This window comes from Primorskyibacter flagellatus, from assembly GCF_048268605.1.
Taxonomy (GTDB): domain Bacteria; phylum Pseudomonadota; class Alphaproteobacteria; order Rhodobacterales; family Rhodobacteraceae; genus Primorskyibacter; species Primorskyibacter flagellatus.
The window spans coordinates 1-53,664 of sequence record NZ_JBLWVF010000013.1; the positions used below are offsets into that span (position 1 = coordinate 1).

Below are 53,664 nucleotides of genomic sequence, written 5' to 3' on the forward strand. Positions count from 1 at the left end.
AACTGCTGTTGGGTCACACCAAGATGGACAGCACTGTCAGGTACCTCGGCGTCGAGCTTGAAGATGCGCTGGTGATCGCCGAAGCTATCGAAATCTAAACCGCTGGGCCGTCGCCACAGACGGCGGAAAGCCGCCATAAGCCCCATGCATGAACGGGGCGCCTACCGCACGAAAATGCTGTGATCGCTGCCAATCATCTAAACGGGCTTCCCACAATACTCCTACGTTGTGCGCTCTATCAAACAATGGTTTTCTGTGACGATGGAAGCCCTCGAAAACCTACTGCAATTGCCCTACCAAACCCTTGCCATCTTGGTTGCGGGTTACTTGTCCTATCGCCTTGCATACACGGGTCGTGACCCAACGCACAAAACGTTGGATACGCTGGCGATAGCGCTGGTGTTTGCATTCGTGGCACAGGCTGCGTCAGCGGGATTCTTGACCTTCTACAACTGGAAATATCCAGCCCCATCGGGCAGCGAATTGCCGTTGTGGTTAGGCTACAGCGCAAGCGTTGGCGGTATCGTTGTCGCATTACTGGCGGCTGGGGCGTGGCGCAAACTCAATAATAAAGCTTTGCCATGGACTCTCAGAAAGCTAAGGATTTCCTCCGCCGATAGATATCATGCAGCGTGGGAGAGTGTCATTGCCAACGAAGACTCTGGCCCATCGTCAATCACGATTGTGAAAAAGGACGGTGCGAAACTAATGTCAGAGAAGTTGGCCGACTTCGAGAATGCGCCCTTTGGTCCGGCAATCCTAGGCAGTGACGGCTCTGTCGCAATCTACGTCACACATTTCAAGGATGTTGATGCGGAGGACTGGGAAAGCAACGAAGTTGATTATGCAGACTGGGGGCCAGAGATTACGGTTATCCCTGCGAGTGAAATTGCAGAAATAAGAATCCGTCACAGCCGCAAGCCCTCTATCCTGAGGATGTGGGGCCGTAAGAAGACCGACGATAGCACCAACGGGGCTGAGTAGCCCGCGAAAGTCACTTCTTAGGCGGTGGCGGCGAAGCGGGAGCACTGGGGATGGGTCTGGCGTTGTCGGGGATGTAGACGGGTCCGCCACCTGACTGTGCTTGAACGCCTGACTGCGCTTCAAATGGCATAGCGTTACCTCTTGGGTGGCGGAGGCGAAGACGGGGCCGCAGGCATAGGACGGGTGTTCGTCTCCGGGATCGGACGCGACGGCGGCGTGGTAGGACGCGGCGGCGTGGGCGGTGCGGACGGTTTTCTAGTCATTGGTTTACCTCTTCGGCTTGGGAGGTGGCGACGATGCCGGTTTGCTGGCAACAGGTTTCTGTGACCTTTCAATGACAACTCTTGCGGTGGGCGGCTTCGGCGACGTGTTTGTCATGCTCTACCTCTTTGGTTTGGGCGGTGGTGGTGTCCCCGGTGCAGCGGCACGTGGTTGTTGCGATCCTTGTACCCGGACCTCTCCCCGCTGACGCGGGACCTGTTTGGGCTTTGGTGGCGGTGGTTTCTTTGGCATGCTCAGCGCTTCGGTTTAGGCGGCGGTGGTGCGGAAGGTGCGCTTGCCATCGGTTGTTGAGAATTGATCGAAATGCGCGAGTAATCCGGTTTGGCAACCATCATCTCGATTTGCTCAGTCTTGGTTTCTTCTTTGCTCAACTTCGCGCCCCTCTGACTCGGTAGTTTGTCAGAGCATAAGGAAAACACGGCTTCGCTTCTAGCATGATCTGACGTAGGGACACCTGACTAGCACAAGATGTTGCGTGTTGCCATGCTGTTGGGAGACTGGAGGCCGCGTAGCGGCGGACGCCACCTTTTCATTTATTGCGCCAAGGGTGCTCGAAATGTAATCGTTCTCTAACGAAAAGTTGTCTTCGTGCTTTCGGCGCGCGGCCACGGTTCAAGATGGATTGCCCTATGGAGCGTCTAATCTTTCAAGCCGGATGAAGTCCGCTTCAATCGTCGCCGCCGTGCTTTCTCCCCCGGAAGTCTAAGGTACTCTTTATCCCGTTCGCACTCTGACTTGTGATAGTCATCGCCCATTGACCAGCGAATTTCACGGTCGCCGTAATCAAGCTCGACTCCGCGATAGCAAGGCCCCATTTGAGCCGACCATTCCGCCTTGAATTTCTGCATGGCCTGCCATTCGTGTTCTTCCAGTTTCTTATCCTCATACCCCTCTTGCCAAGGCTTGCGACCGTAAGCGTCCCATCCGTCGCTACCGCCGCCTTCAAAGCCGACGAAAGTCGTTCCTCCGCCATGGATATGGCGCGGGTCAGGCATGAATAGATATCCGTCTCCCAGCTTTCGCCAGTGTAGCGAGCGTAGACGCTTCTCAGGAAACAGCCACTCCTTGACCGGGGAAGCGATGTACCGAAACGCGCTCCGTTTGGTGACGTAATTGATTTCAACAACTTCTTCTTCGGAGAGATACCGATAGTGCTGAATATCCATCATATTGAAAAGCGCCGCCGGTCGAAAATACTTCGGGTTTGGCCTCAGCTTGAAAGCATTCTGGAACGGGTCGCGCACCCATGCAAGGTTCGTGAGGATAAGAAGCTTATCCGGCGATAGCGGGAAGTATGTGTGAGTTGCGACCATGCGGATATCAGGATCATTGTAGCCCGAGCACCATTTGGACGCCGGAAAGCATTCGCGGTTGTATGCGATCACGGGATGGTCAGAAATAATGAATTTCGTCGGCGATTTGCTGGCATCCGCAATCTGCCAGACAGCTTCGCCCCAGATGTTGCAGAAGATGTTTTGAATCCGCTGCATTTCATTGAGGGTTCTGTTTTTGCTGATACCGCCGAGGATGGATCGAAGCCATCCCAACCCCTTTGGCGTGCGAAGTTTCTGGACACTCATGTAAGGTAGAAGCGTATTGAATGCGTCACCTGACTCGGAGTTGAATTCAAAGTCGGCAAAGTGTGCGACTGCGGCAGGACCGCTGTTATCAAGCTGTCCGAAAAAGAATCGCTCAATGTCGCGGTTTTCGATGCTGCCCCATCTGGTCGTATAGAGGTCGTTTTGCGCGAAACACTTGGCAGGCCCCCAATGCAGCAGCGCACGCCGCGTGTAGGAGCGGCCATTGTTTGTCACACGATCCGGGCGCAAATCCAAATACCATTGCTTGTGCTGCCCCGCCGGAAGGAAGCGCTTCTGATACCATTCGGGTACGTAGTGGTTGTGCTTGTAGTCCTGCTTCATGGTGCGCCTGTATGCTCCGCTGAACGGTTCTAGGCAAGCGGTAGGTTCACGATACGTTCTTTCTCCGTAGCTTCCGCCCTGACAGGTCACGTGTCCCAACCGCAGCGAACTTCGGCTTTGCCGCCCCTCAATGACTTTCGATCATACCGCAGCGAACGGCAGATCTGGGCGGTGATGCAATTTCGCTTTGCCGAAGTGCAGCTGGGGACTAAGGATTTCTTCCTGCGGAACAACCAAGGGCGCACAAGCCATCCTGCTTCGCCAAGCTACGCTCGATGCACTACAAATTGCAGATTGATCCCCCAAGAACACTTGATATTGTGAAAACACTCTAAGGTAGAGAAATCAAATGATTGGTCTCCATGATCGAGTTCGAATGCGCAGTTAAGGAACTTCCCTACGATACGATCCTCTCCGCCGCATTACTCGCAGGAATGCAACAACGGAAGTGCGTCATAATCAGTTGATTTTCGAATCGATTAGAAATTTGCCAAGGGAAGTAAATGCCTAACATTGAAGAACTTCAGCCATTTCTCATTGAACCGCGCGAGAATCTGGCTGTGGAGTATAAGACTTGGCTCGACTTCACGACTAATGAGCACAGGGCCGTTCTGGCCAAGGCCAGCATCGCCATGGCCAATCATGGTGGCGGCTACATTATTGTCGGGTTCGACGATCAAGGTCACCAGCTAGAACCAATCCCTAGGCCAGCCAACGTCCCGGAGGTATCTCAGGATGCCGTTAATGCAGCCATTCAGCGGTTTGCCGCGCCGGCATTTCATGCTGAAGTTTACAGTGTTCCCCATCCGACCAGTGGCGTTGTCCATCCCGTGATCGTCGTGCCTGGGAATATGACCGAACCGGTCATGAGCAAGCGGGATTGCCCCGGGGTGATTGCCCAGAACCGCTGCTACATTCGGAAGCCCGGACCTCGAAGCGAAGAGCCCCAGACGGGTGACGAATGGCGTGAGCTCCTGCGGCGCTGCGTTCTAGCTGGCCGCGAGGATATGCTCGGGGCTATCCGCACCATCGTTTCCGGCCGTGTCGAACCGGCAGACCTGCCACCTGATGCACGGGCCGAACTGCACGCCTTTGTTGAGCAAGCTCGAGCCCGCTGGGCAGAGTTGTGCGCTGATCTCCCCGAAGATGCTTCAGCGCGTTTCTTTCATGGCTATTACGAAATGGCCTTTTCGCTTTTGGGAGCGGCGCCGGTGCCGAACCTAGGCGAGTTGCAGGGCCGCCTGCAGGCCGCGCACCGGCTGAAGCTGACGGGTTGGCCCACATTTCTCATGCTCAACACTGTTGAATGGGCGCCCTATCCCCATGAGGACTTCGTGGAGGCGTGGGTCGGCAGGCAAGCTGCCCGCGAGCGCAACTTTGAAGATCCGGCCCATAGCGACTTCTGGCGAGCGTCAAAGGAGGGCAAGTTATATACGATCCGAGGATACACGGAAGACAGCATTGTCGACAGGCTAGTGCCGGGGGCGGTGCTCGACATCACTTTACCGGTCTGGCGCGTAGCAGAAGGTTTGCTTTTCGCAGCCCGGTTTGCCGACACATTTCAGGACGTCGAGGCCATCGCGGTTGAATGCCGTTTTACTGGCTTGGGCAATCGCGTTCTAACCAGCATGAACGGGAAGCGTGCGGTATTCGATGATCGAACCAGCCATACGCCGGAAATAGTGCTCACTGGCCAAGTCACATTGGACCAGGTGCGCGACAACCTCACGGAATTCTTGCATCAGCTTCTGACGCCGCTTTATGAGAGGTTTGACTTTTTTCCGCTTTCGAACGAGCTGGTCGATACCGAACTGGGGCGCTTGCGCGGGGGGCAGTTCTGATGCCAACCGGTGGTGCAATCGTCTGGTACATCGAGCCCCAAGGCTTCGCCCTGCAGTCATTGATGATAGGCGCGCATCAACTGAAGGACGGTTCGACCTACGAATCCGAAGCGATGTGGCAAATGCCTGACGGCGTCGTGCATTACGAGGTCATCCTGTTGAGCCGGGTGGGCAATGACGTGGAGCGAGAACGCGTCGAGAGGTTGAAGCAGCTAGCCGAACTGCAGCAGCCGGACGCCGCACCGTAGGAGGGTGGTTTGGGCTACGAGCACACTAACCATGGTAAATGGTCTGAGGCTGAGGTCGCGCAAATTGCGCCTGCACGGGTTCTGGAAACTTATGCCAGAGTTAGTCGCCTTTGAAGAAGTGTCGCCATACGTAGGCGGTAAAGTATTGAATGGTTAGTTTAAATCCAACTCAGGCATACTCTTTACCAAATCATCAACCGCCTTCATTTGCGTCAGAAAATCCTTGAGACGATCCAATGGCAGAGCGCTGGGACCGTCACATTTTGCGTTATCCGGATCAGGGTGGGCCTCAAGGAACAAACCTGCGATCCCTATGGCCAAACCCGATCGACCCAATTCTGCTACTTGATTACGACGGCCACCAGACGCGTGAGACATCGCTTCTCTCATTTGCAGCGCGTGGGTAACATCAAATATGATCGGCGCATCATCGCTGCACTCTTTCATGGTTCTAATCCCGAGCATATCAACGACGAGATTATCGTATCCGAAGCACGAGCCGCGCTCACACAGCATGATACGATCATTGCCGCACTCTCGAAGTTTCTCGACAAGGTTTCTGACTTGGGATGGGCTCATAAACTGAGGTTTTTTCACATTTATCGCCGCGCCCGTGGCGGCTACGGCTGCGATTAAATCGGTTTGCCGCGCCAGAAAAGCAGGCACCTGCAGAACATCGCATATCTCTGCTACTGGTTCAGCTTGAGCGACTTCATGCACGTCAGTAATGACCGGCACGCCAAACTCAGCTTTGATTTCCTGAAGCACCCTCAGCCCTTCATCCAAGCCGGGCCCTCTGTAGGAGTGAATTGATGATCTGTTTGCTTTGTCAAACGATGCCTTGAAAATATATGGAATGTCCAGTTCCCGCGAAACGGACACGAAAGCATCAGCGACACGAAAGGCCAAGTCGCTTGACTCGATGACGTTCATCCCGCCTATCAGGGTCATGGATTTACCATTCCCTATGCGAACACCTGCTACCGTTACATCGGCCAAGCGACTTCCCTTCTAATCAGTTTTACAACATTCCCGTCGCGCCGAACGCGAAAGGGGTCGCTCAATGATATTGGGTTTCAGCATAGACGAAAAGGGCTCGCTCCCGACTTTCGCTGCGCCGCAGGGCCAAGCGCTTGGGCGCCCTCGCGCGGCGTCGCTCTCCCGGCCCACACCTGCCGTTCGTTTACTGCGCATCGGATGTCCGGTGTAAGACCTCAGTGACAACTTCCCATGTAGATATCAGGGTTGGATGCGGAAAGACGCGTGAAGGCAGGCGCCAGGATTTCCCTGCTGTCCAGTCAGGAAGAAACGGCCGTTGAAGGCGTCAACACGCTCCCGCATTCCCAGCAGGCCACGCCCTTCTTGCCAGCCAGAGGCCAAACCGCATCCGTTGTCCGTTACCTCTACGGCCAATTCACGCTCGGCTTTGCAAGTCAAACGGATTCTAATCTCGCTTGGCTGGCCGTGGCGCAGCGCGTTGACCATTGCCTCCTGAAGTGTGCGGTAGACCGTGGCGTCAAGGACATCCGACGTCGGCGGCAGAGAACCGGAGATGTCGGCGTGGAAATGCACCTCGGGATGGTCGCAGGCAAATTGCGCGACAAGATCGGTCACCACGTCCTTCAGCGGGAGATTACCAATGGTTGCCGGCCGGAGCGTGTCCAGGATGCGCCGATTGGCGCTTCTGATGCGGCTTACAAGCAAGTCGATATCCTCGGCCTTTTCACCGACGCCACCGGAGGCGTTGCGCAACCCATCCGCCATCACGCTCAGGCCGAACAGGCACGGCCCAAGTTCATCGTGCAATTCCCGCGCCAGTACCCGCCGCTCGTCCTCACGCAATTCAAGCAGTCGCGAAGAAAGGGTGCGGCGTGCGTCCTCGGAAGCCTCCAAGGAGGCCGCAAGCGTGACGATACCTTGCCAGATTTCCATGAGGTCAGGTGAGGGTGGGCTGTCCAGACGGTGCGAGTAGTCCCCAGCTGTCAACCGTGCCAACGCGCGTTCGAACTGTTTCAGAGGTGCGAATGCCTGTCCGACCAGGACTGTCAGCGCAATCAGAAGAACGCCGGTCGCCCCGATCCAGACGAAGAACAGGGCTTCTACATCCTCCCAAACTTCGGCGGCTTCGTCATCCGGGTTGGCAATGACCTCGATCGCTCCGAACGGTTTCATCGGTGAGGAGCCGACCGGGATCGAGATGGCCGGGATCTCCGGTGCGACCCAGTCGAGGAACCACTCCGGGGCGTCCTCGTCCTCCTGCTCGGACACGGCAAGTTCAATGATGTCGCTATTGTTACTTTGGACGTAACGTATGCGGACATGACGCGGGGCGGCGATGACGGTGCGCAGGTCGTCCGCAAACGTCGCCATATCTTCAGTACGTTGACCGGCGAAGTCGCGGATCAGGATCGCCGCGCTTTCCTGCGCAGCGGTGATTTCCCGCGCAACGGCGGTGCGCGCGTTGTCCAACAGAACATATCCTGCGCTCAGCATGACGAGCAGGTGAACGGAGGCGATCAGCAACAGGACACGCCACTTCAAGGTCAGGTGTTGCAAACGTCCTCCTTTGGTCGGGCTCTTGCCGCATTTTTTTTCGTCGAGCCTAAGCTTTGGGGCGCACCTTGCCGATGATACAATGGTCGCGCGCCGGCCAATCCGTCCCGACCAGAATTTCCAAACCTTCCCGGAGGGTGCCGTTTATTCCCGGAGCGGCAGCGGCTCTACAGGCACGAGGCTGTGGCCTGCTGCCTGCCAGTCGTCGATCCCACCGGGATACCAAAGAGCCTTGTAGCCCAAATCGCGCACCCGTTGCACCGCGTTCCAGCTGAGCCAGCAATCAAGCTGGCAAAAGACCACAACCGGCGCGTCTCGCTGAACCCTGTGTGCGAGCGCTGTTCCCAGATACGCCTCCGCCCAAGGTTCGATCACGCCCCAGCCAACCACCGGCAGCCAGATCGCGTCTGGCAGGGTCTGATGGTGCATTGCGTGAATCCATGTCCCGTCCTCCGCGATGTGAAAGCTGCGCAGGGGATGCACGTCAACCAAGACCGCGCTTTTGTCCGTCAATTCAAGCAGATCGCCCGTGGTGACGGATTCGATACCATCGGGCGAGGCCGGGATCGGGGCGCGATACTGCGCCATCCGGAAGCCCGTGAAGGGATCGAACAGGCTATCATCTGCCAGTGCCTTACCCCATTGGGCCAAGGCCATCACGATGCAGGAACAAACGGCAATTCTGGCGGGAGTTTTCGGCATTTTATCAATGACATCAAAGCATTAGACTTATTGGCAGTATACCTGACCGCTCCATCCCGGCAACGTCAAAGCCAAGGTGCCCGCCAGCCGCCGCACCGCTTGAACTGCCGCGAAAGGATCGCCCGGAATGCCAAATACCCTCGTCCGTCTCGCCAGCATTCTGGCCTTGCTCGCTCCGCAGATGGCCTTGTCTCACGGGGATGCCGCACCGCAGGCGGTCGACACCACCGGGCTGCCTGACCTGCCGGAGGAAATGGCACCGGAGAACCCCTGGCGCACTGCCGAGGGCGATCTGATGGTGACCGCGGTGGAGATCGGCGCCAAGGGCTTCAACAGCAACTGTGCGCGCTGTCATGGGCTGGAGGCGATCTCCGGCGGGTTGGCTCCCGATCTGCGCTATCTCGAAGCGGATGACTGGGGCGATGAATGGTATCTGAGCCGCGTTCTGGACGGCTACGAACAGAACGGCGCGGTGAAGATGCCACCTTTCGCGGATATCCTCAGCCAGGAGGCGATCTGGGCGATCCGCACCTATATCGAAACCCGCCCCGACGATCAGGAATTGGCCGCACGCCAAGACGAGTTGCACACCCTGAAGGCGCAGGTCGATGGGTTGAAGGACGACGCCTCCGGCGCGGAGGCCGTGGCGGAGCTGCTTATAGATGTTGGCAGCAGTTTCGAGGCATTGTCCGGCGCGCCGAAATCCGTCACGGCGCTGGAAGAGGCCGCGTTGCTTCTGCGGTCTGACCCGCCGCGGGTGAAAGCCGCCTCGGACGCGCTTCTGGGCATTCTGCGGGACTAATGCGGTGAGCCATCTTCTCCTCCAATCCTTGCCCGGTGGTGGGCCAATGCGTGGGCCGACATTGCCCGCACAGGCCGACCCGTGGGACAGTGGCATGTGGCCGCTCCACCGGGAGGACTGGCTGGGGAACCCCACCTATTGGCGCAATGACGCACGCGTCATCGTGCTGGGGCCGGAGGCGGCGGAGGACGCGATGCACGTGCCTTTCACGCTGGATGCGACAGAGCTGGGCGCGGTGCGGCGGATCGTCGTGACCATCGACTACAGCCCGATCCCGAAGGTGCTGACCTATTGGCCGGGCCGCGCGCTGCCCCTGTTGGGCTTTGGCGTGAAGTATGAATCCGGCAGTCCTTTGCGCGTGTCCGTCGAGACGGCGCAGGGCGAATGGCACATGGGCGGGCATTTCGTCTCTGCCATGGGCGGCGGCTGCACGGCACCTGCGGCGGCGCACGCACGGCCAGATTGGCAGGACGGTTTCGGAGAGATGCGCGCGCGGCTCTGGCCTGACACGGGGCGTCTGCGGGTCTGGCTCCGCCATCCCATGGACACCGGGCTGGCCCCCGGCATCCCGGCGCATCACCTGACGGAAATGGTTCTCACAGATGCGCAAGGCGACCTTGCCCGCATCGACCTGCACGAGCCGGTGGAGGAAAACCCCGCGCTGACTTTCCTTTTGCCCCAAGGCAGCAAAGGTCCGATCACGATCCGCGCCCGTGACACTATGGGATACACCTTCGAGGGTGAGGTGACGGCATGACCCAGAATCGACATATCCGTCGCCGTGCGCTGTTGAAGGCAGGCGTTGCCGGAACCGCGTGCCTTGCCTTGCCGCTGGCCGCCGTGGCTGCTCGGTCCTACGGGTTCGAGGCGCATAACGTCGCCCAAGGCGTCTGGCTGATCGAAGGCGCGCAAGAGGGCTTTGACCGTGCGAACGGCGGCGCAATTGCCAATATCGTCCTGCTGGAGACGCGCGAGGGGGCCATCGTCATCGACACCGGGTCCACCGCGCTCATGGGCGCAGAGGTCCGGGCCTTTGCCGATCAACGGCTTGGCGGTCTGGCGGCGACCCTGATCACACATCACCACCCCGACCACTGGTTCGGCAACGCGGCCTTTGCCGACCGGCCGATCCTGTCGCTTGGTCAAACCGCCGCCTTGGCTGCGACGAATGCCCAAGGTTATTCGGACGCGCTTTACAACATCCTCGGCCCCTGGATGTCCGGCACGACGCCGGTTCCGCCTGATACGCAGGTTGAAGCCGGGTCACATAAGATTGCAGGGCGGCCCCTGAAGCTGCTGCCGTTGCAGGGGCACACACAGGCGGATCTGGCCATCCTCGATGACACGTCCGGCACGTTGATCGGGGGCGATCTGCTGTTCCTCGACCGTGCGCCAAGCCTGCCCGACGCCGATATCGACGCCTGGCAGGACAGCCTCGATCAGCTTGCCGCGCTGCGCCCCTCGGCAACGATCCCCGGCCACGGCCCCTACCACCGCTCCAGCGCGGCCTTGGCACAGACCCGCGCTTATCTGACCGCCACCGATGACCGACTGGCCCGCGCCGCAGAGCTGGGCCTGACCCCGGCCGAGGCGATGGCGGCAGGCCCTGTCCCGGATTTCGCCGGTCTCGGCGCAAACCCGCAGGAATATCACCGCTCCGTCGTCCAACGCTGGAGCGATTACGAACAGCGCGCGCTGAGGAAGATCAGCAACGCCTGACCACTGGCGCCAAAGCCTCGCCACATATTCTTCAAGGAGGAGAAGACAATGACCGGACTGCTCAAGACCACCGTTGCCAGCCTATCGCTGCTGGCCCTGACAAGCGCGCCCGCGCTGGCGGATGTGACGTGGGAGGACATTCTCAACGATCACGAATCCACCGATGACGTGCTGATGTACGGCATGGGCAACAATGCCCAACGCTATTCATCGCTCGATCAGATCAACGCCGACAACGTGCAACACATGCGCCCGGCCTGGGCCTTTTCCTTCGGCGACGAAAAGCAGCGCGGACAGGAAGCGCAGGCCATCGTGCATGACGGCGTGATCTACATCACCGGCTCGTACTCGCGCATCTGGGCGCTGGATGCCAAGACCGGCGAGCGGCTGTGGAAGTTCGAGGCCCGCCTGCCCGAAGACATCCGCCCCTGCTGTGACGTGGTGAACCGTGGCGCGGCGATCTATGGCGACAAGGTCTATTTTGGCACGCTTGACGCCTCGATCTATGCGCTGGACAAGAACACCGGAGAGGTCGTCTGGCGTGAAAAGTTCGGCGACCACAAGGTCGGCTACACCATGACCGGCGCGCCAACCATCGTTAAGGATGCCGAGACGGATCGCGTCATGCTGATCCACGGCTCTTCGGGCGATGAATTCGGCGTGGTGGGCAAGCTTTACGCCCGCGACGTGGACACCGGAGAGGAAATCTGGATGCGTCCCTTCGTCGAGGGCCACATGGGCAACCTCAACGGCGAAGAGTCGGTGGCCACGGGTGATCCGGAGGCGCCCTCCTGGCCGATGAACGAGGCCGGCACCGACAAGAAGGAAAGCTGGTATCACGGCGGCGGCGCGCCCTGGCAGTCGGCCAGCTACGACCCCGAGACCAACACCATCATCGTCGGCACCGGCAACCCGGCGCCCTGGAACACCTGGGAACGCTCCGAAGGCGAGAACTTTCAGGACTTCGACTCGCTCTATACCTCCGGTCAGGCCTATGTGAACCCGACCAACGGCGAGATCATCGGCTTCTACCAGCATACGCCGAACGACGCCTGGGACTTCTCCGGCAACAACGAACTGGTGCTCTTCGACTTCACCGACAAGGACGGGAATGAACACCGCGCCGCCGCCCATGCCGACCGGAACGGCTTTTTCTACGTGACCGACATAGACGCGCTGTCGGACCGCGAGGGCGAAAGCATCAACCGTCCGACGGCGCTGCTGAATGCCTTCCCCTTCGTGGATGACATCACCTGGGCCGAGGGGATTGACCTTGAAACCGGTCGCCCGATCGAGGTCGAGGGCCAGCGCCCGCCGCTGCCCGCAGAGGGCGAGACCAAGGGCGCAACGATCCAGGTCACACCGCCGTTCCTGGGCGGCAAGAACTGGAACCCGATGGCCTACAGCCAGAAGACCGGGCTGTTCTACGTGCCCGCCAACAACTGGACAGAGGACTACTGGACCGAAACCGTCACCTACAACGCCGGTGCCGCCTATCTGGGCCAGGGCTTCCGCATCAAGCGTCTGTTCGACGACCACATCGGCACCCTGCGCGCCTACGACCCCGCCACCGGCGAGAAGAAGTGGGAGCACAACGAGGAATTCCCGCTTTGGGCCGGCGTGATGGCCACGGCGGGCGACCTTGTCTTTACCGGCACTTCGGACGGCTACGTCAAGGCCTTCCACTCCGAGACCGGCGAGCAGCTTTGGGAGTTCAACACCGGCTCGGGCATCATCTCGCAGCCCGTGACGTGGGAACTGGACGGCAAGCAGTACCTGGGCATCGCCTCGGGCTACGGCGGCGCGGTTCCGCTCTGGGGCGGCGACATGGCCACGCTGACCACGCAGGTCAGCCAGGGCGGGTCGTTCTGGGTCTTCGAGATCCCAGACGAGCTGCTGGCCAGCGCCGAATAAGACGGTTGATCGGGGCGGCTTTCGGGTCGCCCCCTGACTCCAAGGGAGAGCACAGTGATGAAAAAGAACCTTTTCGGCGCGGTCGCGGCCCTCGCGGTGGCCACTGCGGCACAGGCGGAACAGTCCAACACCCAGCGGTTGCAGGCCGCCGCCACGACCTATCCGATCATCGTCGACACCGAAACGCCGCGCGAGGGCCCTCTGGTCATCGACGGTTGCGAGCTGAAGCCCGGCGCGGACTGCCCGGGCGTGGACCTCAGCCATGCCGACCTGCGCGGCGTCAAGCTGATGGGCGCCAACCTGCGCGGCGCCAAGCTGACGCGGGCGAACCTCTACAATGCCACGCTGAAGGGGGCCGATTTCTCGGGCGCCGACCTGCGCGGCGCGACGCTGACCAAGTCGCATATGCAGGGCATGACCGCGCGCGGTGCCGACTTCACCGGCGCGAACATGGACTTTTCGCGTCTCGCGGGGGCGCATTTCCAGGGGGCCAACCTGACCGCCATCTCGATGGAAGCCAGCTGGGCGCCCAAGATCCGCCTCGTCGGCGCGACCATCAAGGCCTCGAACCTGCAGGAATCCAAGTTCTACGACGCGGATCTGGGTGAGGCGGTCATGGAGGGCAACAACATCCGCTATGCCATCTGGGAAGGCGCCCACATGGAGAACTGCACCGGATGTCCCTTCGACTGGTGATGCACGCCTTTCTGGCCTGGTCTCTACTCCCCACCTCCCTGAGCCGGGCCGACACTCTCGCGGCGGGTCTGATGACCTGCCGCGAGGTCGTTTCCGACGCCGCGCGGCTGGCCTGCTACGATGGTCTTGCGCCCACGGTGCAGGGCGAACGCTTCACCGGCAAGGGCAGCGGCATCACGCCTGAGTTTACCGTGGAAACGCCGCGTCTGATGCGCTTTGACAGCGCCGATGTCATCATGGTCGTCTATCTGCTGGATGACAGCGGCGCGGTGGTGCAGAACCTGCATCGTGGTGGCGCAGGTGGCGGAGAATTCCTGATCGAGAATCCGGGGCGCTATCACCTACAGGTCAATGCCAGCGGTGCCTGGAGCGTCACTGTCCTGCCCTGACCCTCACTCGCCATAAAGTCGTATGACTGCGCGCTACCTGTCGTGTTAATCTGTTTCTGGAGCGGCATGACACGCGCCGTGGGAGGACAGATGACACATTGCCTGCGAGCGGCCTCGCTAGCGTCCGAGCCTCGCTTGAGTTCCGCACTGGTTATTGACGATCACCCGATGATCCATCTCGGGTGTCGGCAGATGTTGCGCGATGCGGGCTTTGACGAAGTGCTCGCGGCATACTCTGCCGTGGAAGGGATCGAACTCGCGGCCCAACACCAGCCCGATATTGTGGTACTGGACCTTGGCCTACCGGGTGCAGGCGGGTTGGAAAGCATCGGCCCCCTGCGTGACACGGGCCCCGAGATGCAGATCCTCGTGTTCACCATGAACGACCGCCCCGCCTTTGCCTCGCGCGTGTTGGAAGCCGGGGCGCATGGCTTTCTGTCAAAGAACGCCCCGCCGAACAGCTTTCGCGATGCTCTGGCGGCGATCCGTGCGGGTGAGATCTACCTTGATCATTATACCGCGATGCGCCTGGTCACGCAGCGCAGCGTTGCGGCGCAGTCCCCGCTGGCGGCGCTGACCCCGCGCGAACGCGACGTGCTGTTCAAACTGGGGGATGGGCTGGACCTGTCGCAGATCGCTCGGGATCTGAACGTCAGCTACAAGACCGCCGCCAACACCAGCTCGATGCTGAAGAAAAAGCTCGACGCGAAGGGGCTGAACGACCTGATCCGATTTGCCATAGAACACGGCGACGAGCGGTCTTGACTTCGGGCCAGCTGGCGAGGCGCGGTGCCATCCATCTCCAGCCCGATGCGCATCAGCTCCGTCAGGTTACGCACAGACTGCTTGCGCCGCAGCGCGGCAATGACATTGGCGACGGTCCTGTAGCTGACATGGATCGACCCGGCGATCTCATCGTAGCTGCGACCTTGGGCGATGAGGCGCAGCACCTGCGCCTCGCGCGGATTGAGATCGGAGAAACGGTCTTCGGTGCGCGCGTCCGTCACCAAAGACAATGCCAAGCGCGCCTCGAGAAACGTCGGCCCCGCCATCACCGTGCGCTCCGCCAGCAGGAACTGTTCCGGGGGTGCGTTCTTTGACAGAAAGCCCAGCGCGCCTTGTTCCATCGCCATGCGGGCAAGGGACGGATTCTCGTTCATAGTGAAGACCAGCACAGGCACGCCCGCTGCGCGATCCTGCAGTTGCGGCAACAGCGCCAGCCCGCCGATCCCGTCTTTCGCCAGCCGTGTGAACGTCAGGCTGCCGCCAAGGCTTTGGCCCGGACGCCCAAGCCAGTTCCTCGTCCCCTTGCTGCGCAGAGCGGCCATTCGTCCTGGACGCAGCGAACGGCGGCTCTCCGCCCGCTTTGCGTTTTGCGTTGCGGGTACGAGGCTCGGAAGTTCAGGAATATACACTCAGTTAAAGTTCAATGTCCTCACGAGTAGCTGAACTTGAGATGTTCCGTTGCGCTGGAATGCGGCCGGTGGCCTATGTAATCATGCTCTTAGGGCAGCCAACGCTAAGTTTGGAGATGAGTCGATGGAACCAAAAAACCACCCGGACAGCCATGAACTGCACGATTGGCCCATGTATGGACCGAAGGATCCTGAGATTGCGAATCTCGTTGATCAGCTTGCTTATGATCACGGGCTGCGAGTGCGCGAGATCGAGGCAATTATCTTACGGGTATTGAGCGAGCGCTTGGCTTCAGAGAAGAGAAAAAGCTCTTCATAACTTGTCAAATCATGACGGTAGGCAGGCAGCCTGAAACGTACTTGTCAAAATAATCCGCCGAACCGGCTGAGTTCAGGACATGGTACTCAAGCGTTTCATCTTCAACAAAATGGAAAAACCATTGACGAAAATGGAACATCTATGTGTCCCTTTTCAAGTGCGGTATGGTGGAGCCTAGCGGGATCGAACCGCTGACCTCCTGCATGCCATGCAGGCGCTCTCCCAGCTGAGCTAAGGCCCCATTCGCAGCATCGCAACCGACGCTGTGGGCTGCGATGTATGCGATGCGAAGGGCGGGATCAAGAGCAAAATCCAGCCCTTCGCGAATTCATTTCGAGTCAGGAATCGTCGTCGTCCTTGGCCACGTCGGCGATGTCGTCCAACGAGACGTTATCATCGTCGTCGTCATCCAGCACGTCGTCACCCAGGTCGAGATCGACATCTTCGTCATCGTCCAGAGCGTCTTTGCTTTCCTTCTCCTTGGCTTTCGCCTTGGTTGTGGATGCATCTTCGGCGTCAGCCGCGATCATGCGGCTTTTCGTGCTGTCCAGTTCGACCGCCTCGCCCGTATAGGGGCTGACAATCGGATTGCGGTTCATGTCGTAGAATCGTTTGCCTGTAGTCGGGCAAACACGCTTGACGCCCCATTCTTCTTTGGGCATGGGCATTCCCTCTCATATATCATGTGGTCTTGAAGACGATCCGGGCCACCTGCCATAACACCAACGTCGTGTCAAAGGCTTTGACGCGGTCCCGACCGAGGAAGACGTATGGGCGAGTTCACCCTGCCTGGCAACCCACCTATCGACGTGGTGCTCAGGCGCTCTGTCAGGGCGCGACGGATCAGCCTGCGCCTGTCGCGGCTGGACGGGCGCGTGACGATGACATTGCCCAAGCATGTGGCGGTGAAAGAGGCGCATGCCTTCGCCCGCGAGAAAGAGGCCTGGCTGCGGGGCCACCTGTCAGCGCAACCCACCACTGTGACCTTGCGCAGCGGTGCATGGCTGCCGGTCGAGGGGCGGATGCTGCGCATTGGCGAAGGGCAGGGGCGGCGCGTGTGCGTCGAGGGAGAGGCGATTCTGGTGCCCGGCGATGAGGCGCGTTTCGGCGTCCGGCTGTCGGCCTTTCTAAAGGTGCTGGCGCGCGACCGGCTGACCGAAGCCTCGGACCGCCATGCCGCCCGGCTGGGGCGTGCTTACGCGCGGATCACCCTGCGCGACACGCGGTCGCGGTGGGGGTCATGTACGCATGACGCCGGGCTGATGTATTCGTGGCGGCTGATCATGGCACCGCCAGAGGTATTGGATTACGTCGCAGCGCATGAGGTCGCACATCTGGCCGAGATGAACCACTCTCAGGCTTTCTGGGATCTGGTCACGCAGCTTTATGGCGACTGGAAGCCGGCGCGGAACTGGCTGCGAGATCAGGGGGCTGAATTGCACCGCTACCGATTTGGCGATTGACGTTTTTGCCGGTTGTGATCACAATTTCCGCATGTTGACCGCCCCCCGCCAGACAGAGCCGATTCCGGCCGCCGCCCATGACCGCGTTTATCGCCGCTTGCGTGCCCGCATCATGGTGGGCGAGGTGGCACCGGGTGCTGCCCTGACCTTGCGCGGCATTGGCCGGGAATTTGGCGTGTCGATGACACCTGCGCGCGAAGCCGTCCGCCGGTTGGTTGCGGAGGGCGCGCTGTCGCTGTCGTCGTCCGGGCGGGTGTCCACGCCGGAACTGTCCAACGAACGGATCGAGGAATTGGCGGTCCTGCGCGCGCTGATCGAGGTGGAGCTTGCCAGCCGCGCCATGCCGCGCGCGCATATGGCCCTGATTGACCGCTTGCAGACGATCAATTCCAGCGTCGGCGAGATGGTCGAGGAACGCAACGCGGTTGGCTATATCCGGACAAATCTGGAATTTCACCGCACGCTCTATCTGCGCGCTCAGGCCCCCGCGATGCTGGCCATGGCCGAGACTGTCTGGCTGCAATTGGGGCCGACGATGCGGGCGCTTTACGGGCGGCTCAATCGGACCGAGCCGCCGCATTTTCACCGTCTGATCATCGCCGCACTCAAGGCCGGGGACGAGCCGGGGTTGCGGCTGGCGGTGCGGTCGGATGTGACGCAGGGGCTGAAGATGCTGGCGGGCTGATCCGGGGCGCATCGATTCGTCGGCCTGACCCGTTCAGGTTACGCCAGCATGGGCCTCAGGCGGCCAGCCCGCGCGATCCGACCTTCAGGTATTTGCGATGCCGTTGCTTGACCAGATCTTTGCGCGAAATGCTGTCCAGATCCGACAGAAGCGACTGGATCGCTTTTCCCACGGCTGTCACCGCCGCGTCGCTGTCGCGATGCGCCCCGCCAAGCGGTTCCTGAATGACCCGGTCGGCGACCCCCAGCTTGGTAAGGTCCTGTGCCGTCAGCCGCAGCGCCTCCGCTGCTTCGCGCATTTTTTCAGCGTCTTTCCACAGGATCGACGCGCAGCCCTCGGGCGAGATCACCGAATAGACCGAATGTTCCAGCATCGCCAAACGGTCGGCCGTGGCAAAGGCAACCGCCCCGCCAGAACCACCCTCGCCGATGATGACCGATACCAGCGGCACGCGAATTTGCAGACATTTTTCTGTCGAACGTGCAATCGCCTCGGATTGACCGCGTTCTTCGGCACCTTTGCCGGGATAGGCTCCGGGCGTGTCCACCAGCGAGATCACCGGCAGGTTGAACTTGTCCGCCATCTCCATCAAGCGGATCGCCTTGCGATAGCCTTCGGGACGGGCCATGCCGAAATTGTGGGCGATACGCGATTGCGTGTCATTGCCCTTTTCATGGCCGATGACCACCACCGGCCTGTCGTTGAAGCGCGCCAGACCGCCCATCACCGCATGATCGTCGGCAAAATTGCGGTCGCCGGCCAGAGGTGTGTATTCGGTGAACAGGGCCTCGATATAATCCTTGCAATGGGGCCGGTCAGGGTGCCGGGCGATCTGGCATTTCCGCCACGGCGTCAGGGTCTTGTACAGATCTTTGAGCATGTCGGCCGCTTTGCGATCCAGGGCCGCGGCTTCCTTCTCGATATCCATTTCCTCGTTGGTCCGTGCCATGGCACGCAGCTCTTCGGCCTTGCCTTCAATCTCGGCCAGAGGCTTCTCGAAATCGAGGTAATGGGTCATGTCATGCTCCGTTTTGCCGTCTCGCGTCCCTGCTGCTATATGGCGCGGCCATCGAGCAGATGCAACAAAACAAGATTTTTGGCACCGGGTCGCGTTTAGGCTGGCGCGCGTGCCAGTACTGCTGCCGGGATCGTGCGGATCACTGCATCAAAACAGGGGCGAGAGAACCCACCAAAAGCAGTGCCATGGTCCAGTTGAATAGCTGAAGCCTGCGCGGATTGCTCAGCACGCGTCGCATCTGCTGCCCCATCAGGGTCCAGCTTGAGACACTGGGCAGATTGATCGCGCCAAAAATCGCGGCAACCAGCAGAACGGAAGCCAGGTTTCTTTCGGGCGCATAAAGCGTGATTGCATTCAGTGCCATGGTCCAGGCTTTCGGGTTGACCCACTGAAATGCCGCAGCCTCGATGAAACGCATCGGGCGACCGGTTCCATCGGCAGATCCGGGGGCGGCGGAATGGGCGATACGCCATGCCAGCCAGAGCAAATACGCCACGCTGACCCATGTCAGAATGTGATGCGCCACCGGCCAGGCATCGAACACGCGGACCAATCCGATGCCCACCAGTGCGACCATCACGACGAATCCGATCCCCACGCCCAGCATATGCGGGATGGTGTTGCGAAAGCCGTAATTGGCCCCCGACGCCATCAGCATCAGATTGTTCGGTCCCGGCGTGATTGACGAAACAAGGGCAAAACCTGCCAGCGCTATGAGGATGTTTTCTGTCATGCGTGCACTTATTGCGCGGGCTTCGTGTCATTAAGTTGCATTTTGTAGGAATTATGGACTAATTATGCAATTTATGAAGGGCATTGACGAAATTGACCGCAAAATATTGCGTGCGCTGACAGAGGATGGGCGTATCAGCAACCTGGACCTGTCCGCGCGGGCCGGGCTGTCGCCGTCAGCCTGTTTGCGCAGGGTCACGGCGCTGGAACGGGCGGGCGTCATCTCTGGCTATCGCGCGGTGCTGAACCCCGAGGCAATGGGCACCGGGTTCATCGCCTATGTAACGGTGGGGTTGGGTCAGCATACGAAGGCCGCACAACAAGCGTTCGAGCGCGCAATCTCGCGCAGCCCCGAAGTCCGAGAGTGCCACAATATCACCGGCTCCGTGGAATATCTGTTGCGGATCGAAGCCGCCGATCTTGCTGCTTACAAACATTTCCATACCGAGGTTCTGGGAACATTGCCGCAGGTGGCCGCGATCACGTCCTACGTCGTGATGGGGTCACCCAAGGATGAACGCAGTTAGGTTATGTTCAGTCGTTCAGCCTGACCGTATCCGTTCTGGACACGGCGAGCGTCGCGTCAAGCTTGGCGAACAACGAATCGCGACTCTGGCGCGCGCCTTTGTCCGCTTGCGCCGCCGCATATGAGGTTGGCTGCCCATCGCAAGACATTGCCGAAGGAGACTCGATGCTCTCGACGGATTGCAGCAGATCGAAAAGTTCCGCGTCGTTCTGCGCCGGCAGCACCCGCAACTTTGCGCCAAAGCGGAATTTCTGTCCGGCCGAGAGGCGCAGTTCGGTTTGTGCAAGGCGGCGCGACAGGCTTTCGGTGGCGTCCTGGTGTTGCGCGACCTCTTCCGCAGTCAACGGAACCAGAAGGTGCCCATGCCGGGACAGGCCAATCCTGCCGGAATGGGTCAACCTTCCGACAAGCGCAATGGCCATAGCGGCCTGCACACGGCTGGTCAGCCCGCTGCCCCAGAACGTGCCCAGCCATTTTGCGTAGACCGGCCAGATCACCAACAGGCCAGCGACCGTGCCCTTGGGTTCTGTTGCGGCCAGCTGGAGGGTTTCGCGGATGAACGAGGCCGGGCGCAACAATCCGCTGTCCGGACAGGTCGAGGCACCCTCCCGCATGAAATGTTCGGCTTCGATCCGGCGGATCTCTCGCTGGATCAATGCCCCCACGATAGGAATGGTCACCAGATAGATCAGCCAGAGAATCGGTGCGGCGTTCCAGACGAACCAGATTGCAATATCCGCAGGAAGCAACGCCGCACTGACAAAGGACAGGCCGGAGATCAGGCCAAGCTGACAAAGATGCCAGAAATTCCGGCGCAGATGCGCCCGTGTCGCGCCGGTCCACAGTGCACCCAGCGCGCCGGAAATCACCACCGATGCAACACCCGAACCGGCACCGACGCCGCCGATATACAGACGCGTGGTAATCGCCATGACAAGGCAGACGGCCAGACCGCGCCAGCCCAGGAAAGCCCCGGCGAGAATGACAGGGACGATGCGCAGGTCGATGATGACGCCCTCAAACGGGCTGATCGGCATCTCCATCTCGATCACGGCGACCAGACCGAAGATCGCGCCCAGCACATACTGCGCCTGCTTCGGACTGGACAGCCAGCGCCGGATTTCGCCCACGCCAACGATCAGAACGCACAACAACCCGATCGGGCCGGCAAAATCGACAACATTGTACCCTTGCAACATGGCAGGTCTCCGGGACAAACACACCTATACGCGTCATACATGCGCAATCGTTACGAGGTCGTAAACGCTCTCGAATTCAGGTGTTTTGCGCGATCATTTCCGATTGTTTCACAATCACTTCGGCCTGTTTGATCGATGCGATGTCAACAAGACGCCCCTTGTAGACGGTTGCCCCTTCGCCCTTGGCCTTGGCTTGCTCCATCGCGCCCAGAATTTCGCGTGCCTCGGCCACGGCGGTGTCGGAGGGCGTGAAAACCTCGTTGGCAATTGCCACCTGCTTGGGGTGGATCGCCCATTTCCCGACCATGCCCAAAGTGACTGACCGCAGCGCCTGTGCGCGGAACCCCTCATCATCGGAAAAATCGCCGAACGGCCCGTCCACCGGCAACACGCCATGGGTGCGGCAGGCCGCGACGATGGCCGCCTGCGCCCAATGCCACGGGTCGGACCAGTATTTCTGGCCTTCGCGCGCCATGTAATAGGTTTCCTGCGTGCCGCCGATGCCCGTAGTGGCCATGCCCATCGAGGCTGCGAAATCGGCCGCACCCAGGCTCATCGCCTGCAAACGTGGCGTGGCAGAGGCGATTTCCTCGACATGGCTGATGCCCGCCGCACTTTCGATGATCACCTCGAATCCCAGCGGCTTGCCGCGCCCCTTGGCGCGTTCCACGGCCGTGACCAGCGCATCGACGGCATACAGATCGGCGGCGCATCCGACCTTGGGGATCATGATGATGTCGATCCGTTCGCCTGCCTGTTCCAGCAGATCCACCACGTCGCGATACCAATAGGGCGTGTCCAGCCCGTTGATCCGCACGCTCAGCGTCTTGTTGCCCCAGTCAATGTCGCCGATGGCCTGAATGATGTTGGCGCGGGCGGAATCCTTGTCGGTGGGGGCGACGGAATCCTCTAGATCAAGGTTGATCACATCGGCAGCACTTGCCGCCATCTTCTCGAAGATCGCGGGACGCGAGCCGGGGCCGAACAGTTGGCAGCGGTTCGGGCGGGCGACGGGGGTGGGCTGAATGCGGAAGGACATGGTCGGGCCTCTGCGTAAGGAAGTTGCGTATCTATCGCTTCGGCTAGTATATTCTTGCGTGCGTTGCTGCAAGTGCGAATGTGCGCTTGCAGCATTTGACAGCGCTCCTGTCGAAAACGGATTGCGGCGAAAGAAACGCCGCGTATCAAGGGGACTTTCTCAGGCGGCCCGCCGGGGAGGGCGTGTTCGTGTTCCCTGCCGCGATATGGTGATGAATATTCCCGCATTGCCCAAGTCTGAAGCACAGTTCTTGCAAGCAATTATCAATCTGTCGAAGATTCGTGTGCAATTGCGCGCCTGCACCCATAACTTGCGAAACTCTTTCACTGCCCCAGTTGTTAGGGTCGCAGACAAAATTGATACAGATCCAGAGGTGCCGCCATGATCCAGACCCCCTACCTGTTGTTTCTCGGGGATGCCCCTGATGCGCTTGCAGCAAAAGTCGCGCAGGGCATTCGCGACTGGCGGCCCGACAATGCTGTCGGCCAGTTCCGGATGGACGGTTGCAAGGCCGATATGAAGCTGCCGGACATGACCCTGGCCGAGGCAAAGGCAGCAGGGGCAAAGACGCTGGTGATCGGCGTGGCCAATCGGGGCGGCGTGATTTCGCAGGCTTGGAAAAAGGTGTTGGTGGCCGCGTTGGAGGAAGGCTTTGACCTTGCCTCGGGCCTGCATAACCTGCTGCGGGATGAGCCCGATCTGGTGGCCGTGGCGGCCGAATGCGGACGCACGCTGCATGATGTGCGGGTGCCGTCTGTGAATTACCCGATCGCCGACGGGGTCAAACGGCGCGGCAAGCGCGTTCTGGCGGTGGGGACGGATTGCTCTGTCGGCAAGATGTATACCGGGCTGGCGCTGGACCGGGACATGCGGGCGGCGGGGATGAAATCCACCTTCCGCGCCACCGGACAGACCGGCATCCTGATCACCGGTGACGGTATCCCGCTGGATGCGGTCGTGGCCGATTTCATGGCCGGATCTGTGGAATGGCTGACGCCCGACAATGACGGTGACCACTGGGACGTGATCGAGGGGCAGGGCAGCCTGTTCCACGTCTCCTTTTCCGGCGTGACGATGGCCTTGATCCATGGCGGCCAGCCCGATGCGCTGATCCTCAGCCACGAGCCCTCGCGCGCCCATATGCGCGGATTGCCGGGCTACGCACTGCCGTCACTGGAGGTCTTGCGCGACACGGCACTGCCACTGGCGCGGGTTGCCAATCCGGACTGTCAGGTGGTGGGCATCTCGGTCAACACGCAGGCGATGGAAGAGGCCGAGGCCCGCGATTATCTGGCGGGGTTAGAGCAGCGCATGGGTCTGCCTGCGACCGATCCGTTCCGCTTTGGGACGCAAAAGCTGGTGAAGACGCTGGCTGCCATTTGAGTTCCGGTTTCGCCCGTGGCAGGTTGCGACGGGCAGCCAAAACAGGAGTATATCCGGTGCAGATAGACGTGACGCGCGATGCGTTCCCGCTGGCGCAGGTGTTCCGCATCAGCCGGGGTGCCCGGACAGAGGCCAAGGTGCTGACCGTCCGTATCGCCAAGGATGGCGTGACCGGCTGGGGCGAATGCGTGCCCTATGCCCGCTACGATGAGACGCTGGACAGCGTTGAGGCGCAGATCGCGGGTCTTCCCGCCGCATTTGACCGCACGGCCTTGCAGAACCTTCTGCCCGCTGGTGCCGCGCGAAATGCCGTGGATTGCGCCCTGTGGGATCTGGAGGCGAAGGCATCGGGCAAGCGGGTGTGGGAACTGGCCGGGCTGGCACCTCCACATCCCGAGATCACCGCCTATACCCTGTCACTGGACGAACCCGACGCGATGCGCGCCTCTGCCGCCAAGCACGCCCATCGGCCCTTGCTGAAGATCAAGCTTGGCACGCCCGACGATATGCCCCGGTTGGAGGCTGTCCGTTCGGGCGCGCCGAAATCCAGCATCATCATTGACGCGAATGAGGGCTGGAGCGCCGAGATCTACGCCGATCTTGCTCCGCATCTCAGCCGCCTTGGTGTGGCGCTGGTTGAACAACCGCTGCCTGCCGGCGACGATTCCGCTTTGGACGGGATCGCGCGTCCAGTGCCGGTCTGCGCTGATGAAAGCTGCCATGATCGTCACGATCTGGACCGGCTTCAGGGGCGCTATGACATGGTCAATATCAAGCTGGACAAGACCGGCGGGCTGACAGAGGCGCTGGCCACCCGCGAAAGGGCGCGGCGGTTGGGCTTTCGCGTGATGATCGGTTGCATGGTCGGAAGCTCTTTGGCGATGGCGCCTGCGGTGTTGCTGGCACAGGGGACCGAGGTGACGGACCTTGACGGGCCGCTCCTGCTGGCTAAAGACCGTGACGACGCGCTGGTTTTCGACGAGGCGGGGGTTCACCCGTCCGAAGCCGCACTTTGGGGGTGATCCGCCCCGCTAGCCACGACCGGGTGTCACACCCGACAGAACAAAGGACCACGACATGAGCCGCACCGTCTATGTGAATGGCGACTACCTGCCCGAGGCCGACGCCAAGATCTCGATCTTTGACCGGGGTTTTCTGATGGCGGACGGGGTCTACGAGGTAACAAGCGTTCTGGGCGGCAAGCTGATCGACTTTGACGGCCACGCGGTGCGGCTGGAACGGTCCTTGACCGAACTGGATATGGGCATGCCCATGTCCAAAGACGAGTTGCTGGAAATCCACCGCGAATTGGTCCGCGTGAACGGGATCGACGAGGGGATGATCTATCTTCAGATCACCCGCGGTGCCCCTGCGGACCGCGATTTTGCCTTCCCGGATCCCGAAGCGACCGCGCAGACCGTCGTGCTGTTCACCCAGAACAAGCCCGGTCTGGCCGATAGTCCCGTGGCGAAACAGGGCATCAAGGTTATCTCCATCGAGGATATTCGCTGGGGCCGCCGCGACATCAAGACGGTGCAGCTGCTCTATCCGTCGATGGGCAAGATGATGGCCAAGAAGGCCGGCGCGGATGATGCCTGGATGGTCGAGGATGGTTTCGTGACCGAGGGCACCTCGAACAATGCCTATATCGTCAAGGGCAACAAGATCATCACGCGCGAGCTGTCCAAGGACATCCTGCACGGCATCACCCGTGCGGCCGTTCTGCGTTTTGCCCGCGAGGCGCAGATGGAGGTGGAAGAACGCAATTTCACCATCGACGAGGTCAAACAGGCGGATGAGGCGTTCATCACCTCGGCCTCGACCTTCGTGATGCCGGTGGTAGCGATGGACGGCGTGGCGATCGGTGACGGGGTGCCGGGCGCAAAGGCGTTGCGGCTGCGCGAGATCTATCTGGAGGAAAGCCGCAAGGCTGCCGTCTGAGGTTTCGCGGCGAAACCTAAGCAATTAATAATAAACAATAAAATGTAAATCTGGCGCGCGATGCAACAAGGGTTTGTTTACTCGTTCAGCATCGCGGGCCGTTCATATAGTCCGGTGATGCAGCCGGTTTCGTCGTCGAGTTGACTGGCGCGATAGTCCAGACGCTCGGGCACTTCGAAGCGGGCGCAAAGCTGGAAGGTAGTGTCGCTTTGCCGCTCGTAGCGGTAGGGCGCGCCAGTGAACCGATCCTCGCGGGGCGTGTCCTCCGGGCAGGCGGCGACCGGCGACAGGGTCGGGGGCAGGGTGTCTTGCCCGCCCTTGCGCGCGACGCAAACCACAAAGCGCTCAAGCTCGGTCAGATCATTGAGCCGGGCAAAGTCGCGTTTCTCGGCCCGGCCCATGCCCGGCCCGCCGGTTTGCATCAGCGCAAGCGCCAGCATCGCGGCGACAAGAACAGTCAGGCACCAGACGGCAAGTCGGTCAGGTCTCATTTTCAGCCTTTGTCGGATCGGAGGCCATCAGGCCTTTGACATACAGAAAGGCCAGCGCCGCCAGCAGGGCGACAAGGGCGGATTTTGCCGCGAAGCGCAGGGACAGATCGCCCGACAGGAAGGTGAAGACCACGGAAATGGCATCCCCGAGAAGGGTCATCGCGGCAAGGAACAGGGCAAGAAAGCCCAACACCGCTCGCGCGCGGGATCGTCGCTGCGCCCCGTCACGCCGTGTGGCGCGGGCCATTTTGCGGTCAAGGATCAGGAACAGCGGCAGGAATATGATCAGCACGGCAATGGGCCAGCGCATCCGCGCTGCCAGACGCATGATTCTGTCGGCCGGGTCCGGCAGCCAACTGTCGATCAGGGCAAAGCCGAGCGGAACGGAAAAGCCCAGAACCACGGCCAATGCCGTGAACATCAATGCGTAAAGAAAAGCGTCACGCGCGCCCAGAGATGGCAATGGCTTCGGCACAGGCAGGGCAAAACCGTCTTGCGCCCATTGGCCCATTGCATGGTCGATTTCGCTTGCCGACCAGCCCGCAGCGCGCAGCCGGGCGGCAATCTCTGTCCGGTCGTGGCCGGCGGCCAGCGCGGTTTGCACAAACCCTGTCAGCCGATCATCGCCAGCCATTGCCCTGTCAGCCCTTGGGGCCGACATTTTCGGCGAAGGCCTTCTTGAAGGCGTCCTGCTTATCCGCGCCCGCATCGGTTTGATAGTTGGCTTTCCAGTCGTCCATCGTCATGCCGTAGAACGCCTCGCGGCCTTCGTCCTTTGACATCTCGATGCCGCGTTCATTGGCGGCCTCCTGATACCAGCGCGACAGGCAGTTCCGACAGAAGCCGGCAAGGTTCATCATGTCGATATTCTGCACATCGGTGCGGTCTTGCATCAGGTGCTGGCGCAGGCGGCGAAAGGCGGCGGCCTCAAGTTCGATGCGGGTCTGGTCATCCATGTCGTGTCTCCTTGTCGGTGGCCTTGGCCATCATTCAAAGGTGGGTATCGGCAAGGGCTGCTTCAAGCAGCGGTGCAAGTCGCTGGCCCCAGGCATGTTGCTGATCCGGTGTGGCGATCAGATCGTGGCGTAGTTCGATCAGCACATTCAGCCGCCCATGTTGCAGCGCGTGCCGGTCAATCGAGTCGCCGGGCAGGTGACCGCCGTAAGGCTGGTTCATCCCGACCACCAGATCGCCCTCGGCGGTCAGGCGGTGAAACATCGGTTCCGTCAGGCGTTCGTCATAGGCGTGCAGCACGCCGATATGCCACGGGCGCGGCGGCCGCCCCTTGAGCTGTGGCGTGAAGCTGTGGATCGATACGATCACCCGTTTCGGATGCAGCGCCGCCACTTCCTCCAGTGCCGCATGATAGGGCCGGTGATAGGCGTCAAGCCGACGCTCGCGCTCTGCGGTATCGGCATGGCGGTTGCCGGGAATCACCGTCCCGTCATAAAGCCGCATCAGCAGGGTCGGGTCATTTTCGCCGCGGTTGGGGTCAATGACCAGCCGCGAGAAGTTGGACAGCGCCACCGGGGCATCCAGCGCGTCTGCAAGGGCGCGGCTGACGCCTGCGGCCCCTATATCATAGGCAATATGACGCGCCATTTCGCTTTCGGGCAGCCCCAATGTGCCGCCAAGAGCCGGTGGAACAAGGTTGCTTGCGTGATCGCAGGTGACCATCCAGCGAGACGGGCGTTGCGCACCTTCGATGAAATATGGTTGATACGTCATGTGATTTTCATGTTGCTTGGCGATTGCATAGGGCAGTTGCGTCAGAATGTGAAATGGGCAATAACGCCCCAAAGGGCTCGTTAGCGATAACATTGCTGCGCCGATCCCGCCTGCGAAAATCAATATGCGAAGGAATAGCTGATATGAGACGCCTGCGGAACGTCAAGATCGTCGCCACGCTGGGCCCTGCCTCCAGCGATTACGAAACCATTCGGGCCTTGCACGAGGCCGGGGCGGACGTGTTTCGTCTGAACATGAGCCATGGCAGCCATGACGAGATCAGCAAGCGCCACGAGATCATCCGCAAGGTCGAGAAGGATCTTGATTCGACCATCGGCATTCTGGCCGATCTTCAGGGGCCGAAGCTGCGCGTGGGTGAATTTGCCAATGGCGAGGAAGAACTGGTCGAGGGGGCGGCATTCCGGCTGGACCTTGATGAGACCAAGGGCGACATCAACCGCGTGCGCCTGCCACATCCCGAGATCTTCGCCGCCCTGGAAGACGGCGCGCATCTGCTGGTCAATGACGGCAAGATCCGTTTGAAGGTAGAACAATGCGGCCCGGACTTCGCGGATTGCACCGTGATCACCGGTGGGACGATTTCCAACCGCAAGGGCGTGAACGTCCCGGATGTGGAACTGCCGCTGGCGGCGCTGTCGGAAAAAGATCGCAAGGATCTGGAATTTGTCTGCGCGCTGGGCGTGGATTGGCTGGCGCTGAGCTTTGTGCAGCGCGCCAAGGACGTCTGGGAAGCGCGGGAACTGGTCAATGGCCGGGCCGCGGTCCTGTCAAAGATCGAAAAGCCGACCGCGGTGAAATCCTTCGAGGAAATCCTTGAGGCGTCGGACGGCATCATGGTGGCGCGCGGCGATCTGGGTGTGGAACTGCCGGTGCAGAACGTGCCGCCGATCCAGAAGCGTCTGGTGCGTCGCTGCCGCCGGGCGGCCAAGCCGGTGATCGTCGCGACCCAGATGCTGGAATCGATGATCGAATCGCCGATGCCGACACGGGCTGAAGTGTCCGATGTGGCGACCGCGATCTATGAAGGCGCGGATGCGATCATGCTGTCGGCGGAATCGGCGGCCGGCCAGTATCCCACCGAGGCGGTTCAGACGATGGACAACGTCGCCCGCGAGGTCGAGGCGGATGAAACCTACCGGGAAGTCATCGAGGCCAGCCGCAAGGTCGACCGGACCTCGGTTTCCGACGCGATCGTCTCTGCCGCGCGCGAGATTGCGGAGAATGTCGATATCAAGGCGATCTGCTGCTTTACGCAATCGGGCACCACGGCGCTGCTGACAGCGCGTGAACGGCCACGGGTGCCGATCATCGCCATGACCTCGGAGCGTGGAACCGCGCGCCGGCTGGCGCTGAGCTGGGGGACGAACTGCGTGATGACCGGAGTGCTTGAGCGGTTCAAACAGGCGGTGGTCAGTGCTGCGCGGGCAGCGCGGGCAGGGGGGTATGCCTCTGCCACAGATCATATCGTGGTCACTGCGGGTGTGCCTTTCAATGTCCCCGGCACCACCAACATTCTGCGCGTCGCGCCCTGCGACGAGCGTTTGATTTTCAGCACCGACCCGGACTAGAAACAGCGCCGGACGGCGTTTTTTGAAACAGGGGGGACGAGGCATGGAGAGTGATCTTTACCTCGTCCTCGGTTGCGTTCTGGGCACATTTTCGATCACGCGGGTGGCCTCTGCGCTGGCGGACGGGCGCGCGCCGATATTTGCGCTGATCATGTTGATCGTCAGCGGCGGGCTTGTCGGCTATGCGTACCATCTGGAACCCGGTGGGCTGACTTTTGACGACGTGCCGCGCGCTTTCGCTGCTGTTATCGGACGCATCATCAACTGAAATCGCGGATCGGTTCTTGTCATCCGCGCGGGCTGCGCGTATAGGGCGGCTTCGCCTGCGCGTCCGGCTTAAGTGGCATGCCGAGTCGCGCGGTAACCGAACCTAATATCAAGGAGCCGGAAATGCCCAAGATGAAGACGAAATCGAGCTGCAAGAAGCGGTTCAAGATCACGGCCTCGGGCCGGATCAAGGCGGGTCAGGCAGGCAAGCGCCACGGCATGATCAAGCGCTCTACCAAGTTCATCCGCGATGCGCGTGGAACCACCGTTTTGGCCAAGGCTGATGAGCAGATCATCAAGCCAATGATGCCCTACGCGCGCTGAAGGAGATCTGAACAATGGCACGAGTCAAAGGTGGGACAGTCACCCACGCCCGTCACAAGAAAGTCACAGACGCAGCGAAGGGCTATTATGGCCGCCGCAAGAACACCTTCAAGGTGGCGCGTCAGGCTGTCGACAAAGCAAACCAATACGCCACACGCGACCGCAAGAACCGCAAGCGGAACTTCCGCGCGCTGTGGATCCAGCGGATCAACGCGGCTGTTCGCGGCCATGACGAAACGCTGACATATTCGCGCTTCATCAACGGTCTGGGTCTTGCCGGGATCGAAGTGGACCGCAAGGTTCTGGCCGATCTGGCCGTCCATGAGCCCGAAGCGTTCAACGCGATCGTGGATCAGGCGAAAGCCGCATTGCCCGCATAAGCCTGGCAATCGGTCGAAAAGATCAAAGGGTCGTCTCTTCGGAGGCGGCCCTTTTCTTATGCGGCACCTGCTGCGGGCGGCTCATGACGTTATTGCCCGGTCACACACGCGCTGATAGCATTGCGTCAGCTTGCAGCACGTCCGGGCTGCGCCATACTCAGCCAAGCGGAGCGCGCATGACCCGAATTCTCTCTCTGAAATTCCTCGTTGCGGCGCTTGTGCTGTCGTTTCTTGTCGGTTGCGGGCGTCCGCCGGAACTGATCGGCGTGGTCAACCCGGACTTCCCGGCAGCGTCCTTCGATCTTAACCGTCAGAAAGTCTTTATCGCCACGACGCGGCAGGCGACCGAGGTGACGGGCGCGTTCTTTACCGCCCAAAGAGCGCCAGAGCTGGGCTTGGCCTCTGTCGAGGTCACGATACCGCCCAACCATATGCCCGGCCGGGTGGAGCGTGCGCGGCAGTTGCCGCCTGACCCGAGGCGCGAATTCACCGTGGTCGATCCGACCGTCTTTGACAGCGACGGCGCTTTTATCGCGGCGCTGAACAAGGAGTTGGCAACAAGGCCTCCCGGTCAGCGGTCGGTCATGTTTTTCGTTCACGGCTATAACACCAGCGCCAGCGACGGCATCCTGCGGCTGGCGCAGTTCGTCGAGGATACGAAGTTCGAGGGCGTGCCGGTGCTGTTCACCTGGGCCTCGGCGGCCAGAACGCCGCGCTATGTCTATGATCTGAACAGCGCGCTGGTGGCCCGTGCCAAGCTGAAGGAAATCACCCAGATCCTGACCCGCACCAATGCCGAGGGTTTCGGCATCTTCGCCCATTCGATGGGGACCTTCCTGACCATGGAGGGGCTTGTCGATGCGCAACTGGCCTCACGGTTGAAACGTCACGGCAAGCTGGAACATATCGTTCTGGCCGCGCCGGATATTGATATTGACCTGTTCCGCACACAGGTCAGCATCCTTCCGGCGTCGATCCGGGAAAAGATGTATGTGCTGGTCTCCAAGGATGATTTCGCCCTGCGTATCTCGCGCCGCATTGCGGGCGGGGTGCCGCGCGTCGGGGCGGCGGATACGGCGATGCTGGAACGGCTGGGAGTGACGGTGATCGACCTGTCGAAGATCCATGATGCAAGCTCCAGCAACCATACGAAATTCGCGGGCTCGCCGCAGGTGGTGCAGATCATCGGGCAGGGGTTGAACGCGAACACCCAATTCAGCCAGTCGCCATCGCCCGCGCTGGGGCAGCTTTTGGCGGCGTCACCGATCCAGATTTTCGGAAACTAAGCCGGGCCACGCCGCCTTTGGGACTTTCAACACCTGGCAGGCAACGTGCTGGGCGCGGGTGATTGCGCGCGCCTGGTCTTGAATTCACGGCCTCTTGTGATAGCAGGATGCCAATCAATTCCGGGGTGCGGCAATGGACGATCTGAAATCAAAATATCTGAACCTGATTGCCGAAGCGGGCGACGAATCCTCGCTGGAGGAGATCCGCCTGACGGCCGTGGGCAAAAAGGGCGAAGTGGCGCTGAAAATGCGCGAACTTGGCCGCATGACGCCCGAGGAACGGCAGGTTGCCGGGCCTGCGCTGAACGCGCTGAAGGCCGAGATCAACTCTGCCCTCGCCGCCAAAAAGGCTGCGTTGGGCGATGCCGCGCTGGACGAACGGTTGCGGGCCGAATGGCTGGACGTGACGCTGCCTGCGCGCGGCGTGCGTCAGGGCACCATTCACCCGATCAGTCAGGTGACGGAAGAAGTGACCGCGATCCTTGCCGAGATGGGATTTTCCGTCGCCGAAGGCCCGCAGATTGACACGGATTGGTATAATTTCGACGCGCTGAACATCCCCGGCCACCACCCCGCACGGGCCGAGATGGACACGTTCTACATGCACCGCGCCGAGGGCGACGACCGCCCGCCGCATGTGCTGCGCACCCATACCTCGCCGGTGCAGATCCGGCATATGGAGAAATACGGCGCGCCCTGTCGGATCATCGCGCCGGGCCGCGTCTACCGCGCCGATTACGACCAGACGCACACGCCGATGTTCCATCAGGTCGAGGGGTTGGCGATCGACAAGGACATCTCGATGGCGAACCTGAAATGGGTGCTGGAGGAGTTCTTTTCCGCCTTTTTCGAGGTGGACGGCATCAAGACGCGGTTCCGCGCCTCGCATTTCCCCTTCACCGAGCCGTCCGCCGAGGTTGATATTCAGTGTTCATGGGAGGACGGGCAGCTCAAGATCGGGCAGGGCGATGGCTGGCTGGAGGTTCTGGGCTCCGGCATGGTCCACCCCAAGGTGCTGACGGCGGCGGGCGTCGATCCGGCCGAGTGGCAGGGCTTTGCCTTCGGCATGGGCATCGACCGGATCGCCATGCTGAAATACGGCATCCCCGACCTGCGCGCGTTTTTCGACAGCGACCTGCGCTGGCTGCGGCATTACGGGTTCGCATCGCTGGACGTCCCGACGCTGCGGGGTGGGTTGTCACGGTAGTGCGGGTAAAGTTCAGAGCGTTCTTGAGCAAACTTAAAGATGACCGTTCGCAGTTTCGCGACCTGAACTGGACTGCGGTCGCTTGTCTCATTTTGATTGGGTCCTTTGCGTATTGCTTGGCTCCCAAGTCAGCTTCAGGATATATCATCGGGTCGATTACTGCTCTGCTCGTGGCGTTCGTGGCCTATCCATGGCAGAAAAAACGTGATCGAGAACTTAAGCTCGGCGAGGAGCGCCGTTCTTCATATCGGAGGTTCATCGAAAAATGCACAAGCGCCCGAGATTTAATTGCAAGTGCTCGTTCAGAACTTAAGATAAATCTGCTCAAGGGCGGAGAAGGACAATCCCTTGAGCAATTTGTCGCGGTTTTCGATAAGATCGGGCGCTACAATGAGGGGATAAGGAATGAATATGCTCTGTTCGCGTTGTCAGCTACGAATGCAGCTGTTGATAAGGCAGGCGAAATTATTGGCGTCTATGCCAACGTATCCTTGAACGACATAGAAGAAATGCGAGAGGTATCGGATTCTTCGATGCCGCTAAGAACTGCAAACGAAGCCCTGATAAAATACTTCGATAGGATTATTGGTCAAACTGATGAGAAAGTAGGTTCGTTAATTCATTTTATGCGGGACGCCGAGTTTGGTTCGGAGGCATCGGAAAAGCATCGGAAATAGACGTTGGCTGAGCGCACTAGGCCCAGCGGATCTGCCTATCGCGACTTGCGCGATGCGGTGAACGTGGGAAAGAGAGGCCTCGGAACTTTCGCTTGCGCTTGCTAGGTTAAGTCGGACATTCCCGACACCGCAGAGCGAGACGTGCCCCATGCAGCTTTTCCGACATTCCAACCGCACCCGCAACGCAAAGACGCAGCGTGTTTATGCGGCCTATGAGCTGGCATATACGCTGGTGGATTTTGCCGCCGCGATCAGTTTCACCATCGGCTCTGTCCTGTTTCTGTGGGACAGCATGAAGGCACCCGCGATCTGGCTGTTCATCATCGGCTCGTTCTGTTTTCTGTGCAAACCCAGCCTGCGCCTGACGCGCGAGGTCAAGCTGTGGCGCATGGGCAAGGTCGATCAATTGGCCAAGCGGGCGGGGGCCGAGTAGCGCCGGGGCCTTTCCCCTCTCGCCCCTTTCGGCTAAGGACGGCGGCAAAGGCAAACAAGCGGCGGACGACCCATGAAATTCACGCTCTCCTGGCTGAAATCCCACCTCGACACCTCTGCATCGGTGGAGGAAATCACCGATGCGCTGACCGATCTCGGGCTGGAGGTCGAGGAGGTTGAAAACCCCGCCGACGCCCTTCGGACCTTTACGCTGGCCAAGGTGACCCATGCCGAGCAGCACCCCGATGCGGACCGGCTGCGGGTGTGCAATGTGGAGACGAATGAAGGCAACAAGCAGATCGTCTGCGGTGCGCCCAATGCGCGTGAAGGCATCACCGTCGTGCTGTGCAAGCCCGGCGATTATGTCCCCGGCATCGACACCACGCTGAGCGTCGGAAATATTCGCGGCGTGGAAAGCCACGGGATGATGGCCTCGATGCGGGAATTGCAACTGGGCGAGGATCACGACGGCATCATCGAGCTGCCCTCGGGCGAGGTGGGTGATCTGTTCGTGGACTGGCTGGCCGCGAATGACCCCGCCAGGGTCGATCCGGTGATCGAGATTGCGATCACGCCGAACCGGCCCGATGCGTTGGGCGTGCGCGGCATTGCGCGCGATCTGGCGGCGCGGGGTCTGGGCAAGATGAAGCCGCGCGATTGCGACGGGATCGAGGGCGAGTTTGCCTCGTCCATCAGCGTTTCGATTGACGAGGACGCGCGCGACGGTTGCCCGGTGTTTTTCGGCCGGATGATCCGTGGGGTCAAGAACGGCCCAAGCCCGGATTGGTTGCAGGATCAGCTGCGCGCCATCGGGTTGCGGCCGATCAGCTTCCTCGTCGATGTGACGAACTTCTTCACCTATGACCGCAACCGCCCCCTGCATGTGTTCGACGCCGACAAGGTCTCGGGCAATCTGCGGGTGCATCTTGCGGCGGGCGGCGAGGAACTGGCGGCGCTGGATGACAAGACCTACCGGCTGGAGCCGGGGATGGTGGTGATCTCCGACGATGCGGGGGCGCAGAGCCTTGGCGGGATCATGGGCGGCGCGCAAACGGGTGTGACCGAGGATACGGTGAACGTGTTCCTTGAGGCCGCGTATTTCGATCCGGTCCGCACCGCCTATACGGGGCGCGCGCTGAAGATCAACTCTGACGCGCGCTACCGGTTCGAGCGCGGGATTGATCCGGAATGGACGCCCGAAGGCATCGAACATGCGACGCGGATGATCCTGGATCATGCCGGGGGCGAGGCGTCCAAGGTTGTCGTGGCCGGGCATATGCCGGACTGGAAACGCGCCTTCAAGCTGGACCCGGCACGGGTGCGGTCTTTGGTCGGCATGGACATCCCCGAAAGCGAGCAGCGTCAGACGCTGACGGCGCTGGGGTTCCGGCTGGAGGGCAACATGGCGCATGTGCCAAGCTGGCGCCCCGATGTGATGGGCGAGGCCGATCTGGTCGAGGAAGTGGCGCGCATCGCGTCGCTGACCAAGTTGCAGGGCAAGCCCTTGCCGCGCGTACCCGGCGTGCCGAAACCGGTTCTGTCACCGATGCAGAAACGCGAACAGGCCGCACGGCGCACGACGGCGGCGCTGGGGTATAATGAATGCGTGACCTACAGCTTCATCGACGCCAAGACGGCGGCGCTGTTTGCGGGCGGCTATGATGCGACGATGCTGGCCAATCCGATCAGTTCGGAACTCAGCCATATGCGGCCGGCGCTTTTGCCCGGGCTGTTGCAGGCGGCGGCGCGCAATCAGGCGCGCGGGCAGGCCGATCTGGCCCTGTTCGAAGTAGGCGCGGCCTTTCACGGCGGCGAGCCGGGCGAGCAGCATATGCTGGTCTCGGGCCTGCTGGTCGGGCGGACGGGGCCGAAGGATGTGCATGGCGCATCGCGGCCCGTGGACCTGTATGACGCCAAGGCTGATGCAGAGGCGGTGCTGACCGCGATGGGCGCGCCTGCCAAGGTGCAGATCCTGCGCGGTGCCTCTGACTGGTGGCATCCGGGGCGGCATGGCAAGATCTGTCTGGGTCCGAAAAAGGTGATGGGCATCTTTGGCGAGATCCATCCCCGCGTGCTGCGCGAGATGGATGTGAAAGGACCAGCGGTGGGCTTCACGCTTTGGCCTGCGGAAATTCCGCTGCCGCGCAAGCAGGTTTCGACCCGTGCGGCGCTGGTCTTGAACGATCTGCAATCGGTGGAGCGTGACTTTGCCTTCGTCGTCGATGCGGATGTCGATGCGCTGGCGCTGGTCAATGCCGCCGCCGGTGCCGACAAGGCGCTTATTCAGGATGTGCGCGTCTTCGATCAGTTCATTGGCGGCAGTCTGGGCGAGGGCAAGAAATCACTGGCCATCACGGTGCGCCTGCAACCCAGCGGTGCCACGCTCAAGGAAAAAGACATCGAGGCCGTCAGCGCCAAGATCGTCGAGAAAGTCACCAAAGCCACGGGTGGCAGCCTGCGCGGATAAGCCACCTCTGCGCGATATGAAGGAGAAGATGATGTTGAGAGTGTATCTATCCGGTGAAATCCACACCAGCTGGCGCGAAGAGATCATAGACGCTTGCGACGGTCTGGACATCGCCTTCGACGCCCCGGTGACGGATCACGCAGCTTCGGATGATTGCGGCGTGGCTATTCTGGGGGAGGAGCCGAACAAGTTCTGGCACGACCGCAAGGGCGCGATGGTCAACGCGATCCGCACCCGCAAGGGGATCGAAGAGGCTGACGTTGTCGTTGTGCGCTTTGGCGAGATGTACAAGCAGTGGAATGCGGCGTTTGATGCAGGTGTCGCCTCGGCGCTTGGCAAATCGCTGATCATCCTGCAACAGCCCGACCACGATCATGCCTTGAAAGAGGTGGATGCCGCCGCGCTGGCCGTTACCCGCACGCCTGCCGAAGTGGCGCAGATCCTGCGCTACGTCCTGACGGGCAAGCTGCCCGCCTGAGCGGATGACGTACTGCAATATGCCTTGCCGCGCCAGGAACGCGCCGGAAGGCAGAGCCTGTCAGTCGCGGGCCGGTGTCACCAAGCCGACCTGAACGGCAGGGCGCGCTGTGAACCGCTCCAGATAGGCCTTTAGATTTGGGTGATCGTCCCATGCCAGAAGGTCTTGCGTGCCATAGAATGACGGCGCACGCAGCCAGGGGCCAATGGCCATATCCGCGATGGAATAATCCCCCGCCACCCAGTCGCGCCCGTCCGACATGTGCTTTTCGAACACATTCATCAAGCGGCGCGCTTCATCAAGATAGCGTTTGGCAGGGTAGGGATCTTTGACCTCCTTGCCCGGACCGGAATGGAAATGGCCCATCTGGCCGAACATCGGGCCAAGCCCACCCATTTGCCACATCAGCCATTGTACGATCTTGGCGCGCTCGGCGGCATTGCGGCCAAAAAACTTTGACGTTTTCTCGGCCAGATAGATCAGGATCGCCCCGCTTTCGAACAGGGCCAAAAGCGTGCCGTCCGGCCCATCGGGATCAATGATCGCCGGGATCTTGTTGTTCGGGTTGACCGAAAGGAATTCCGGGCTTTTGACATCCGCATCCGCGAGGGTGACTTTGTGCGCTTCATAGGGCAGGCCCATTTCCTCCAAGGCGATCGAGATCTTGACCCCGTTGGGCGTGGGAAAGGAATATAGCTGGATACGCTCTGGGTGTTTCGCAGGCCAGCGGCGGCTGATGAGATAATTCGACAGGTCGGCCATGATGTTCTTTCGTGTTTGTCCTCTGAGGTCGGAACGTAACTCTTTTTCCCCGTATGCAAAGGCGCAGTTTTGTGCGAATCCGGAACCACTATGTTTTTTAACGCACCTAACGGGTGTGAGTAGTTGTCTGGAGGGACCGGAATGGTACAAGAATTCAAGGATTTCATCGCCAAGGGCAATGTCATGGACATGGCCGTCGGTATCATCATCGGTGCAGCCTTCACCGCGATCGTGGCATCGCTGGTTGGCGATCTGATCAACCCGATCATCGGCCTGTTCTCGGGCGGCATCGATTTCACCAACAAATATGCCGTGCTGTCAGGCGAAGTGCCCGCAGGTGCAAGCCTTGAAGCCGCCCGCGAAGCCGGGGCATCGGTCTTTGCCTATGGGTCTTTCATCATGGCCGTCATCAACTTCCTGATCATTGCCTGGGTCGTGTTCATGCTGGTCAAGATGGTCAACCGCGCCAAGGCGATTGCAGAAAAGCCCGATGATGTGGCCCCCGAGGTCGAAACCGGCCCGTCCGAGTTGGATATCCTCATCGAGATCCGCGATTCTCTAAAGAAATCCGCCTGAACTGATCGGACGTGACAGCCAGAGGCCCGTCGCAGCAGCGGCGGGTCTTTTTCGTTGCGCGATCTGAAGTAATTGAAAATGCGAGACATTATCAATTGCGCTGTAAAGCTTGCCGCCCCGATGTGCACAGGCTATCAGGCAGCAAGCAAGGCCGGGGGTGCATTCGTGACAAAGACGATGAAGATCGCCTGGGGCAGCCTGTTCGTGGGCATCCTGGTGTTGGGCATCAAGGCGCTGGCCTGGTGGATGACCGATTCTGTCGCGCTGTATTCCGATGCGATGGAAAGCATCGTCAACGTGGCTACGGCAATCGCCGCGCTGATGGCAATCCGTGTGGCGGCGCAGCCTGCCGATGCCACGCATCCCTACGGGCATCACAAGGCCGAGTATTTCAGCGCCGTTCTGGAAGGCGTGATGATCGTCATCGCGGCGCTCCTGATCCTGCACGAGGCGTGGCAAAGCTTTGCCAATCCGCGGCCCCTTGACGCCCCGTTGTCGGGGCTGGCGGTGAACCTTGTGGCCAGCATCATCAATGGCGTGTGGTGCTGGATTCTGCTGCGCACGGCACGGACTGAACGCTCGCCCGCGTTGGCAGCCGACGGCAAGCATCTGCTGTCGGATGTTGTCAGCTCGGTCGGGGTGACGTTTGGTGTGCTGATAGCGATCATGACCGGTCTGCCGTGGATCGACCCAGCGATGGCCGCTCTGGTGGCGCTGAACATTCTGTGGTCCGGCTGGCATGTCATCGCCGCCTCGCTCAGCGGATTGCTGGACGAAAGCCTGCCTGAGGACATTCTGGTGGAGCTGCGCGAGGTGATCTCGGATCAGGCCGAGGGGGCTGTCGAGGCGCATGACCTGCGCACCCGTCAGGCCGGGACGGCGACGTTTATCGAGTTTCATCTGGTTGTGGATGGCGCAATGTCGGTGGACGATGCACATGTCATCTGTGACCGGATCGAAGCAGGCTTGCTGGAGCGTGTACCCGATTGCGTCGTCACCATCCATGTCGAGCCTGAACACAAGGCCAAACATAGCGGTATCGTCGTGCTTTGAGGTACCAGAACTGCGCCCGCACCCGCGAGACGCGAACGCAGTTCCAGGCAGTCTTCAGCCGGCCTGTTTGAGGATGACTTGCGGTGCTGTCACGTCGATGCCAAGCGCGCGGCCCACGGCATAATAGGTCAGTTTGCCCGCATGCACGTTCAACCCGTCCAGCAGATGCGGATCGTCGGCGCAGGCTTTCTGCCAGCCCTTGTCGGCAAGTGCCAGCATGAAGGGCATCGTGGCATTGCCCAAAGCGATGGTCGAGGTGCGTGCAACCGCGCCCGGCATATTGGCGACGCAATAGTGAATGATGCCATCGACATCATAGATCGGGTCCTGATGGGTGGTCGCCTTCGACGTTTCAAAACACCCCCCCTGATCAATCGCCACATCCACCAGAACGGAACCGGGCTGCATCAGCGATAGCTGCTCGCGCGAGATCAGTTTGGGTGCTGCGGCACCGGGGATCAACACGGCACCGATGACCATGTCGGCGCGCGGCAGAAGCGTCGCCAGCGAATGCTGGTCGGAATATTGCGTGGTCAGGCGTCCCATGAACACATCGTCAAGATAGGACAGGCGCGGAATGGACCGGTCGAGCACGGTGACATTCGCGCCCATGCCAGCCGCCACGCGCGCCGCGGCCGTCCCCACGACGCCGCCGCCCACGATCACCACATTGGCCGGGCGCACACCGGGAACGCCGCCCAACAGCACACCGCTGCCGCCATTGGCCTTTTGCAGCGCCGATGCGCCGCTTTGCGGGGCCAGCCGTCCGGCAACCTCGGACATCGGTGCCAGCAGGGGAAGGCCGCCACGGCTGTCGGTCACGGTTTCATAGGCGATACAGGTCGCGCCGGAGGCCATCAGATCCTTCGTCTGTTCGGGATCGGGTGCAAGATGCAGATAGGCGAACAGCACCTGGCCTTCGCGCAGCATCTTGCGCTCTGTCGCTTGCGGTTCCTTCACCTTCACGATCATGTCGACGCTGGCGTAGACCTCTTCGGCGGTTTCGATGATCCGCGCTCCGGCGGCGATGTAATCCTCGTCGGTAAAGCCCGCGCCGGTGCCCGCACCCGCCTGTATCAGCATCTCGTGCCCGTGCTGCACGGCCTCATGTGCGGCGTTGGGCGTGACGCCAACCCGAAATTCCTGTGGCTTGATCTCTGTTGGGCATCCGATTTTCACGACGATCTCTCCTCCTGGTCCATTATCGCGGAGGATCGCGCAGACCTGCCGCAACTGCTTTTAGAAATAGCTCGTAAAACCACTATTGTATCGAATAACCTTGGGCAATCTGCTGCCTTCTGAAAGATATCGTGAATAATGACATTGGATGAGACGGACCGACGGATCCTCAGGGTACTTCAGCGCAGGGGCAGAATCTCGAATGCGGATCTGTCGGAAGAGATAAACCTGTCGGCGTCAGCGTGTCACAGACGGGTGCAGCGATTGGAAGCCTGCGGCATTATCCACGAGTATGTGGCGCTGCTGGAACCGCGCAAACTGGGCATCTCGACAACCGTTTTTGTGGAAATCACCCTGCAAAGCCAGTCGGATGAGATTTTTGACGCATTCGAGAAGGCTGTCAGCCGCATTCCGGATGTGCAGGAATGTCACCTTATGGCGGGGACGGCGGATTATATCCTCAAGATCGTGGCGGACGACACGGATGATTTCGCCCGCATCCACCGGCAGCATCTGGCGCGTCTGCCGGGGGTGGCGCAGATGCAATCTTCCTTTGCCCTGCGCACCGTGTTCAAAACCAGCGCGCTGCCGATCTAGGCGTCTTGCGCCGGGCGGAACGTCGGGCATCGCCAGCCCGCTGACAGCGGAGTGTGCCGGAAACCCGTTGGCGTTGCAGGAATGTCGTGACCCGATCGCCGGAATACATCCCGAAAACGACAAACCCCCGGGCAGGTGCCGCGGGGGTCGTCATTCTGTTCGTAAGCTTGAAGGTCATCAATGACCCCCGGGCAAAGTGATTTACATCATCCCTTCGCGCTGTGCTTTTTTGCGTGCCAGTTTGCGGGCCCGCCGGATCGCTTCAGCTTGCTCCCGCGCTTTTTTGACGGACGGTTTTTCGAAATGTTGCTTGAGCTTCATTTCACGAAAAACCCCTTCGCGTTGCAGCTTCTTTTTCAGGGCACGAAGCGCCTGATCAACGTTGTTCTCGCGAACACTAACCTGCATGTGGTTTTCACCACCTTTCTAAGTTCGAGTTGCATGGATTGCAGGAGGTGGCCCTATAGCAAAGCCACCCTAGCTTGTCTACACTACCGATGACCGAACGGAGGCACCGATGACCGACAGTGAACGCTCCCCGCAAGAGCAGCTATTGGATGCGGCCCTGACGCATGTCGCGTTTGACGGCTGGACAGAAACGACGTTCCGCGCGGCGGTCGCGGATACCGGAATGGACCCGGTGATGGCGCGTGCGCTTTATCCGCGGGGCGCGGTGGATCTGGCACTGGCCTTTCACCGTCGCGGCGATGCGCAAATGGTGGCGCGGCTGAAGGCGGCGGACCTGTCCGCGATGCGGTTTCGAGATCGAATCGCCGCTGCTGTGCGGTATCGTCTGGAAGCGGCCGAGGACCGCGAGGCGGTGCGCCGTGGCACAACCCTGTTCGCGCTGCCGATGCATGCTGCTGACGGGGCCAAGGCGATCTGGGGCACCGCCGATCTGATCTGGAACACGCTTGGCGACATCTCTGACGATGTGAACTGGTACACCAAGCGCGCGACATTGTCGGGGGTTTACGGCTCTGCCGTGCTGTTCTGGCTGGGCGACGATTCGCCCGACCATCAGGCGACATGGGCGTTTCTGGATCGGCGGATCGACGATGTCATGCAGATCGAGAAGGTCAAGGCGCAGGTGCGCGGCAACAAGTTTCTCAGCGGGGTGCTTGCAGGGCCAAACTGGTTGTTGGGCCAGATCAAGGCACCAGTACGCAGGCATGACAGTGATTTGCCGGGGCATTGGTCGGGGTCCGGGAAACCCTAGATCCGTTGCGGGTCAGTGCGAAGCGTCGGGGCTTGCTGACCGGCACAGAGAGGCTAGTCTGCGCTGTGGCAGTTATCGGGAAGGTTCAGAGCAAATGACACAGACAATGCGCGCAGTCGAGATTTCACAACCCGGCGGGCCGGAGGTGCTGACGCTGGTCGAACGGCCACGGCCCGAGGCGGCGCATGGGCAGGTTGTCCTGAAGCTCGCCTATGCAGGGGTGAACCGGCCGGATGCCTTGCAGCGCGCGGGGGCCTATGCGCCGCCCCCCGGTGCCAGTGACCTGCCGGGGCTGGAAGCGGCTGGCGAGGTTGTCGCCGTGGGGCCGGGTGTCGATTGGCCATCTGTGGGCGACGAGGTATGCGCGCTGTTGCCCGGTGGCGGCTATGCGGAATATGTCGCGACTCCTGCCGCGCATTGCCTGCCCGTCCCGCAAGGGATGGATCTCAAGCAAGCCGCCTGTCTGCCCGAAACCTTCTTCACCGTCTGGTCCAACGTGTTCATGCGGGGCGGGCTGCAAGCGGGCGAGCGATTCCTGATCCATGGCGGATCCAGCGGCATCGGGACGACGGCGATCCAACTGGCGCGGCAGTTTGGTGCCCGTGTCTTTGCCACCGCCGGATCTGCCGACAAATGCGCCGCCTGTACGGATTTGGGCGCGGAGCGGGCGATCAACTACCGCGAGGAGGATTTCGTCGAGATTTTGCGCGCCGAGGGCGGGGCCAACCTGATCCTCGACATGGTAGGAGGCGATTACATCCCGCGCAATATCAAGGCTTTGGCGGATGACGGGCGGCTGGTCCAGATCGCCTTTCTGAGCGGGCCTAAGGTTGCGCTGAACTTTGCGCAGGTGATGACGCGAAGATTGACGATTACCGGGTCTACCTTGCGGCCACAGTCGGATCTGGCGAAGGCGCGGATCGCGGATGCGCTGCGCGAACAGGTCTGGCCGCTGCTGGACGCTGGCAAAGTCGCCCCGGTGATGGATTCCGAATTCCCGCTGGAACAGGCTGCGGACGCCCATGCGCGCATGGAGGGCAGCACCCATATCGGCAAGATCGTCCTGAAAGTCGGCTAAGGCAATCCGCCGCGATTTGCGGGTTCTCCGAAACTAGTGCAGTTTCGGGTTCTCGTCATACATCCTGCGCGCAAGCTTTATCCAGAAGGCGGGTGGCACCCGGTTCCGGTGCACCAGATTGGGGTCTTTGTTTGGCCATGTGATTTTCAGATCATGGCCGGTCTTGCGAATGTCTTCTTCGAACGCAGTGTTGAGCGGTTCGAAAAAACTGATCATCCGCGCGACCTCTGCCTCGGAATAGACGGTGGTCTTGACGCCTTCGCGGAAATGTTGCTCCAGCACGCTGCGGGTGACGTTAAGAAGTTTCCGGCTGGACGACTGCTTGATCGATATCTGCGCCGAAGCCCAGGCCGTCAACGGGTCTTGCGACACGTTGCTGTCGCCGGCGCTGAGGGCCGACAGCTGCGACGTCAGATGCCCATACCCCGCCAGATCCATGATTTCGCCGATGATCCCGTCAGGCCTCCTTATGGCTTGATCGTAAACGAAGAAACTTATCTCTTCAGGGGCGAAACCACGTTTCAGATGGCCGTATAGCCAATTGAAATCCATCAGGACTCCGGTTGCCATTCGATGCGACAGCGCGCGTTCATACAGTCTGACCCACGGCACCGCGACGGTTGACTTGGCAACCTGAAGGTAGATGGATTGCAGAAAGGACACTTGGTTGCGGATGCAGCAGATGACCTGAAACTCGTCAAATTCCGAGCACAGCTCGCGGATGTCGGCAAGGTTGATGCGCTGTTTCGGATCGCCGCGGGAAAACTCCTCCGAGGACACGAAAACCGTCTTGTCCGTGTTGGCATAGTCGCGCACCAGAGTCTTCCACGCGCTGACCGAGCCTTCTTCGTACTGGTATTGCGGCGGCAAGGTGATCCAGTCGGTCACCAGCCCGTGCTGGCCGCTTTCCGTTCCTAGTTTTGGAAAAATAAACCCATGCTTGGCAAGCATTTTTCGGTTGAGGGCCAGGATGTTCTGTATCGAGGTTGTGGCGGTCTTATGGGTGCCAACGTGAAGGATCAGCTTGGACATTCGGGCCTCGTAACGGGTCGGTTTGCGGGGGTCTGTTAGCACCGCAGCCGATGTTGCGCCAGCCTCCTAGCGCACGGGGTCCAGCAGAGCATCCGTCATCCGGCAATCACGCAGGACGTCGCTGCCACAGGGCACCGGCTCAAGGTCTTTCGACAGACAAATCCGCACCTCCTGAATGCGCGCGCTCTGGCAGGTGATGGTGACCATGTCGGGCGCGAATGTCGGGTTGGCCTTCAGGAACGCTTCTTCGACGACCAAGGCCGGTATTTTCACGGGCTGATCGAGCTTGCGAAACACGGCAGGCCGCGTGATGCTGCCATAGGCCTTGCGGGAGAGGGCGAAATAGGCCTTCGCGGAGAGGCCGGAACAGGTGCCATGCTTTTTCCACTGGTGCCAGGCCAGCCCGCTTGTCCCCATGATATCCGCCATCGCTGCTGTCTGTTGACGCGACGGCGCGCGTTCCTGCGTCCGGCAGTAGGACGGCCAGCCACGGTGATATTGCGGCCAAAGCCCGTGTAGCACCCAGCCGAAATCGCGGCCAGCATCGCATTGCTGAGAGTTGCGGGCATCGCCTTCGAGCGCACACCAGGTCGGGGACCAGCTGAGCGACAGCACGTAATAGTCGAATTTGCCCGAGGGTTCGCCCTCTGCCCTGGCCAGCCCGGCACTCATCAAAAACAGCAATACCAACAAACGCATTTTCTCTTTCCTCTTCCGTCTTGCGCCACTATATAGGCCCGAAGTTCCCCGACAATGGTAACCGGTCCGGATCTCGGATCAGCCTCTAGGCAGGCATCGGGGAAGATTTGTAAGGAGATACCCGATGGCAAAACTGCTGCATCCCAAGGCGACCGCCGTCTGGCTGGTGGACAATACCACGCTGACCTTCAAACAGATTGCCGATTTTGTCGGCATGCACGAGCTTGAGGTTCAGGGCATTGCCGATGGTGACGTGGCCACAGGCGTCAAGGGGTTCGATCCCATCGCCAACAATCAGCTGACCCAGGACGATATCGACAACGCTGAGAAAAACCCGCTGAACCGGCTGAAGCTGAAGTTCAACGCCGCCGCCCGCGATGAGGAAAAACGCCGTGGCCCGCGCTATACGCCGCTGTCAAAGCGTCAGGATCGTCCGGCCTCGATCCTGTGGCTGGTGAAATTCCACCCCGAACTGTCGGATGGCCAGATTTCCAAGCTGGTGGGCACCACGAAGCCGACAATTCAGGCGATCCGCGAGCGCACGCATTGGAATATCGCGAACATTCAGCCCATCGACCCGGTCGCGCTGGGGCTGTGCAAACAGTCCGAACTGGATGCAGCCGTGCAGAAGGCCTCGGCCAAGAAGCAGGCCGAGGGGGCCGCGCTGTCGGACGATGATCGTCGCAAGCTGCTGTCCACCGAACAAAGCCTTGGCCAGCCCGCCGAACCGCGGATCCCGACGGCGATTGAAGGATTGGAAACCTTCAGCCTGTCCGACCCGCGGGGGGACGAGGACGAGGATGAGGACGAAGCGGACAAGCGCGATTCCCGCGAATATCTTGACGCGGACAGCTTCTTCAACCTGCCGGAAAGCGGCGAGGATGACGAGCAGCCGTAACACGGTTTTTGACGCGATTTCCAGGGACCCGTTGGCCAGCGCCTGCGGGTCTTTTTTGTTTGGTCCTGTCATTATGGGGCGCGTGCGTGGACAGGGCAGGAGCGAGGGGCCAGCCCCTCGCGCTCCCCGGAGTATTTTGGCCAATGAGAATGGGCAAAAGGGGCGTTGATCAGATCGGTTTGCGGGCGTTCAGGGCGGCTGAGATCGTACCGTCGTCGAGGTAGTCCAGTTCACCGCCGATCGGGACCCCCTGCGCCAGGGAGGTCAGCGTCACGCGATGTTCCAGCTGGTCGGCGATGTAATGTGCGGTGGTCTGGCCGTCGACCGTGACGTTGAGGGCCAAGATGATCTCGGTGATCTCTTCGTCATCAATCCGGTCCGCAAGGCGGGGGATGCGCAGGTCTTCGGGCCCGACGGCATCCAGCGCGGATAACGTGCCGCCCAGCACATGATAACGGCCCTTGAAGACGCCGGAACGTTCCATTGCCCAAAGGTCGGCCACATCCTCGACCACGCAGATCTGGCCATTGGCGCGCTTGTTGGAGGTGCAGATGTCACAGAGGTCGGCGGTGCCGATATTGCCGCAGTTCACGCATTCCCGTGCGGAGGCGGCGACGTTTTGCATGAGGTCGGCGAGCGGCGTCATTTGCAAGGCGCGCTTACGGATAAGGTGCAGCACCGCGCGGCGGGCCGAGCGGGGGCCGAGGCCTGGCAGCTTGGCCATCAGGTCGATCAGCGCGTCGATATCGCGGGTGTTGGACAAGCGGGGTTTCCCTTGCAGGTAGGGCGGCGCGTCCGGAGAGGCACCGCCGGTTGCCGGATCAGAAGGGCAGTTTCATGTCCTTGGGCAGGCCCATGCCTTCGGTCAGCTTGGCCATCTCGTCCTGGGCTTTCTCGCTGGCCTTGGCCTGCGCGTCCTTGATCGCGGCCAGGATCAGGTCCTCGACCACTTCCTTTTCATCCGGATTGAAGATCGACGGGTCGATATCCAGCGCCCGCAGGTCGCCCTTGGCCGAACAGGTTGCCTTGACCAGACCCGCCCCGGATTCGCCGGTGACGGTGATATTCTGCATATCTTCCTGAAGCTGGGCCATCTTGCCCTGCATTTCCTGCGCTTTCTTCATCATCCCGGCCATGTCGCCGAGATTTCCGAGGCCTTTGAACATCTGAAAATCCTTTTGTTGTCGGTTTGGTCGCTGAAATACGCATTGCGGGACCGCGTCACAAGTGGCGAGGGGTCAGCCGTCTTCGAACAGATCCCATTCATCCTCGACCTCTGGCAGGGCTTGGGCCCCGGCTTCGGCGGCGATGTCTTCGGGGGTGCGGATCGTGGTGATACGTGCCTTTGGGAAGGCGGCGATGACGGCTTGCCACATCGGGTGTTCCATCGCGCGGGCCTTCAGGGCGAGGGCCGCCGCATCGCGTTTCTCGGCAATGGTTTCAGATGTGGCGCCGTTCACGACCGACACCGCCCAGCGGTTGCCTGTCCAGCGTTGCAGGGCGCTGCCCAGATTCTGGGCAAGGTTCGCGGGGGCGTTGTCTGTCGGCGTGAATTCGATCCGGCCGGGTTGGTAGGCGGCGAGGCGCAGGCCGGTTTCCACCTCGACCAGCAGCTTGACGTCGCGATTGGCGCGGATCAGGTCCAGCACATGTTCGAACGTGGGGAACCGCGCGAGTGCGTGATCCTGCGCGATGGCCTGTGCGGGCGCGCCGCCCTGAGCGGTTGCGCCGGAAGAGGGTGCTGGTCCGCGTGCGTGTTGGGGAGTTGCTTGTACGGTCGAAGCTGTGGTGCCACCTGTTGGTGCCCGGCCACCCGGTGGTCCATTGGACGGCGGTGGCGTGTCCTGCAACTTGCGCAGCAATTCTTCGGGCGAGGGCAGTTCGGCCACATGGGTCAGGCGGATGATCGCCATTTCGGCGGCCATCATCGCATTGGGCGCGCTGGCAACCTCGTCCAGCGCTTTCAGCAGCATCTGCCACATCCGGGTCATGGCGCGCATCGGCAACGCCTCTGCCATCTGCATGCCGCGGCTGCGTTCGTCGGGCGAGATCGTGGGGTCCTCGGCGGCTTCGGGTGTGATCTTGACGACGGAAATCCAATGCGTGATCTCGGCCAGATCGCGCAGCACCGCCATCGGATCGGCGCCATCTGCATATTGGCCGGAAAGCTCGGTCAGCGCGCCTGCCGCATCGCCGCGCATGATCATGTCATAAAGGTCCAGCACCCGGCCACGATCAGCCAGCCCCAACATGGCGCGCACCTGCTCGGCGGTGGTTTCGCCAGCGCCATGGCTGATCGCCTGATCCAGCAGCGAGGTGGCATCGCGGGCCGAGCCTTCGGCAGCGCGGGTGATCAGGGCCAGCGCCTCGTCGGTGATCTCTGCGCCTTCGGAGGTCGCGATCTTGCGCAGCAATGCGATCTGCGTTTCGGGTTCGATCCGGCGCAAATCAAAGCGTTGGCAGCGTGACAGGACGGTGACGGGGACCTTGCGGATCTCGGTCGTGGCGAAGATGAATTTGACGTGCTCTGGCGGCTCTTCCAGCGTCTTCAGAAGTGCGTTGAATGCGCCCGTGGACAGCATGTGAACTTCGTCGATGATATAGACCTTGTAGCGCGCCGAGGCCGCCCGGTAATGCACGGAATCGATGATCTCGCGGATATTGGCGACGCCGGTATTCGATGCCGCGTCCATCTCCATCACATCGACATGGCGGCCTTCCATGATGGCCACGCAATGTTCGCATTTTCCGCAGGGTTCCGTCGTCGGGCCGCCGGTCCCGTCCGTGCCGATGCAGTTCATCCCCTTGGCGATGATCCGCGCGGTGGTGGTTTTGCCGGTTCCGCGAATGCCGGTCATGATGAAGGCCTGCGCGATGCGGTCGGCCTTGAACGCGTTCTTCAGCGTGCGCACCATCGCGTCCTGACCGACAAGATCGGCAAAGGTTTCCGGGCGGTATTTCCGGGCGAGCACCTGATAGGCGGGAGAATCGGTCATGCGGTCCTTGCTGGGCTTTGGCTGCGTCCGGCAGAGCGTACAAACACCCCGGCCAAAGGTCCAGCGGCGGGGTTTTCGTGTCTCGGGACGCGTACCGGAAACATGGCGTTGATTTTGGGGGTATTCCTTTCTGCTGGTGGTGAGCTTGCGCGTGGGAGGCGTAGAACACACCAAAGTCAATCGGTTGTGCGGGGTTGAGGGCAGCCGAGCAGGTGTCCGGGGCAGATGTGGCGGCAATTTGCCAGACGCAACAACGCGGTCTTTTTCTGCTTCGACATGGCGGCGCTGCGTGTATGATATGCTCGGTTGGATCGGCGATTGAAAGGGGACAGAATGCGACTGAGAGGCGTGCGGGCAAGCCGTAATGTAGAAGATCGCCGCCGCTATGGCGCGAAAGGCGCGGGCATTGGCGGCGTGGGCCTTTTGGTGGTTCTGGCAGTGGGGTATTTCGCCGGGATCGACGTGACGCCGCTGCTTCAAGGGGCCGGAACGCAGTCCAGCGCCCCTCGCGAGTTGAGTGCGCAGGAAGAGGCCGCAGGCAGCTTTGCAGCACAGGTGTTGGGCACGACAGAGCAGGTCTGGAGCCAAGTCTACCCCGCGCAGGTCGGCGAGGATTATACGCCGCCTGTCATGGTCCTGTATTCCGGGGTGACGCAATCGCCCTGCGGGTCGGCCTCTGGTGCCACGGGGCCGTTCTATTGCCCGGCGGATCGCAAGGCCTATCTGGACACCGAATTCTTCTCGACCCTGTCTCAGCAACTGGGCGCGTCGGGCGATTTTGCCGCCGCCTATGTGATCGCGCATGAGGTGGCCCATCATGTTCAGAATGAATTGGGCATCCTCGGCCAAGTCGATCAGGCCCGGCGGCAGTCGAGTGAGACGCAGGCCAACGCACTGACTGTGCGCCTGGAGTTGCAGGCCGACTGCCTGTCGGGCGTCTGGGCGCGCTCTGTCGATGGGCTGCTGGAGCCGGGCGATCTGGAAGAGGCGCTGAACGCCGCGCGCAGGATCGGTGACGATTATCTGCAAAAGCGTGCGGGCCAAGTGCCGCAGCCGCATACCTTTACCCATGGCACCAGCGAACAGCGTTCTGGCTGGTTCGCGCGCGGCTATGACAGCGGGCGGATGGCCGATTGCGATACATTCAGCGCGGAACAGTTGTAAAGCGATCGGACAGTGCGTCGGCGCGCCCGTGCTGCGCGGATCCTGACGGGCGCTGAACAGTCGCTGCCAAGGCAACCATTCGCGGATCTCGCATGTTGGGGGAAAGGTGAGAGGCTGGACAACGACCCAAGCGGGGCTCGTTACGGCTGCTTCCTTCCGGATCTGACCGGGTTGGCGAGGCGCTCGCCCGCGCCAACCTCTCACCCCCTATCTAGGGTGTTGAATCAGGATTCGCAAGGTGCCGGTAACAACCCGGCCTGATGCGCGCCCAACAGCAGGCTGTCCGCGACGATATGGGCGAATTTTCCCGAGGCCGGAATGATGTCGGGCACCTGAATCACATGCATTCCGGCGGCAAAGGCCGCTTGTGCGCCGGTCTCGCTATCCTCGAAGGCCAGACAGATTTCCGGGCTGACGCGGAGACGGCGCGCGGCTTCCAGATAGGGTTCGGGATGCGGTTTGGCGTTGGTGATGCAATCCACGGTCACAACGGTTTTTATCCAACGCCCAAGCCCGGTAATGCGCAATTTTTGGTCCGCCTCTGCCTGACTGGACGAGGTGCAGATCGCGCGGGGCAGGTCACGCTCTGCCAGCCAGGTCAGCAGCTCTTCGACGCCGGGCTTCAGGGGAATTTCCGTCTCGAAATGCTCGCGCGCGACCTCGACCCAGGTCTCGAAAAGTGCCGGCAGGTCGATATCGCCGTATTCCGCGCGCAGGATCGACGATCCCGCGACCTTGTCCTTGCCGATGAGGCTGTGCAGCAGCCTGTCCGTCACAGGCAGCCCATGGGCCTCAAACGCGATCCGGGACGAATTCATCGACAGGGTTTCCGTGTCGATCAGGGTGCCATCAAGATCGAAGATTACAGCAGCGAAGGTCATGGTTTCTCCTGTAGCGCCCGTATTTGCCGGCCCGCGTTTTGCGGGCCTCAATCGTGTTGCATCGGATCGCGGGTTTTCCGGACGGTCTCACGCATCTAGCGGCGCGATGTGCCTGGGGATCGCATGAACCAGACCTGATGCGAGACGCTATAAACACCAGACGGGCGGCCCTGTCGAGCCGCCCGCGTCGTTATCGTTAGCGGTAACTTGCCGCGTCTGTGTGTCAGAGCATGATGCGGAATTGCGCGAACCCGTCGGCACCGTCGCCCGCATCCTCGATCGTCACGCCCTTGACGTCAGACATGTAGTCACGCGCCTTCGGGCCGGTTTCGAACAACACGCTGGTGTCGTCCAGCGGCGCGAAGGACCAGTTGGCATCGGCCGAGGGATTGATCGTGCCTTGCTCGACGATATAGCGCACGATGACGTCGCGGTTGGTGTCGGGTGCCTCGAAGATGATCGTGTCGCCCATCGCGCCCGGAAAACTGCCGCCGCCGCTCGCGCGGTAGTTGTTGGTGGCGATGATGAACTCCATGTCGGGGGTCACCGGCTGGCCGTCATAGGCCAAATCCACGATGCGGTTGGCATCCGGGTTCAGCGGCTCGCCCTTGGGGCCGTATTTCGACGGCTGTGACAGATCGATCTGATAGGTCACACCGTCGATCACGTCGAAGTTGTAGCTTGGAAATTCGGTGTTGAGCAGCACCTGGTCGGCCTTGCCCACCTCTACCTGATTGAACATGCCAGCAGAGCGTTCCAGCCAGTCCTTGAGTTGCTGGCCGTTCACCTTCACCGCCCGCGCCGTATTGGGATAAAGGTACAGGTCGGCCACGTTCTTGATCGCCACATCACCGGCAGGCACATCCGTGTAGTATTCCGGACCACCCCGGCCACCGGCCTTGAAAGGGGCGGCGGCGGACAGGATTGGCAGGCCCTCGTATTCAGTGCCTTCCATCATCTGCTCGATATACCATTTCTGCGCGATCGAGACGATCTGGACAGACGGATCATCGGCCACCAGCGCGAAATAGCTGTGCAGCGGCGCAGAGGTCTTGCCGACGGCGCGACGCACATAGGCGAGCGTTTCCTCGTGCTGCTGGCGCACGCTGTCCAGCACGGCCGGATCATCCTCGACCAGCGCCGTGACGGACCGATCCTCGTTGCGTTTGCTGATCGGGCGCGCCTCTGACGCGGTGGACACGACGCGCCATTCGCCGGCCTCGCGTTCCAGCATCAGGTCGATCACGCCCAGATGGCTGCCCCAGAAGCCGCCCATTGCGGCGGGCTTGCCGTGGATCGTGCCCTTGTCGACATCGACCGCGGCATAAGCGGCATAGGTGGGCGACGGGAAGACAAGGTGGCTGTGGCCGGTCATCACCGCGTCCACGGCGTCAATGGAGGCAAGCGGAACGCTGGCATTTTCCATGCCGTCGGTTTCCTCGGCCGCGCCGATACCGGAATGCGAAAGCGCGATGATGATGTCGGCGCCTGCTTCTTTCATCTCGGGGATATAGGCGCGGGCGGTTTCGACGATATCGCGGGCCTCGACATTGCCTTGCAGGTGCTTGCTGTCCCAGTTCATCACTTGCGGCGGGGTAAAGCCGATGATGCCGACCTTGATGTCATGGCTGGCACCCGCACCATCGGTCACGGTGCGGTCAAGGATCACATAGGGTTTGAACAGCGTGGTGTCGTCACGCGGAGCCGCGCCCTTTTCGGTGGCCAGATTGGCCAGCACGATGGGGAATTCGGCCCCAGCGGCGGATTTCATCAGGAAATCCAACCCGTAGTTGAATTCGTGGTTGCCGATGGTGCCCGCGTCAAAGCCCACCGTGTTCATCGCAGTGATGACGGGATGCATGTCACCTTCCTTCATGCCGCGCTCATAGGCGATATAGTCGCCCATCGGGTTGCCCTGAAGAAAGTCGCCATTGTCCACCAGCATCGAATTGGTCGCCTCGGCGCGGATGTCGCCGATGATCGACGCGGTGCGCGACAGGCCCACGGTGTCCACCGGGCGGTCGGAATAATAGTCATACGGGAAGACATGCACATGCAGGTCTGTGGTTTCCATGATCCGCAAATGGACCTGACCTTCGGCTGCGCGGGCAGAGAAAGGATGCAAGGTGATCATCGACGCCCCCGCTGCCGTACCGGCAAGGAACGCACGTCGGGAAAGGGTCGGGAATACGGTCTTGGGCATTGTTCGGCTCCGTTAAGGCATTGACGTGACAAGAGCATGCGAAGACTACAATCCGATGACAAGACAACTGGAGCAGGTTGCTAAAAAGAGGGTCAACTCTTGGTTGCGCAGCCGCTTGGTCAAACTCAAGGTGTTTGCCACCGGATCAGGGGCATGACATGGAAAGTGTGACATAAATGGGAGCATTTGCATGCAATTTTCTGAAACAGTGACCTTCGGCGGATCTTCG

At 60.8% G+C, this 53,664-nt stretch carries 61 protein-coding genes, 1 tRNA gene, 1 other RNA gene and 1 pseudogene (1 of these 64 only partly in view); 36 read left to right on the forward strand and 28 right to left on the reverse strand.

The window, feature by feature from the left end; all coding sequences use genetic code 11:
• Positions 1-98 (forward strand): annotated as a pseudogene (locus tag ACN0WV_RS13680) (integrase); the annotation flags it as partial.
• Between the two features lie 163 nt (positions 99-261).
• A complete protein-coding gene (locus ACN0WV_RS13685; protein WP_417606504.1) occupies positions 262-984 on the forward strand; it encodes a hypothetical protein in 723 nt (240 codons plus the stop codon).
• A gap of 515 nt (positions 985-1,499) precedes the next feature.
• Here the strand turns inward: ACN0WV_RS13685 and ACN0WV_RS13690 are convergent.
• On the reverse strand, positions 1,500-1,637 hold the full coding sequence (locus ACN0WV_RS13690) for a hypothetical protein (RefSeq protein WP_414006106.1): 138 nt from the start codon (positions 1,635-1,637) through the stop codon (positions 1,500-1,502).
• Between the two features lie 267 nt (positions 1,638-1,904).
• A complete protein-coding gene (locus ACN0WV_RS13695) occupies positions 1,905-3,188 on the reverse strand; it encodes a DUF4238 domain-containing protein (protein WP_417606506.1) in 1,284 nt (427 codons plus the stop codon).
• Positions 3,189-3,691: 503 nt separating this feature from the next.
• Here ACN0WV_RS13695 and ACN0WV_RS13700 point away from each other — a divergent pair.
• Both ACN0WV_RS13700 and ACN0WV_RS13705 read left to right on the forward strand, forming a co-directional pair.
• Complete coding sequence (locus ACN0WV_RS13700; protein WP_417606508.1) at positions 3,692-5,029, forward strand: AlbA family DNA-binding domain-containing protein; 1,338 nt, start codon at positions 3,692-3,694, stop codon at positions 5,027-5,029.
• Positions 5,029-5,277: a hypothetical protein gene (locus ACN0WV_RS13705; protein ID WP_417606509.1), complete on the forward strand. Its 249-nt coding sequence runs from the start codon at positions 5,029-5,031 to the stop codon at positions 5,275-5,277. Before ACN0WV_RS13700 ends, ACN0WV_RS13705 begins: the two co-directional genes overlap by 1 nt.
• Positions 5,278-5,430: 153 nt before the next feature.
• On the opposite strand, the gene kdsA is transcribed toward ACN0WV_RS13705, so the two are convergent.
• From kdsA to ACN0WV_RS13720, 3 genes are all read right to left on the reverse strand, one after another.
• Positions 5,431-6,276, reverse strand: coding sequence for a 3-deoxy-8-phosphooctulonate synthase (gene kdsA, locus ACN0WV_RS13710; protein ID WP_417606511.1), 846 nt, complete (start codon positions 6,274-6,276; stop codon positions 5,431-5,433).
• Between the two features lie 240 nt (positions 6,277-6,516).
• Positions 6,517-7,833, reverse strand: a complete 1,317-nt coding sequence (locus ACN0WV_RS13715) for an ATP-binding protein (RefSeq protein ID WP_417606513.1) — start codon at positions 7,831-7,833, stop codon at positions 6,517-6,519.
• 141 nt (positions 7,834-7,974) lie between these two features.
• The gene (locus ACN0WV_RS13720; RefSeq protein WP_417606515.1) at positions 7,975-8,532 is read right to left on the reverse strand and encodes a rhodanese-like domain-containing protein; all 558 of its coding nucleotides are present in this window, start codon (positions 8,530-8,532) and stop codon (positions 7,975-7,977) included.
• Positions 8,533-8,659: 127 nt separating this feature from the next.
• Between ACN0WV_RS13720 and pedF the strand changes: the two genes are divergently transcribed.
• The 7 genes from pedF to ACN0WV_RS13755 all read left to right on the forward strand — a co-directional run bounded on the left by pedF (position 8,660) and on the right by ACN0WV_RS13755 (position 14,817).
• Positions 8,660-9,334 (forward strand): cytochrome c-550 PedF, encoded by a 675-nt coding sequence (pedF, locus tag ACN0WV_RS13725; RefSeq protein WP_417606516.1) that lies wholly within the window; start codon positions 8,660-8,662, stop codon positions 9,332-9,334.
• A gap of 4 nt (positions 9,335-9,338) precedes the next feature.
• Positions 9,339-10,091 carry a quinoprotein dehydrogenase-associated SoxYZ-like carrier gene (locus tag ACN0WV_RS13730; protein WP_417606518.1) on the forward strand — a complete coding sequence of 251 codons (753 nt, stop codon included), beginning with the start codon at positions 9,339-9,341 and terminating at the stop codon, positions 10,089-10,091.
• Positions 10,088-11,053 (forward strand): quinoprotein relay system zinc metallohydrolase 1, encoded by a 966-nt coding sequence (locus ACN0WV_RS13735; protein WP_417606520.1) that lies wholly within the window; start codon positions 10,088-10,090, stop codon positions 11,051-11,053. The genes ACN0WV_RS13730 and ACN0WV_RS13735 overlap by 4 nt, the downstream gene beginning before the upstream one ends.
• A 48-nt stretch (positions 11,054-11,101) precedes the next feature.
• Complete coding sequence (locus ACN0WV_RS13740; RefSeq protein ID WP_417606521.1) at positions 11,102-12,967, forward strand: PQQ-dependent methanol/ethanol family dehydrogenase; 1,866 nt, start codon at positions 11,102-11,104, stop codon at positions 12,965-12,967.
• 57 nt (positions 12,968-13,024) lie between these two features.
• On the forward strand, positions 13,025-13,663 hold the full coding sequence (locus tag ACN0WV_RS13745; protein ID WP_417606523.1) for a pentapeptide repeat-containing protein: 639 nt from the start codon (positions 13,025-13,027) through the stop codon (positions 13,661-13,663).
• Positions 13,645-14,052, forward strand: a complete 408-nt coding sequence (locus tag ACN0WV_RS13750; RefSeq protein ID WP_417606525.1) for a hypothetical protein — start codon at positions 13,645-13,647, stop codon at positions 14,050-14,052. The genes ACN0WV_RS13745 and ACN0WV_RS13750 overlap by 19 nt, the downstream gene beginning before the upstream one ends.
• 135 nt (positions 14,053-14,187) lie before the next feature.
• Positions 14,188-14,817 (forward strand): response regulator transcription factor, encoded by a 630-nt coding sequence (locus ACN0WV_RS13755; protein WP_417606527.1) that lies wholly within the window; start codon positions 14,188-14,190, stop codon positions 14,815-14,817.
• Here the strand turns inward: ACN0WV_RS13755 and ACN0WV_RS13760 are convergent.
• Positions 14,709-15,380, reverse strand: a complete 672-nt coding sequence (locus ACN0WV_RS13760) for a LuxR C-terminal-related transcriptional regulator (protein ID WP_417606528.1) — start codon at positions 15,378-15,380, stop codon at positions 14,709-14,711. The two genes, ACN0WV_RS13755 and ACN0WV_RS13760, sit on opposite strands and share 109 nt — an antisense overlap.
• A gap of 211 nt (positions 15,381-15,591) precedes the next feature.
• Here ACN0WV_RS13760 and ACN0WV_RS13765 point away from each other — a divergent pair, with 211 nt between their 5' ends.
• Complete coding sequence (locus tag ACN0WV_RS13765) at positions 15,592-15,786, forward strand: hypothetical protein (RefSeq protein ID WP_417606530.1); 195 nt, start codon at positions 15,592-15,594, stop codon at positions 15,784-15,786.
• 4 nt (positions 15,787-15,790) lie between these two features.
• On the opposite strand, the gene ACN0WV_RS13770 is transcribed toward ACN0WV_RS13765, so the two are convergent.
• From ACN0WV_RS13770 to ACN0WV_RS13780, 3 genes are all read right to left on the reverse strand, one after another.
• On the reverse strand, positions 15,791-15,925 hold the full coding sequence (locus ACN0WV_RS13770) for a DUF1115 domain-containing protein (RefSeq protein ID WP_417606532.1): 135 nt from the start codon (positions 15,923-15,925) through the stop codon (positions 15,791-15,793).
• Between the two features lie 26 nt (positions 15,926-15,951).
• Positions 15,952-16,027 (reverse strand) — tRNA-Ala (locus ACN0WV_RS13775).
• Between the two features lie 97 nt (positions 16,028-16,124).
• Positions 16,125-16,448, reverse strand: a complete 324-nt coding sequence (locus ACN0WV_RS13780; protein WP_084352945.1) for a TIGR02300 family protein — start codon at positions 16,446-16,448, stop codon at positions 16,125-16,127.
• 108 nt (positions 16,449-16,556) lie between these two features.
• Here ACN0WV_RS13780 and ACN0WV_RS13785 point away from each other — a divergent pair, with 108 nt between their 5' ends.
• Both ACN0WV_RS13785 and ACN0WV_RS13790 read left to right on the forward strand, forming a co-directional pair.
• Positions 16,557-17,249 (forward strand): M48 family metallopeptidase, encoded by a 693-nt coding sequence (locus ACN0WV_RS13785; RefSeq protein ID WP_417606534.1) that lies wholly within the window; start codon positions 16,557-16,559, stop codon positions 17,247-17,249.
• A gap of 31 nt (positions 17,250-17,280) precedes the next feature.
• Positions 17,281-17,934, forward strand: a complete 654-nt coding sequence (locus tag ACN0WV_RS13790) for a GntR family transcriptional regulator (RefSeq protein ID WP_084353036.1) — start codon at positions 17,281-17,283, stop codon at positions 17,932-17,934.
• 55 nt (positions 17,935-17,989) lie between these two features.
• On the opposite strand, the gene ACN0WV_RS13795 is transcribed toward ACN0WV_RS13790, so the two are convergent.
• Both ACN0WV_RS13795 and ACN0WV_RS13800 read right to left on the reverse strand, forming a co-directional pair.
• Positions 17,990-18,952 carry an acetyl-CoA carboxylase carboxyltransferase subunit alpha gene (locus ACN0WV_RS13795; protein WP_417606537.1) on the reverse strand — a complete coding sequence of 321 codons (963 nt, stop codon included), beginning with the start codon at positions 18,950-18,952 and terminating at the stop codon, positions 17,990-17,992.
• 139 nt (positions 18,953-19,091) lie between these two features.
• Positions 19,092-19,685: a LysE family translocator gene (locus ACN0WV_RS13800; RefSeq protein ID WP_417606539.1), complete on the reverse strand. Its 594-nt coding sequence runs from the start codon at positions 19,683-19,685 to the stop codon at positions 19,092-19,094.
• Positions 19,686-19,758: 73 nt separating this feature from the next.
• On the opposite strand from ACN0WV_RS13800, the gene ACN0WV_RS13805 reads away from it, so the two are divergent.
• The gene (locus ACN0WV_RS13805; RefSeq protein WP_417606651.1) at positions 19,759-20,211 is read left to right on the forward strand and encodes an Lrp/AsnC family transcriptional regulator; all 453 of its coding nucleotides are present in this window, start codon (positions 19,759-19,761) and stop codon (positions 20,209-20,211) included.
• Between the two features lie 7 nt (positions 20,212-20,218).
• Here ACN0WV_RS13805 and ACN0WV_RS13810 read toward each other — a convergent pair whose 3' ends face one another.
• Together ACN0WV_RS13810 and ACN0WV_RS13815 are read right to left on the reverse strand one after the other, a co-directional pair.
• Positions 20,219-21,409, reverse strand: a complete 1,191-nt coding sequence (locus tag ACN0WV_RS13810; RefSeq protein WP_417606541.1) for a LytS/YhcK type 5TM receptor domain-containing protein — start codon at positions 21,407-21,409, stop codon at positions 20,219-20,221.
• Between the two features lie 76 nt (positions 21,410-21,485).
• Entirely contained in the window at positions 21,486-22,448 is a 963-nt protein-coding gene (locus ACN0WV_RS13815; RefSeq protein ID WP_417606543.1) for an L-malyl-CoA/beta-methylmalyl-CoA lyase, read from the reverse strand.
• A 381-nt stretch (positions 22,449-22,829) separates the two neighbouring features.
• Here ACN0WV_RS13815 and dgcN point away from each other — a divergent pair, with 381 nt between their 5' ends.
• From dgcN to ACN0WV_RS13830, 3 genes are read left to right on the forward strand one after another with little or no spacing between them, the layout of a single operon-like run.
• A complete protein-coding gene (gene dgcN / locus ACN0WV_RS13820) occupies positions 22,830-23,831 on the forward strand; it encodes an N-acetyltransferase DgcN (RefSeq protein ID WP_417606545.1) in 1,002 nt (333 codons plus the stop codon).
• A 56-nt stretch (positions 23,832-23,887) separates the two neighbouring features.
• Complete coding sequence (gene dgcA / locus ACN0WV_RS13825; RefSeq protein WP_417606547.1) at positions 23,888-24,853, forward strand: N-acetyl-D-Glu racemase DgcA; 966 nt, start codon at positions 23,888-23,890, stop codon at positions 24,851-24,853.
• Between the two features lie 55 nt (positions 24,854-24,908).
• Positions 24,909-25,772 carry a D-amino-acid transaminase gene (locus ACN0WV_RS13830; protein WP_417606549.1) on the forward strand — a complete coding sequence of 288 codons (864 nt, stop codon included), beginning with the start codon at positions 24,909-24,911 and terminating at the stop codon, positions 25,770-25,772.
• Between the two features lie 77 nt (positions 25,773-25,849).
• On the opposite strand, the gene ACN0WV_RS13835 is transcribed toward ACN0WV_RS13830, so the two are convergent.
• From ACN0WV_RS13835 to ACN0WV_RS13850, 4 genes are read right to left on the reverse strand one after another with little or no spacing between them, the layout of a single operon-like run.
• Complete coding sequence (locus tag ACN0WV_RS13835) at positions 25,850-26,263, reverse strand: hypothetical protein (RefSeq protein ID WP_417606551.1); 414 nt, start codon at positions 26,261-26,263, stop codon at positions 25,850-25,852.
• A complete protein-coding gene (locus ACN0WV_RS13840; RefSeq protein ID WP_417606552.1) occupies positions 26,253-26,897 on the reverse strand; it encodes a DUF5671 domain-containing protein in 645 nt (214 codons plus the stop codon). Before ACN0WV_RS13840 ends, ACN0WV_RS13835 begins: the two co-directional genes overlap by 11 nt.
• A gap of 7 nt (positions 26,898-26,904) precedes the next feature.
• Positions 26,905-27,219: a DUF1244 domain-containing protein gene (locus ACN0WV_RS13845; protein ID WP_417606554.1), complete on the reverse strand. Its 315-nt coding sequence runs from the start codon at positions 27,217-27,219 to the stop codon at positions 26,905-26,907.
• A 34-nt stretch (positions 27,220-27,253) separates the two neighbouring features.
• Complete coding sequence (locus tag ACN0WV_RS13850) at positions 27,254-27,991, reverse strand: N-formylglutamate amidohydrolase (protein ID WP_417606556.1); 738 nt, start codon at positions 27,989-27,991, stop codon at positions 27,254-27,256.
• A gap of 143 nt (positions 27,992-28,134) precedes the next feature.
• Between ACN0WV_RS13850 and pyk the strand changes: the two genes are divergently transcribed.
• The 10 genes from pyk to ACN0WV_RS13900 all read left to right on the forward strand — a co-directional run bounded on the left by pyk (position 28,135) and on the right by ACN0WV_RS13900 (position 37,098).
• Positions 28,135-29,580 (forward strand): pyruvate kinase, encoded by a 1,446-nt coding sequence (gene pyk / locus ACN0WV_RS13855; RefSeq protein WP_417606558.1) that lies wholly within the window; start codon positions 28,135-28,137, stop codon positions 29,578-29,580.
• Between the two features lie 43 nt (positions 29,581-29,623).
• Entirely contained in the window at positions 29,624-29,848 is a 225-nt protein-coding gene (locus ACN0WV_RS13860; RefSeq protein ID WP_417606559.1) for a hypothetical protein, read from the forward strand.
• Positions 29,849-29,970: 122 nt separating this feature from the next.
• The gene (rpmI, locus tag ACN0WV_RS13865; RefSeq protein WP_084352960.1) at positions 29,971-30,171 is read left to right on the forward strand and encodes a 50S ribosomal protein L35; all 201 of its coding nucleotides are present in this window, start codon (positions 29,971-29,973) and stop codon (positions 30,169-30,171) included.
• A gap of 14 nt (positions 30,172-30,185) precedes the next feature.
• On the forward strand, positions 30,186-30,551 hold the full coding sequence (gene rplT / locus ACN0WV_RS13870) for a 50S ribosomal protein L20 (RefSeq protein WP_084352961.1): 366 nt from the start codon (positions 30,186-30,188) through the stop codon (positions 30,549-30,551).
• A 176-nt stretch (positions 30,552-30,727) separates the two neighbouring features.
• Entirely contained in the window at positions 30,728-31,837 is a 1,110-nt protein-coding gene (locus ACN0WV_RS13875) for an alpha/beta hydrolase (protein WP_084352962.1), read from the forward strand.
• Between the two features lie 133 nt (positions 31,838-31,970).
• Positions 31,971-33,044, forward strand: coding sequence for a phenylalanine--tRNA ligase subunit alpha (gene pheS / locus ACN0WV_RS13880; protein ID WP_417606562.1), 1,074 nt, complete (start codon positions 31,971-31,973; stop codon positions 33,042-33,044).
• 23 nt (positions 33,045-33,067) lie between these two features.
• The gene (locus tag ACN0WV_RS13885) at positions 33,068-33,721 is read left to right on the forward strand and encodes a hypothetical protein (RefSeq protein WP_417606564.1); all 654 of its coding nucleotides are present in this window, start codon (positions 33,068-33,070) and stop codon (positions 33,719-33,721) included.
• A gap of 148 nt (positions 33,722-33,869) precedes the next feature.
• The gene (locus ACN0WV_RS13890) at positions 33,870-34,154 is read left to right on the forward strand and encodes a YrhK family protein (protein WP_417606566.1); all 285 of its coding nucleotides are present in this window, start codon (positions 33,870-33,872) and stop codon (positions 34,152-34,154) included.
• A gap of 72 nt (positions 34,155-34,226) precedes the next feature.
• Positions 34,227-36,620, forward strand: coding sequence for a phenylalanine--tRNA ligase subunit beta (gene pheT, locus ACN0WV_RS13895; protein ID WP_417606568.1), 2,394 nt, complete (start codon positions 34,227-34,229; stop codon positions 36,618-36,620).
• Positions 36,621-36,651: 31 nt separating this feature from the next.
• Complete coding sequence (locus ACN0WV_RS13900) at positions 36,652-37,098, forward strand: YtoQ family protein (protein ID WP_417606570.1); 447 nt, start codon at positions 36,652-36,654, stop codon at positions 37,096-37,098.
• Positions 37,099-37,158: 60 nt separating this feature from the next.
• Here ACN0WV_RS13900 and ACN0WV_RS13905 read toward each other — a convergent pair whose 3' ends face one another.
• Complete coding sequence (locus ACN0WV_RS13905) at positions 37,159-37,860, reverse strand: glutathione S-transferase family protein (RefSeq protein WP_417606572.1); 702 nt, start codon at positions 37,858-37,860, stop codon at positions 37,159-37,161.
• Positions 37,861-38,001: 141 nt separating this feature from the next.
• On the opposite strand from ACN0WV_RS13905, the gene mscL reads away from it, so the two are divergent.
• A complete protein-coding gene (mscL, locus tag ACN0WV_RS13910; protein WP_417606574.1) occupies positions 38,002-38,436 on the forward strand; it encodes a large conductance mechanosensitive channel protein MscL in 435 nt (144 codons plus the stop codon).
• A 165-nt stretch (positions 38,437-38,601) separates the two neighbouring features.
• Positions 38,602-39,489 carry a cation diffusion facilitator family transporter gene (locus ACN0WV_RS13915; protein ID WP_417606653.1) on the forward strand — a complete coding sequence of 296 codons (888 nt, stop codon included), beginning with the start codon at positions 38,602-38,604 and terminating at the stop codon, positions 39,487-39,489.
• A 54-nt stretch (positions 39,490-39,543) separates the two neighbouring features.
• On the opposite strand, the gene ald is transcribed toward ACN0WV_RS13915, so the two are convergent.
• Positions 39,544-40,668 carry an alanine dehydrogenase gene (gene ald / locus ACN0WV_RS13920; RefSeq protein ID WP_417606575.1) on the reverse strand — a complete coding sequence of 375 codons (1,125 nt, stop codon included), beginning with the start codon at positions 40,666-40,668 and terminating at the stop codon, positions 39,544-39,546.
• 138 nt (positions 40,669-40,806) lie between these two features.
• Here ald and ACN0WV_RS13925 point away from each other — a divergent pair, with 138 nt between their 5' ends.
• Entirely contained in the window at positions 40,807-41,265 is a 459-nt protein-coding gene (locus ACN0WV_RS13925; protein ID WP_417606577.1) for an Lrp/AsnC family transcriptional regulator, read from the forward strand.
• 201 nt (positions 41,266-41,466) lie between these two features.
• Here the strand turns inward: ACN0WV_RS13925 and rpsU are convergent, their stop codons facing one another.
• A complete protein-coding gene (gene rpsU, locus ACN0WV_RS13930; protein ID WP_084352971.1) occupies positions 41,467-41,673 on the reverse strand; it encodes a 30S ribosomal protein S21 in 207 nt (68 codons plus the stop codon).
• 109 nt (positions 41,674-41,782) lie between these two features.
• Between rpsU and ACN0WV_RS13935 the strand changes: the two genes are divergently transcribed.
• Both ACN0WV_RS13935 and ACN0WV_RS13940 read left to right on the forward strand, forming a co-directional pair.
• Positions 41,783-42,484 carry a COQ9 family protein gene (locus tag ACN0WV_RS13935; protein ID WP_084352972.1) on the forward strand — a complete coding sequence of 234 codons (702 nt, stop codon included), beginning with the start codon at positions 41,783-41,785 and terminating at the stop codon, positions 42,482-42,484.
• Positions 42,485-42,578: 94 nt separating this feature from the next.
• A complete protein-coding gene (locus ACN0WV_RS13940; protein ID WP_417606579.1) occupies positions 42,579-43,562 on the forward strand; it encodes an NAD(P)H-quinone oxidoreductase in 984 nt (327 codons plus the stop codon).
• A gap of 33 nt (positions 43,563-43,595) precedes the next feature.
• Here the strand turns inward: ACN0WV_RS13940 and ACN0WV_RS13945 are convergent, their stop codons facing one another.
• A complete protein-coding gene (locus tag ACN0WV_RS13945; RefSeq protein ID WP_417606580.1) occupies positions 43,596-44,594 on the reverse strand; it encodes a hypothetical protein in 999 nt (332 codons plus the stop codon).
• Positions 44,595-44,660: 66 nt separating this feature from the next.
• A complete protein-coding gene (locus ACN0WV_RS13950) occupies positions 44,661-45,293 on the reverse strand; it encodes a ribonuclease T2 family protein (protein WP_417606582.1) in 633 nt (210 codons plus the stop codon).
• Positions 45,294-45,417: 124 nt separating this feature from the next.
• Between ACN0WV_RS13950 and ACN0WV_RS13955 the strand changes: the two genes are divergently transcribed.
• Positions 45,418-46,191, forward strand: a complete 774-nt coding sequence (locus tag ACN0WV_RS13955; protein WP_084352976.1) for a DUF1013 domain-containing protein — start codon at positions 45,418-45,420, stop codon at positions 46,189-46,191.
• Between the two features lie 169 nt (positions 46,192-46,360).
• Here the strand turns inward: ACN0WV_RS13955 and recR are convergent, their stop codons facing one another.
• From recR to ACN0WV_RS13970, 3 genes are all read right to left on the reverse strand, one after another.
• Complete coding sequence (recR, locus tag ACN0WV_RS13960) at positions 46,361-46,954, reverse strand: recombination mediator RecR (protein ID WP_417606583.1); 594 nt, start codon at positions 46,952-46,954, stop codon at positions 46,361-46,363.
• Positions 46,955-47,012: 58 nt separating this feature from the next.
• The gene (locus ACN0WV_RS13965) at positions 47,013-47,357 is read right to left on the reverse strand and encodes a YbaB/EbfC family nucleoid-associated protein (protein WP_084352978.1); all 345 of its coding nucleotides are present in this window, start codon (positions 47,355-47,357) and stop codon (positions 47,013-47,015) included.
• A gap of 72 nt (positions 47,358-47,429) precedes the next feature.
• The gene (locus ACN0WV_RS13970; RefSeq protein ID WP_417606585.1) at positions 47,430-49,187 is read right to left on the reverse strand and encodes a DNA polymerase III subunit gamma/tau; all 1,758 of its coding nucleotides are present in this window, start codon (positions 49,185-49,187) and stop codon (positions 47,430-47,432) included.
• Between the two features lie 333 nt (positions 49,188-49,520).
• Here ACN0WV_RS13970 and ypfJ point away from each other — a divergent pair, with 333 nt between their 5' ends.
• Positions 49,521-50,351, forward strand: a complete 831-nt coding sequence (gene ypfJ / locus ACN0WV_RS13975; protein WP_417606587.1) for a KPN_02809 family neutral zinc metallopeptidase — start codon at positions 49,521-49,523, stop codon at positions 50,349-50,351.
• A gap of 104 nt (positions 50,352-50,455) precedes the next feature.
• Here the strand turns inward: ypfJ and ffs are convergent.
• The 3 genes from ffs to ACN0WV_RS13990 all read right to left on the reverse strand — a co-directional run bounded on the left by ffs (position 50,456) and on the right by ACN0WV_RS13990 (position 53,435).
• An RNA gene (gene ffs / locus ACN0WV_RS13980) (signal recognition particle sRNA small type) lies at positions 50,456-50,554 on the reverse strand.
• A gap of 21 nt (positions 50,555-50,575) precedes the next feature.
• A complete protein-coding gene (locus tag ACN0WV_RS13985; RefSeq protein ID WP_417606588.1) occupies positions 50,576-51,232 on the reverse strand; it encodes an HAD family hydrolase in 657 nt (218 codons plus the stop codon).
• Between the two features lie 223 nt (positions 51,233-51,455).
• A complete protein-coding gene (locus ACN0WV_RS13990) occupies positions 51,456-53,435 on the reverse strand; it encodes a bifunctional 2',3'-cyclic-nucleotide 2'-phosphodiesterase/3'-nucleotidase (RefSeq protein WP_417606590.1) in 1,980 nt (659 codons plus the stop codon).
• A gap of 190 nt (positions 53,436-53,625) precedes the next feature.
• Between ACN0WV_RS13990 and nudC the strand changes: the two genes are divergently transcribed.
• Positions 53,626-53,664: the 5' portion of an NAD(+) diphosphatase gene (gene nudC / locus ACN0WV_RS13995; protein ID WP_417606592.1), read on the forward strand. 933 nt of this gene lie beyond the right edge of the window; 39 of the gene's 972 nt are visible here — the first part of the coding sequence; its start codon is at positions 53,626-53,628; the stop codon falls past the right edge of the window.

Bases quoted from the DNA above. Each gene is read 5' to 3' on its own strand.
- ACN0WV_RS13800 (WP_417606539.1), bottom strand. From the start codon at position 19,685: ATGACAGAAAACATCCTCATAGCGCTGGCAGGTTTTGCCCTTGTTTCG.
- pyk (WP_417606558.1), top strand. From the start codon at position 28,135: ATGAGACGCCTGCGGAACGTCAAGATCGTCGCCACGCTGGGCCCTGCC.
- ACN0WV_RS13760 (WP_417606528.1), bottom strand. From the start codon at position 15,380: ATGGCCGCTCTGCGCAGCAAGGGGACGAGGAACTGGCTTGGGCGTCCG.
- mscL (WP_417606574.1), top strand. From the start codon at position 38,002: ATGGTACAAGAATTCAAGGATTTCATCGCCAAGGGCAATGTCATGGAC.
- ACN0WV_RS13850 (WP_417606556.1), bottom strand. From the start codon at position 27,991: ATGACGTATCAACCATATTTCATCGAAGGTGCGCAACGCCCGTCTCGC.
- ACN0WV_RS13845 (WP_417606554.1), bottom strand. From the start codon at position 27,219: ATGGATGACCAGACCCGCATCGAACTTGAGGCCGCCGCCTTTCGCCGC.
- dgcN (WP_417606545.1), top strand. From the start codon at position 22,830: ATGATCCAGACCCCCTACCTGTTGTTTCTCGGGGATGCCCCTGATGCG.
- ACN0WV_RS13770 (WP_417606532.1), bottom strand. From the start codon at position 15,925: ATGTTCCATTTTCGTCAATGGTTTTTCCATTTTGTTGAAGATGAAACG.
- pedF (WP_417606516.1), top strand. From the start codon at position 8,660: ATGCCAAATACCCTCGTCCGTCTCGCCAGCATTCTGGCCTTGCTCGCT.
- ACN0WV_RS13905 (WP_417606572.1), bottom strand. From the start codon at position 37,860: ATGGCCGACCTGTCGAATTATCTCATCAGCCGCCGCTGGCCTGCGAAA.
- ACN0WV_RS13965 (WP_084352978.1), bottom strand. From the start codon at position 47,357: ATGTTCAAAGGCCTCGGAAATCTCGGCGACATGGCCGGGATGATGAAG.
- rplT (WP_084352961.1), top strand. From the start codon at position 30,186: ATGGCACGAGTCAAAGGTGGGACAGTCACCCACGCCCGTCACAAGAAA.
- ACN0WV_RS13935 (WP_084352972.1), top strand. From the start codon at position 41,783: ATGACCGACAGTGAACGCTCCCCGCAAGAGCAGCTATTGGATGCGGCC.
- ACN0WV_RS13900 (WP_417606570.1), top strand. From the start codon at position 36,652: ATGTTGAGAGTGTATCTATCCGGTGAAATCCACACCAGCTGGCGCGAA.
- ACN0WV_RS13830 (WP_417606549.1), top strand. From the start codon at position 24,909: ATGAGCCGCACCGTCTATGTGAATGGCGACTACCTGCCCGAGGCCGAC.
- ACN0WV_RS13705 (WP_417606509.1), top strand. From the start codon at position 5,029: ATGCCAACCGGTGGTGCAATCGTCTGGTACATCGAGCCCCAAGGCTTC.
- ACN0WV_RS13875 (WP_084352962.1), top strand. From the start codon at position 30,728: ATGACCCGAATTCTCTCTCTGAAATTCCTCGTTGCGGCGCTTGTGCTG.
- pheT (WP_417606568.1), top strand. From the start codon at position 34,227: ATGAAATTCACGCTCTCCTGGCTGAAATCCCACCTCGACACCTCTGCA.
- ACN0WV_RS13925 (WP_417606577.1), top strand. From the start codon at position 40,807: ATGACATTGGATGAGACGGACCGACGGATCCTCAGGGTACTTCAGCGC.
- pheS (WP_417606562.1), top strand. From the start codon at position 31,971: ATGGACGATCTGAAATCAAAATATCTGAACCTGATTGCCGAAGCGGGC.
- ACN0WV_RS13750 (WP_417606525.1), top strand. From the start codon at position 13,645: ATGTCCCTTCGACTGGTGATGCACGCCTTTCTGGCCTGGTCTCTACTC.
- ACN0WV_RS13805 (WP_417606651.1), top strand. From the start codon at position 19,759: ATGAAGGGCATTGACGAAATTGACCGCAAAATATTGCGTGCGCTGACA.
- ACN0WV_RS13765 (WP_417606530.1), top strand. From the start codon at position 15,592: ATGGAACCAAAAAACCACCCGGACAGCCATGAACTGCACGATTGGCCC.
- ACN0WV_RS13950 (WP_417606582.1), bottom strand. From the start codon at position 45,293: ATGCGTTTGTTGGTATTGCTGTTTTTGATGAGTGCCGGGCTGGCCAGG.
- ACN0WV_RS13780 (WP_084352945.1), bottom strand. From the start codon at position 16,448: ATGCCCAAAGAAGAATGGGGCGTCAAGCGTGTTTGCCCGACTACAGGC.
- ACN0WV_RS13985 (WP_417606588.1), bottom strand. From the start codon at position 51,232: ATGACCTTCGCTGCTGTAATCTTCGATCTTGATGGCACCCTGATCGAC.
- ACN0WV_RS13735 (WP_417606520.1), top strand. From the start codon at position 10,088: ATGACCCAGAATCGACATATCCGTCGCCGTGCGCTGTTGAAGGCAGGC.
- ACN0WV_RS13990 (WP_417606590.1), bottom strand. From the start codon at position 53,435: ATGCCCAAGACCGTATTCCCGACCCTTTCCCGACGTGCGTTCCTTGCC.
- ACN0WV_RS13955 (WP_084352976.1), top strand. From the start codon at position 45,418: ATGGCAAAACTGCTGCATCCCAAGGCGACCGCCGTCTGGCTGGTGGAC.
- ACN0WV_RS13790 (WP_084353036.1), top strand. From the start codon at position 17,281: ATGTTGACCGCCCCCCGCCAGACAGAGCCGATTCCGGCCGCCGCCCAT.
- ACN0WV_RS13795 (WP_417606537.1), bottom strand. From the start codon at position 18,952: ATGACCCATTACCTCGATTTCGAGAAGCCTCTGGCCGAGATTGAAGGC.
- ACN0WV_RS13810 (WP_417606541.1), bottom strand. From the start codon at position 21,409: ATGTTGCAAGGGTACAATGTTGTCGATTTTGCCGGCCCGATCGGGTTG.
- ACN0WV_RS13970 (WP_417606585.1), bottom strand. From the start codon at position 49,187: ATGACCGATTCTCCCGCCTATCAGGTGCTCGCCCGGAAATACCGCCCG.
- ACN0WV_RS13945 (WP_417606580.1), bottom strand. From the start codon at position 44,594: ATGTCCAAGCTGATCCTTCACGTTGGCACCCATAAGACCGCCACAACC.
- ACN0WV_RS13840 (WP_417606552.1), bottom strand. From the start codon at position 26,897: ATGGCTGGCGATGATCGGCTGACAGGGTTTGTGCAAACCGCGCTGGCC.
- ACN0WV_RS13745 (WP_417606523.1), top strand. From the start codon at position 13,025: ATGAAAAAGAACCTTTTCGGCGCGGTCGCGGCCCTCGCGGTGGCCACT.
- ACN0WV_RS13835 (WP_417606551.1), bottom strand. From the start codon at position 26,263: ATGAGACCTGACCGACTTGCCGTCTGGTGCCTGACTGTTCTTGTCGCC.
- ACN0WV_RS13740 (WP_417606521.1), top strand. From the start codon at position 11,102: ATGACCGGACTGCTCAAGACCACCGTTGCCAGCCTATCGCTGCTGGCC.
- ACN0WV_RS13720 (WP_417606515.1), bottom strand. From the start codon at position 8,532: ATGCCGAAAACTCCCGCCAGAATTGCCGTTTGTTCCTGCATCGTGATG.
- ACN0WV_RS13815 (WP_417606543.1), bottom strand. From the start codon at position 22,448: ATGTCCTTCCGCATTCAGCCCACCCCCGTCGCCCGCCCGAACCGCTGC.
- rpmI (WP_084352960.1), top strand. From the start codon at position 29,971: ATGCCCAAGATGAAGACGAAATCGAGCTGCAAGAAGCGGTTCAAGATC.
- ACN0WV_RS13890 (WP_417606566.1), top strand. From the start codon at position 33,870: ATGCAGCTTTTCCGACATTCCAACCGCACCCGCAACGCAAAGACGCAG.
- ACN0WV_RS13860 (WP_417606559.1), top strand. From the start codon at position 29,624: ATGGAGAGTGATCTTTACCTCGTCCTCGGTTGCGTTCTGGGCACATTT.
- ACN0WV_RS13695 (WP_417606506.1), bottom strand. From the start codon at position 3,188: ATGAAGCAGGACTACAAGCACAACCACTACGTACCCGAATGGTATCAG.
- ypfJ (WP_417606587.1), top strand. From the start codon at position 49,521: ATGCGACTGAGAGGCGTGCGGGCAAGCCGTAATGTAGAAGATCGCCGC.
- ACN0WV_RS13785 (WP_417606534.1), top strand. From the start codon at position 16,557: ATGGGCGAGTTCACCCTGCCTGGCAACCCACCTATCGACGTGGTGCTC.
- ACN0WV_RS13700 (WP_417606508.1), top strand. From the start codon at position 3,692: ATGCCTAACATTGAAGAACTTCAGCCATTTCTCATTGAACCGCGCGAG.
- rpsU (WP_084352971.1), bottom strand. From the start codon at position 41,673: ATGCAGGTTAGTGTTCGCGAGAACAACGTTGATCAGGCGCTTCGTGCC.
- ACN0WV_RS13685 (WP_417606504.1), top strand. From the start codon at position 262: ATGGAAGCCCTCGAAAACCTACTGCAATTGCCCTACCAAACCCTTGCC.
- ACN0WV_RS13940 (WP_417606579.1), top strand. From the start codon at position 42,579: ATGACACAGACAATGCGCGCAGTCGAGATTTCACAACCCGGCGGGCCG.